This is a genomic window from Treponema zioleckii (genome assembly GCF_014737315.1).
GTDB classification, from domain to species: domain Bacteria; phylum Spirochaetota; class Spirochaetia; order Treponematales; family Treponemataceae; genus Treponema_D; species Treponema_D zioleckii.
Window position 1 is genome coordinate 1 of sequence record NZ_JPUF01000024.1, and the last position, 51481, is coordinate 51481.

60 protein-coding genes are annotated in these 51481 nt (G+C 38.2%); 20 read left to right on the top strand and 40 right to left on the bottom strand.

All coding sequences use genetic code 11. The annotated features are described in order from the left end of the window. Positions 1-164: helix-turn-helix domain-containing protein (locus tag JI65_RS17775; RefSeq protein WP_191014894.1), on the bottom strand; the 164-nt coding region annotated here is incomplete at its 3' end. A gap of 29 nt (positions 165-193) precedes the next feature. Between JI65_RS17775 and JI65_RS07865 the strand changes: the two genes are divergently transcribed. Then, the gene (locus JI65_RS07865; protein WP_191014897.1) at positions 194-853 is read left to right on the top strand and encodes a YidC/Oxa1 family membrane protein insertase; all 660 of its coding nucleotides are present in this window, start codon (positions 194-196) and stop codon (positions 851-853) included. Positions 854-890: 37 nt separating this feature from the next. On the opposite strand, the gene JI65_RS07870 is transcribed toward JI65_RS07865, so the two are convergent. Together JI65_RS07870 and JI65_RS07875 are read right to left on the bottom strand one after the other, a co-directional pair. After that, positions 891-1640 carry a nucleotidyltransferase family protein gene (locus JI65_RS07870; RefSeq protein WP_191014899.1) on the bottom strand — a complete coding sequence of 250 codons (750 nt, stop codon included), beginning with the start codon at positions 1638-1640 and terminating at the stop codon, positions 891-893. After that, positions 1637-2827: a GHMP family kinase ATP-binding protein gene (locus JI65_RS07875; RefSeq protein ID WP_191014902.1), complete on the bottom strand. Its 1191-nt coding sequence runs from the start codon at positions 2825-2827 to the stop codon at positions 1637-1639. The genes JI65_RS07870 and JI65_RS07875 overlap by 4 nt, the downstream gene beginning before the upstream one ends. 121 nt (positions 2828-2948) lie before the next feature. On the opposite strand from JI65_RS07875, the gene JI65_RS07880 reads away from it, so the two are divergent. The 3 genes from JI65_RS07880 to JI65_RS07890 are packed head-to-tail and all read left to right on the top strand — an operon-like array spanning position 2949 to position 6192. Beyond that, the gene (locus tag JI65_RS07880; protein WP_191014905.1) at positions 2949-3971 is read left to right on the top strand and encodes a GDP-mannose 4,6-dehydratase; all 1023 of its coding nucleotides are present in this window, start codon (positions 2949-2951) and stop codon (positions 3969-3971) included. 2 nt (positions 3972-3973) lie between these two features. Continuing rightward, positions 3974-4975, top strand: a complete 1002-nt coding sequence (locus JI65_RS07885; protein ID WP_191014907.1) for a glycosyltransferase — start codon at positions 3974-3976, stop codon at positions 4973-4975. A gap of 26 nt (positions 4976-5001) precedes the next feature. Next, entirely contained in the window at positions 5002-6192 is a 1191-nt protein-coding gene (locus JI65_RS07890; RefSeq protein WP_191014910.1) for a nucleotide sugar dehydrogenase, read from the top strand. 27 nt (positions 6193-6219) lie between these two features. On the opposite strand, the gene JI65_RS07895 is transcribed toward JI65_RS07890, so the two are convergent. The 6 genes from JI65_RS07895 to JI65_RS07915 all read right to left on the bottom strand — a co-directional run bounded on the left by JI65_RS07895 (position 6220) and on the right by JI65_RS07915 (position 13072). Then, entirely contained in the window at positions 6220-6786 is a 567-nt protein-coding gene (locus JI65_RS07895; RefSeq protein WP_191014912.1) for an ANTAR domain-containing response regulator, read from the bottom strand. 4 nt (positions 6787-6790) lie between these two features. After that, complete coding sequence (locus JI65_RS07900) at positions 6791-8002, bottom strand: glutamine synthetase family protein (RefSeq protein WP_191014915.1); 1212 nt, start codon at positions 8000-8002, stop codon at positions 6791-6793. Positions 8003-8021: 19 nt separating this feature from the next. Further along, complete coding sequence (locus JI65_RS17650; protein ID WP_340138431.1) at positions 8022-8144, bottom strand: hypothetical protein; 123 nt, start codon at positions 8142-8144, stop codon at positions 8022-8024. Between the two features lie 54 nt (positions 8145-8198). Next, positions 8199-9785, bottom strand: a complete 1587-nt coding sequence (asnB, locus tag JI65_RS07905; RefSeq protein ID WP_340138432.1) for an asparagine synthase B — start codon at positions 9783-9785, stop codon at positions 8199-8201. A 476-nt stretch (positions 9786-10261) separates the two neighbouring features. After that, positions 10262-11992, bottom strand: a complete 1731-nt coding sequence (locus JI65_RS07910) for an ammonium transporter (protein WP_191014918.1) — start codon at positions 11990-11992, stop codon at positions 10262-10264. Positions 11993-12205: 213 nt separating this feature from the next. Next, complete coding sequence (locus JI65_RS07915; RefSeq protein WP_191014922.1) at positions 12206-13072, bottom strand: AraC family transcriptional regulator; 867 nt, start codon at positions 13070-13072, stop codon at positions 12206-12208. 200 nt (positions 13073-13272) lie between these two features. Between JI65_RS07915 and JI65_RS07920 the strand changes: the two genes are divergently transcribed. Together JI65_RS07920 and JI65_RS07925 are read left to right on the top strand one after the other, a co-directional pair. Further along, positions 13273-14592, top strand: a complete 1320-nt coding sequence (locus JI65_RS07920) for an MATE family efflux transporter (protein WP_277950593.1) — start codon at positions 13273-13275, stop codon at positions 14590-14592. 102 nt (positions 14593-14694) lie between these two features. Then, positions 14695-15207 (top strand): LysM peptidoglycan-binding domain-containing protein, encoded by a 513-nt coding sequence (locus JI65_RS07925; RefSeq protein ID WP_191014926.1) that lies wholly within the window; start codon positions 14695-14697, stop codon positions 15205-15207. On the opposite strand, the gene JI65_RS07930 is transcribed toward JI65_RS07925, so the two are convergent. Then, positions 15197-16063 (bottom strand): LysR family transcriptional regulator, encoded by an 867-nt coding sequence (locus JI65_RS07930; RefSeq protein ID WP_191014929.1) that lies wholly within the window; start codon positions 16061-16063, stop codon positions 15197-15199. The two genes, JI65_RS07925 and JI65_RS07930, sit on opposite strands and share 11 nt — an antisense overlap. Before the next feature lie 190 nt (positions 16064-16253). On the opposite strand from JI65_RS07930, the gene JI65_RS07935 reads away from it, so the two are divergent. Genes JI65_RS07935 through JI65_RS07955 form a run of 5 tightly spaced genes read left to right on the top strand, consistent with a single transcriptional unit; the run spans position 16254 to position 19836 of the window. Next, a complete protein-coding gene (locus JI65_RS07935) occupies positions 16254-17012 on the top strand; it encodes an ATP-binding cassette domain-containing protein (protein ID WP_340138433.1) in 759 nt (252 codons plus the stop codon). 44 nt (positions 17013-17056) lie between these two features. After that, on the top strand, positions 17057-17836 hold the full coding sequence (locus JI65_RS07940; RefSeq protein ID WP_191014931.1) for a transporter substrate-binding domain-containing protein: 780 nt from the start codon (positions 17057-17059) through the stop codon (positions 17834-17836). A 60-nt stretch (positions 17837-17896) separates the two neighbouring features. Then, positions 17897-18556, top strand: a complete 660-nt coding sequence (locus JI65_RS07945; RefSeq protein WP_191014934.1) for an amino acid ABC transporter permease — start codon at positions 17897-17899, stop codon at positions 18554-18556. Between the two features lie 2 nt (positions 18557-18558). Beyond that, positions 18559-19200, top strand: a complete 642-nt coding sequence (locus JI65_RS07950; protein ID WP_191014937.1) for an amino acid ABC transporter permease — start codon at positions 18559-18561, stop codon at positions 19198-19200. A 21-nt stretch (positions 19201-19221) separates the two neighbouring features. Then, positions 19222-19836, top strand: coding sequence for a cytidylate kinase-like family protein (locus tag JI65_RS07955; RefSeq protein ID WP_191014940.1), 615 nt, complete (start codon positions 19222-19224; stop codon positions 19834-19836). A gap of 81 nt (positions 19837-19917) precedes the next feature. Here the strand turns inward: JI65_RS07955 and JI65_RS07960 are convergent, their stop codons facing one another. Then, positions 19918-20790, bottom strand: coding sequence for a SecDF P1 head subdomain-containing protein (locus JI65_RS07960; RefSeq protein ID WP_191014942.1), 873 nt, complete (start codon positions 20788-20790; stop codon positions 19918-19920). A 79-nt stretch (positions 20791-20869) separates the two neighbouring features. Beyond that, complete coding sequence (locus JI65_RS07965) at positions 20870-21448, bottom strand: nitroreductase family protein (RefSeq protein ID WP_191014945.1); 579 nt, start codon at positions 21446-21448, stop codon at positions 20870-20872. Between the two features lie 219 nt (positions 21449-21667). On the opposite strand from JI65_RS07965, the gene JI65_RS07970 reads away from it, so the two are divergent. Both JI65_RS07970 and JI65_RS07975 read left to right on the top strand, forming a co-directional pair. Then, positions 21668-22060, top strand: coding sequence for an AAA family ATPase (locus tag JI65_RS07970; RefSeq protein ID WP_191014948.1), 393 nt, complete (start codon positions 21668-21670; stop codon positions 22058-22060). 1 nt (position 22061) lies between these two features. Continuing rightward, on the top strand, positions 22062-22703 hold the full coding sequence (locus JI65_RS07975) for a master DNA invertase Mpi family serine-type recombinase (RefSeq protein ID WP_191014950.1): 642 nt from the start codon (positions 22062-22064) through the stop codon (positions 22701-22703). Positions 22704-22740: 37 nt separating this feature from the next. Here JI65_RS07975 and JI65_RS07980 read toward each other — a convergent pair whose 3' ends face one another. Next, entirely contained in the window at positions 22741-24054 is a 1314-nt protein-coding gene (locus JI65_RS07980) for an LlaJI family restriction endonuclease (protein WP_191014953.1), read from the bottom strand. Positions 24055-24135: 81 nt separating this feature from the next. Continuing rightward, on the bottom strand, positions 24136-24339 hold the full coding sequence (locus JI65_RS07985; RefSeq protein WP_191014956.1) for a hypothetical protein: 204 nt from the start codon (positions 24337-24339) through the stop codon (positions 24136-24138). A 175-nt stretch (positions 24340-24514) separates the two neighbouring features. On the opposite strand from JI65_RS07985, the gene JI65_RS07990 reads away from it, so the two are divergent. Further along, a complete protein-coding gene (locus JI65_RS07990) occupies positions 24515-24730 on the top strand; it encodes a hypothetical protein (protein WP_191014959.1) in 216 nt (71 codons plus the stop codon). Positions 24731-24789: 59 nt separating this feature from the next. On the opposite strand, the gene JI65_RS07995 is transcribed toward JI65_RS07990, so the two are convergent. The 6 genes from JI65_RS07995 to JI65_RS08020 all read right to left on the bottom strand — a co-directional run bounded on the left by JI65_RS07995 (position 24790) and on the right by JI65_RS08020 (position 31995). Next, complete coding sequence (locus tag JI65_RS07995) at positions 24790-25506, bottom strand: hypothetical protein (protein WP_191014962.1); 717 nt, start codon at positions 25504-25506, stop codon at positions 24790-24792. Further along, positions 25507-26487, bottom strand: coding sequence for a PD-(D/E)XK motif protein (locus JI65_RS08000; protein WP_191014964.1), 981 nt, complete (start codon positions 26485-26487; stop codon positions 25507-25509). It lies immediately after the preceding gene. Between the two features lie 5 nt (positions 26488-26492). After that, complete coding sequence (locus JI65_RS08005) at positions 26493-28682, bottom strand: Z1 domain-containing protein (RefSeq protein WP_191014967.1); 2190 nt, start codon at positions 28680-28682, stop codon at positions 26493-26495. Then, positions 28683-30209, bottom strand: coding sequence for an ATP-binding protein (locus JI65_RS08010; RefSeq protein ID WP_197971922.1), 1527 nt, complete (start codon positions 30207-30209; stop codon positions 28683-28685). After that, positions 30209-31630 carry a DNA cytosine methyltransferase gene (locus tag JI65_RS08015; protein WP_242457197.1) on the bottom strand — a complete coding sequence of 474 codons (1422 nt, stop codon included), beginning with the start codon at positions 31628-31630 and terminating at the stop codon, positions 30209-30211. The genes JI65_RS08010 and JI65_RS08015 overlap by 1 nt, the downstream gene beginning before the upstream one ends. 62 nt (positions 31631-31692) lie before the next feature. Further along, on the bottom strand, positions 31693-31995 hold the full coding sequence (locus JI65_RS08020) for a UPF0175 family protein (RefSeq protein ID WP_197971923.1): 303 nt from the start codon (positions 31993-31995) through the stop codon (positions 31693-31695). A gap of 238 nt (positions 31996-32233) precedes the next feature. On the opposite strand from JI65_RS08020, the gene JI65_RS08025 reads away from it, so the two are divergent. Then, entirely contained in the window at positions 32234-35182 is a 2949-nt protein-coding gene (locus JI65_RS08025) for a DUF3427 domain-containing protein (protein ID WP_191014970.1), read from the top strand. Position 35183: 1 nt separating this feature from the next. After that, entirely contained in the window at positions 35184-35585 is a 402-nt protein-coding gene (locus JI65_RS08030) for a (deoxy)nucleoside triphosphate pyrophosphohydrolase (RefSeq protein WP_191014973.1), read from the top strand. Positions 35586-36122: 537 nt separating this feature from the next. Here JI65_RS08030 and JI65_RS08035 read toward each other — a convergent pair. Next, positions 36123-36563, bottom strand: a complete 441-nt coding sequence (locus JI65_RS08035; RefSeq protein ID WP_191014976.1) for an HU family DNA-binding protein — start codon at positions 36561-36563, stop codon at positions 36123-36125. Positions 36564-36868: 305 nt separating this feature from the next. Here JI65_RS08035 and JI65_RS08040 point away from each other — a divergent pair, with 305 nt between their 5' ends. Beyond that, positions 36869-38275 carry an AAA family ATPase gene (locus JI65_RS08040; protein WP_191014979.1) on the top strand — a complete coding sequence of 469 codons (1407 nt, stop codon included), beginning with the start codon at positions 36869-36871 and terminating at the stop codon, positions 38273-38275. Continuing rightward, entirely contained in the window at positions 38272-38700 is a 429-nt protein-coding gene (locus tag JI65_RS08045) for a (deoxy)nucleoside triphosphate pyrophosphohydrolase (protein WP_191014982.1), read from the top strand. Before JI65_RS08040 ends, JI65_RS08045 begins: the two co-directional genes overlap by 4 nt. A gap of 179 nt (positions 38701-38879) precedes the next feature. Here JI65_RS08045 and JI65_RS08050 read toward each other — a convergent pair whose 3' ends face one another. Then, positions 38880-39266, bottom strand: coding sequence for an RDD family protein (locus JI65_RS08050; RefSeq protein ID WP_191014984.1), 387 nt, complete (start codon positions 39264-39266; stop codon positions 38880-38882). Positions 39267-39461: 195 nt separating this feature from the next. Here JI65_RS08050 and JI65_RS08055 point away from each other — a divergent pair, with 195 nt between their 5' ends. After that, on the top strand, positions 39462-39686 hold the full coding sequence (locus tag JI65_RS08055) for a helix-turn-helix domain-containing protein (protein ID WP_191014987.1): 225 nt from the start codon (positions 39462-39464) through the stop codon (positions 39684-39686). Continuing rightward, complete coding sequence (locus tag JI65_RS08060; RefSeq protein ID WP_191014990.1) at positions 39673-40689, top strand: DNA methyltransferase; 1017 nt, start codon at positions 39673-39675, stop codon at positions 40687-40689. The genes JI65_RS08055 and JI65_RS08060 overlap by 14 nt, the downstream gene beginning before the upstream one ends. Here JI65_RS08060 and JI65_RS08065 read toward each other — a convergent pair. The 18 genes from JI65_RS08065 to JI65_RS08150 all read right to left on the bottom strand — a co-directional run bounded on the left by JI65_RS08065 (position 40642) and on the right by JI65_RS08150 (position 51154). Next, positions 40642-41523 carry a hypothetical protein gene (locus JI65_RS08065; protein ID WP_191014993.1) on the bottom strand — a complete coding sequence of 294 codons (882 nt, stop codon included), beginning with the start codon at positions 41521-41523 and terminating at the stop codon, positions 40642-40644. The two genes, JI65_RS08060 and JI65_RS08065, sit on opposite strands and share 48 nt — an antisense overlap. A gap of 135 nt (positions 41524-41658) precedes the next feature. Then, entirely contained in the window at positions 41659-41982 is a 324-nt protein-coding gene (locus JI65_RS08070; protein ID WP_191015048.1) for a type II toxin-antitoxin system RelE/ParE family toxin, read from the bottom strand. After that, positions 41982-42227 carry a type II toxin-antitoxin system prevent-host-death family antitoxin gene (locus JI65_RS08075; protein ID WP_191014995.1) on the bottom strand — a complete coding sequence of 82 codons (246 nt, stop codon included), beginning with the start codon at positions 42225-42227 and terminating at the stop codon, positions 41982-41984. The genes JI65_RS08070 and JI65_RS08075 overlap by 1 nt, the downstream gene beginning before the upstream one ends. Before the next feature lie 144 nt (positions 42228-42371). Then, positions 42372-42656: a hypothetical protein gene (locus JI65_RS08080; RefSeq protein WP_191014998.1), complete on the bottom strand. Its 285-nt coding sequence runs from the start codon at positions 42654-42656 to the stop codon at positions 42372-42374. 654 nt (positions 42657-43310) lie between these two features. Further along, positions 43311-43583: a hypothetical protein gene (locus JI65_RS08085; RefSeq protein ID WP_191015000.1), complete on the bottom strand. Its 273-nt coding sequence runs from the start codon at positions 43581-43583 to the stop codon at positions 43311-43313. 169 nt (positions 43584-43752) lie between these two features. Further along, a complete protein-coding gene (locus JI65_RS08090) occupies positions 43753-44055 on the bottom strand; it encodes a BrnA antitoxin family protein (protein ID WP_191015003.1) in 303 nt (100 codons plus the stop codon). Next, positions 44033-44320 (bottom strand): BrnT family toxin, encoded by a 288-nt coding sequence (locus tag JI65_RS08095; protein ID WP_191015005.1) that lies wholly within the window; start codon positions 44318-44320, stop codon positions 44033-44035. Before JI65_RS08095 ends, JI65_RS08090 begins: the two co-directional genes overlap by 23 nt. An 89-nt stretch (positions 44321-44409) precedes the next feature. Next, positions 44410-44718, bottom strand: coding sequence for a hypothetical protein (locus JI65_RS08100; RefSeq protein WP_191015008.1), 309 nt, complete (start codon positions 44716-44718; stop codon positions 44410-44412). A 111-nt stretch (positions 44719-44829) separates the two neighbouring features. Further along, entirely contained in the window at positions 44830-45738 is a 909-nt protein-coding gene (locus JI65_RS08105) for a hypothetical protein (RefSeq protein ID WP_191015011.1), read from the bottom strand. Between the two features lie 12 nt (positions 45739-45750). Then, positions 45751-47424 (bottom strand): hypothetical protein, encoded by a 1674-nt coding sequence (locus JI65_RS08110; protein WP_191015014.1) that lies wholly within the window; start codon positions 47422-47424, stop codon positions 45751-45753. A 103-nt stretch (positions 47425-47527) separates the two neighbouring features. Beyond that, positions 47528-47839, bottom strand: a complete 312-nt coding sequence (locus tag JI65_RS08115; protein ID WP_191015050.1) for a type II toxin-antitoxin system RelE/ParE family toxin — start codon at positions 47837-47839, stop codon at positions 47528-47530. Further along, positions 47830-48066, bottom strand: a complete 237-nt coding sequence (locus JI65_RS08120; protein ID WP_191015017.1) for a hypothetical protein — start codon at positions 48064-48066, stop codon at positions 47830-47832. The genes JI65_RS08115 and JI65_RS08120 overlap by 10 nt, the downstream gene beginning before the upstream one ends. Positions 48067-48190: 124 nt before the next feature. Continuing rightward, positions 48191-48748: a hypothetical protein gene (locus JI65_RS08125; RefSeq protein ID WP_191015019.1), complete on the bottom strand. Its 558-nt coding sequence runs from the start codon at positions 48746-48748 to the stop codon at positions 48191-48193. 263 nt (positions 48749-49011) lie between these two features. Then, complete coding sequence (locus JI65_RS08130) at positions 49012-49323, bottom strand: type II toxin-antitoxin system RelE/ParE family toxin (protein ID WP_191015022.1); 312 nt, start codon at positions 49321-49323, stop codon at positions 49012-49014. Further along, positions 49324-49584, bottom strand: a complete 261-nt coding sequence (locus JI65_RS08135; RefSeq protein WP_191015025.1) for a type II toxin-antitoxin system Phd/YefM family antitoxin — start codon at positions 49582-49584, stop codon at positions 49324-49326. Between the two features lie 117 nt (positions 49585-49701). Further along, a complete protein-coding gene (locus tag JI65_RS08140; RefSeq protein WP_191015028.1) occupies positions 49702-50334 on the bottom strand; it encodes a hypothetical protein in 633 nt (210 codons plus the stop codon). Positions 50335-50543: 209 nt separating this feature from the next. Continuing rightward, on the bottom strand, positions 50544-50882 hold the full coding sequence (locus tag JI65_RS08145; protein WP_191015031.1) for a type II toxin-antitoxin system RelE family toxin: 339 nt from the start codon (positions 50880-50882) through the stop codon (positions 50544-50546). Further along, complete coding sequence (locus JI65_RS08150) at positions 50882-51154, bottom strand: type II toxin-antitoxin system Phd/YefM family antitoxin (RefSeq protein ID WP_191015033.1); 273 nt, start codon at positions 51152-51154, stop codon at positions 50882-50884. Before JI65_RS08150 ends, JI65_RS08145 begins: the two co-directional genes overlap by 1 nt. Between the last annotated feature and the right edge of the window lie 327 nt (positions 51155-51481).

Sequence of the window (51481 nt, forward strand, 5' to 3'; positions counted from 1 at the left end):
ATTTGAGTTGCATTCTGAAGCTTCGGATTTAAACACCAGTCGCGTACCGTATCTCTAGAAAGATTAAATTCTCTGGCAAGTTTTTTGTAGCCACAGATACCTTGCCTGTATTTTCCTACAACCAGTAACTTGAAGTCAATGCTGTACTTTTGATTATTCCCCATTTTTTACACCTCCGTGGGTGTCCTAGTTTATGGGGTCAGTTCAAATCTCAACGGGGGGGGAACTGCCGTATAGTATAAATCTTCTCCCGATTTTGATGACGCTCATCAATTTTGTTTCGGGAGTAATCTACCTTAAAAAAGCGCCGCTCAAAGAAAAAATCCAGCTCTACGCACTCGCGCTTGTGTTCCTTTTCATTCTTTACGACTCTCCATCGGGCCTTGTCTGCTACTGGATTCTGAACAACACATTCTCGCTTTTTAAAAATCTAGTAAATGCAAAGGTTAAAAATCCCCGTCGACTGGTTCACCTTGTGATTTCTGGGATTTTGTTGCTTGCAAGCATTTTTATCCTCGCAAAACCGAATTACGCACTCGCAAAAAGACTTGCACTTGTCGGATTTTCGATGCTTGTGGCATTTCTGCCGGTCTGCATGGGATTCGCGAGACGATTACTGAACAAGAGGGATTCTACAGAAGTTTCAACCTCACACCACGACAGCGGATTTTCGATTTTCATACTCTCCGCACTTGGTCTCGCTCTTCTTGCGGGATTTTTGCTTCCTTCGGGAATCATCGCCACAAGCCCGGTCGAGTTCAGTTTTGTGGGAAACACCGACTCTCCGCTCGTCGCCAGAAAGCAGAAGGAAGATCTGGCAAACCTTGCGGAATATGTAATAAGGAAAAAGTAAAGAAAGCATTAATTCCTGAAAAGATATAATTTTCTTTTCAGGTGAACAGTTTTTGAGCTTCCTCGAAGCTTTTCAAGTCGCCTATGTCATGTCGCTTGCCAGGCATCAGCCAGGCGTGGACAGGTCGCTTTGAGCAGAACCAGGAGATAAAGTCACCCGGAGCATCGGTACCGCAGATTAAAGAACCATCACTCTGGGGGGTACAGGCTTTTTTTATGTAGGGAAGATCTTCTTTCGTATAGATATAAAAAGGCGGAATAGCCCAGTTTGATTCAGGTTCACTGGGTTTTTCTTGCATTTTAATGACTCTCTCAGTCTCATCAATTATAGCAACACCCGTTTTCTGTAGTTTTACCTTTTCACTTTCAAAATGCCGCATTATACAGGCAGAGTTTTTATCTTTTTGATATGAAACAAAATCTCGTAAAGAAAAATCAAGAATGTTATCCCCTGCAAGAACCAAAATATCTTCACCTATATTGCATTCTTCTATTGCAAAAAGTATGTCCTTTACGGCTCCCAGCCTGTTTTCGTTTTCTGTAGAACCGTCATCAATCACCGTGATTTTTTTCTGAAAGGAGCGTGAATTTTTCCAGTTGTTAAACTGGTCAATAAACTTATGATTTGAAATGATTATATGCTCGTTAATTTCATCAAAAGAATCTATATCATCAATCAGCCTGTCCAAAATTGAGACAGAACCGACTTTCAAAAGCGGTTTTGGAAAATTTTCCGTAAGAGGATAAAGACGTGTCGCATAGCCAGCCGCTAAAATTATTGATTTCATAATCCCACTCCATCTGCAGTTTTGCAAAATACAATCGAGAATTTATTGCTCAAATCTGGAAATTTTGAAAGATACTCACTTCGTACAGTTTCTTTTATCGAATCCCTGAATTCAGGATTTATAATTGCCATTGCACAGCCATTAAAACCAGCACCGCTAAATCGTCCGCCGTAAACACCTTCTGTTTTCTCCAGAATCTCATGCAGGGCTTTTAACTCGTTACTTCCAGTCTCATATTTTTCAATTGAAGAACGACCACTTTCAAAAATTATTTTTCCGAATTCAGTTAAATTTCCATTTTGAAAAGCTCGTATACCTTTTTTTACACGTTCATTTTCACCATAAAAATGTTCTGCCCTCTTTGCCCATGTGTGCGGAAGTTGTTTTTTATACTGCTGATAAATTCCAAGCGGAACATCGCGCAAATATGAATCTGCAAATTTGCCATACTCAAGATGAGCAAAATCTTTAAGAGCGTAGCTTGCTGCCTTACATTCATCAACTCTCGTATTGTAGGCACTTCCCGCTAGCTTTCGTTCCACTCCAGAAAAAATTACGGCAATTTCAAAATCTGGCATATTTTCTGGAATCGGAATAAGTTTTGTGGAATCCGTTTTTGTATCAAGATACAGAAGATGATTTTTCTTGCAATAAACTTCACAACTTTGGTCAAGTTTTCCAACATTAACGCCAATATAATTTCGCTCTTCGTCAATGGCAAGATTTATCAGTTCAGGACTCGTAAGTTTTATTCCATTCACATTCGCGAAAGCTTTTAAATAAGTTAGAATTACGCTCGCGGATGACGAAAGACCGCCGCCAAGAATATCTCCTTTTAAAATTCCCTTGATTCCTTTTGTAATGCTATACGTTTTTTTCAAGGTTTTTATCGCGCCAAAAAGATAGTCAACCCAGGTGTACTGCCGTTCAAATTCATCATTGATGTTGCCAAAAGCATCACCGTCAAAATTTTCTGAATAGACTTCAATTTCGCCATCATCAGTAGAAAAAAAATCAAAAGTCGTGCCAATATCAAGCGCAAAACCCGTCACCAAACCAAGCTGATGGTCAACATGCGCCCCTAAAGGACAAACTCTATACGGACAGAATGAATGCAAAATTTCAATTGATTCATTTAAAGAATTTTTTTTGTTTTCAATAATAGATTCTACAAACTCTTTAGACATATATCGATTATATCATTACAATAAAACTTATGAAACTAAATATGTATTTCATACAGAAAACAAGTGCTATAATAAATGCTAATTGCTTAATCTAATTCAATTAACGAATCGAGGATAATTTATGAATATATCGTTAGAAAAAAAAACAATTCTTATAACAGGAGCAGCAGGTTTTATAGGTAGCTTTCTTTCAAAAAGATTGATTGAAGAATATCCGTCGTCAAAAATTATTGGACTTGACTGCATTACAGACTACTATGACACAAATCTAAAAGATGAGCGCCTTAAAATGCTTTCGGAAGCTGGCGGGAATTTTACATTTATAAAGGGGGATATTGCGGAAAAAAAATTTGTCGATAAACTTTTTTCAGATTATAGCCCACAAATCGTTGTAAACCTTGCTGCTCAGGCTGGAGTTCGTTATTCAATAACAAATCCAGAAAGTTACATTCATTCAAACATAATCGGCTTTTACAATATTCTTGAAGCATGCAGGGCTCATTCTGTGGAACATTTAGTTTATGCCTCATCTTCTAGCGTTTATGGCTCAAACAAAAAAGTTCCATATTCGACTGAAGACAAAGTTGACAATCCTGTTTCACTTTATGCTGCAACAAAAAAATCCAACGAACTTTTTGCACATGCTTATTCAAAATTGTACAAAATTCCTAGCACAGGCCTAAGATTTTTTACAGTTTACGGTCCAATGGGACGTCCTGACATGGCATACTTTAAATTCACGAACAAACTTGTAAACGGTGAACCGATTCAGATTTACAACATGGGCGACATGTACCGAGATTTTACCTTCGTTGATGACATCGTAACAGGAATCGTAAATGTGATGCAAAAAACGCCTTCCGAAACCGAAGACGGTGCTCCATACAAGATTTACAACATTGGTAATAATCATCCAGAAAGTCTTATGAAATTTGTCGAAACTTTGGAAAAATGTCTAATAAATGAGGGAATCATAAAAGAACCTGGCAAAAAAGAACTTTTGCCTATGCAACCTGGTGATGTATATCAAACGTATGCTGATGTTGCGGAATTGCAGAAAGATTTTGGTTTTAAGCCAAGTACTTCGCTCGAAACGGGGCTTTCTCTCTTTGCCAAGTGGTACAAAAAATATTACAATAAATAGCTATGAAATACGTTTACGTTCTTACATCAACACCAAAAGATTTATACTACGAACAGTGTCTCATGTCGGTCTGGTCTTTAAGACAAAAAATGGAGACTGCTGAAATTATAGTTTTGGTTGATAACAAGACTTTCTCGACATTCACTTCAGAAAATAAGCGTACTGAGCTTTTAAAATATGCAACACATGTTATGAGTATTGATTTTGACGACAGTGTAACAAATACAGAGCGAAGTCGGCTTATAAAAACTGCTATTCCAGATTATGTAAGTGGTTCTTTTTTATATATTGACTGCGACACAATCATATGTGAAGACTTGTCAGAAATTGAAAATGAACCGTTCCAAACAGCAGGAATTCTTGACGGACATTGTATGTTGGATGAGCACATTCATAAGCAATATTTTCTGCAACGCGATAAAAAACTTGGTTTTAACGGCACAAAAGCTGCAAATTGCAATATAAATGGTGGAATAATACTAGCAAAAGACGGTGATGAGTCAAAAGCACTTTTTAAGGCCTGGAACGAAGTATGGAAATATTCCGCTTACGAAAAGCATGATTTGCATGACCAAAGTGCGCTTAACGAGGCCAATTACCGAACTGGGTTAAAAATGGGGCATTTGGACGGAAAGTGGAATTGTCAGCCAAGTCATGGCGGACTGGCATTCTTAAAAAATGCAAAAATTATACATTACTACTCAAGTGAATTCAGCGGAAAGAACTATATTCCATATTATAAGCTGGCAGACAAGACTTTGCAGTATCGCATAAAAGAAATAGGAATAATTCCAGAAGATATTCAAAAAATGATTTTAGATCCCAAATTTCAGTTCAACGGAGTTCATTTGATAAACGACCAAAGAATTGTCAGCATAATGCAATCTCCTTTAACGTTCACATTGGCGGATATAAAACAAAAGTTTCCTTTGCTTTTTACTTTTATGGAAAAACAAATGGGCTTTTTACGCGGACTCGGAAAAAAACTGAAAGGAAAAAAATAGCGATATAGTTTGTAAGAGGGAAAAAAATGAAAATAGCTGTAGCAGGTACAGGATATGTAGGTCTTTCGAATGCAATTCTTTTGGCACAACACAATGAAGTTCATGCCGTTGATGTAATCCAGGCAAAAGTTGATTTAATTAACTCAAAAAAATCTCCAATAATTGACAAGGAAATTGAAGAATATCTTGCAACAAAAAAATTGAATCTAATCGCAACTACAGACGGAGCATCGGCTTACAAAGATGCTGATTTTATCATCATATCTACTCCAACAAATTACGATCCAGAAAAAAATTATTTTGACACTTCAAGTATTGATTCAGTAATGAAAATCGTAAAAGAGTGTGGCAGTAAAGCTACCGTTGTAATAAAATCAACGGTTCCAGTTGGATATACGGAAAACTTACGAAAAGAAACTGGCTACAAAAACATGATTTTTAGTCCAGAATTTTTACGCGAAGGTCATGCGCTTTACGACAACCTCTACCCGAGCCGAATTGTAGTGAGTTATCCAAAAGATGATGAAAGCTTAAAAGAAAAAGCTATACTGTTTTCAAAACTCTTAAAGGATGCAGCGTTAAGACCTGCTTCAGAGATTTCTGTACTTCATCCGCATTGCACGGAAGCCGAAGCAATCAAACTTTTTGCAAACACTTTTCTTGCATTACGCGTAGCATACTTCAATGAATTAGATACGTATGCAGCAATTCGCGGTCTAAACACAAAACAAATTATTCAAGGAATTTGTCTGGACCCAAGAATCGGAGATTTTTACAACAACCCATCATTTGGCTATGGTGGATACTGTCTTCCTAAAGATACAAAGCAGCTTTTGGCAAACTACAATGATGTTCCACAGAATCTTATTCGTGCAATAGTCGATTCAAATTCAACTCGCAAAGATTTTATTGCAGACCAAATTATTGCACAAAAACCTCAAGTTGTAGGTGTCTACCGGCTTACAATGAAAGCAAATAGCGATAATTTTAGACAAAGTTCTATTCAAGGTGTTATGAAGAGAATAAAAGCAAAAGGAATTACAGTTGTTATTTACGAACCGACTTATAAAGACGACGAATTCTTTCATTCGCGCCTTGTTCGCGACTTGACAGAATTTAAAAAAATAAGCGACGTAATCCTTGCAAACCGTCTTTCTGACGACTTGCAAGACTGTAGGGATAAAGTTTACACGAGGGATTTATTCGCAAGGGATTAACCCTCCCTCCCCCACGCCTCCGCGTGCCTATGAAAGTCTTTTTATCACTTCCTCGGCAACGGAGGTTCGTTTTTGACCAGAATCCATGGATTTTTTTTCTAGATAACGGTGGGCTTCCTGCTCTGACAAGCCTTGCTTTTCAATGAGAAGAAATTTTGCGCGGTTAACGAGGCGGATTTCTTCCATTTTGCTTTTGAGTTTTATGGTTTGGCTTGTAAGAGCACGAATTTTGTTTTTTACGGCAATGGCGACTTTCATCATATTGTAAAAATAGAATGGCTCAAACGGTTTTGAAATCGTAAGGATTCCGTAACTTTCCACGCGATATGAAATTTCGTCAAACTTTTCGCTTGAAACTACAAGCAAAAGGACTGCATCGGTTTCGCAGATATTTATCGAAAAATCCGTGCCAGAACCGTCTGCCGAATCAATGATAATAAAATCGAACGACCGCATTTCTGCCATTCTGCCAGCTTCATAAAAATTGTCAGCTACAGTCAGATTAAAAATCGGTGCGATTAAAAACGCCTTGATTTGAGAAACTATTTTGCTGTCATCAGAAACTAAAAGTACGCTGTGGCTTTCCTGGTTCATTTTTTTACACTTCTATTTCACCTAAAACTGATTTTACGAAATCGCTTTTTCTTGCGATTGCCTTTGCTTCTTCGAGTGATTGCGGAAGCGTTCTTAAATTGAGCTTTGAAGCAATCTTGTTGTCAAAAAGATTCTCTTCCGTTGAGGCCGGTGCAGTGATTTTGTTTTTGATTCCTTCGATTGCCGCGTTTATCAGGAGCGCAATTGCAATGTACGGATTGCACATCGGGTCTGGGGAGCGCACTTCTAGCCGGGTTCCGCTTTTTGAGGCCGGGAGTCGAATCATTGCGGAGCGGTTTTCTTTTCCCCACGAAATGTATTTTGGGGCTTTTGAAGAGCCTAACCGAATGTAAGAATTTTCCACAGGATTCAAAAAACACGTAATTTCTTCTATATAATTGTAGATTCCGCCAAGAATGTACGGAAGAAGATTTTCGTCTCCCCCGCTCTCTTTTGCGCCGTTTGCAAGTCGATAAGAAAGATTTATGTGCATTCCGTTTCCAGCTTCGCCAGCAAGTGGCTTTGGCGAGAAGTCTGCGTACAGTCCGTTCGAGGCGGCTTTTGTGTTTACAATCCACTTGAATGTGGCAACGTTGTCTGCGGCTGTTAATGCGTCTGAATACATAAAGTCAATTTCGTTCTGGCCAGGGCCTTCTTCGTGGTGGCTTGCTTCCGGGGTAATTCCCATTTGTTCGAGCGTAAAGCAGATGTCTCGGCGGATATTCTCTCCGTGGTCTTCAGGCGCAATGTCCATGTAAGAAGCGGTGTCAAACGGCTCTTTTGTCGGCTTTCCTTTTTCGTCCAGACAAAAAAGATAGAACTCAATTTCCGTGCCGATTATAAGCTCGATTCCGCATTCGTCTTTTAGGCGCTTGCAAGATTTTTTTAGGAGCGTCCTGCAATCTTTTGAATATGGTTTTCCATCGGAATCCTGAATGTCGCAGAACATTCGAACGACTTTTCCGGTCATCGGTCTCCACGGGATAATTGCAAGAGTGCTAGGGTCAGGGAAAAGAAAGAGGTCTGATTTTTCAGGTCCCTCAAATCCGCGGACAGCTGATGCGTCAAAGGCGATTCCTTCCCTGAATGCCCGCTCAAGTTCGCTCGGCATAATCGAAATGTTTTTTTGTTTGCCCGCAACATCAAAATATGCCAGACGAATAAATTTTACGTCCTCTTCCTGAATAAAATCCAAAACTTCACTTTGAGTATACATTGCTAACCTCGTCTATAATTTAGTATGCCTTATCGTGCACGCCAGAAATTGCTCGTCCGCTCGGCTCGTCCATGTTCTTCCATGCGGCATCCCACTCAAGGGCTTTTGCTGTGCTGCAAGCGACTCCTGCTTCGTGTGGCACGCATTTTGCGGCACTGTCGCTTGGAAAAAGTCGGCTGTAGATTTCGCGGTAATACTATTCTTCTTTTGTTTTTGGCGGATTTACCGGGAAGCGGTTTGCTCGGCGGGCAAATTCGCTGTCGCTCACTTTTTCCTCCGTCATCTTTTTGAGAGTGTCAATCCAGTTGTAGCCAACGCCGTCGCTGAACTGTTCTTTTTGTCGCCAGCAGATTGATTCTGGGAGTATGTCTTCAAAAGCTTTGCGCAAAATCCATTTTTCAATTCGCTGTTTTGAATCAAGCTTGATGCACATTTTGTCTGTCGGATTCAGGCCCATCGCAATATCAATGAATTCTTTGTCGAGAAACGGGACTCGTCCTTCAACGCCCCATGCCATAAGACTTTTGTTCGCACGAAGACAATCGTACAAATGAAGTTTGCTCATTTTTCGCACAAGTTCTTCGTGAAATTCTTTAGAATTCGGTGCCTTGTGGAAATACAAATATCCGCCAAAAAGCTCGTCGCTTCCCTCGCCCGAAAGTACCATTTTAATACCCATTGATTTTATGACGCGTGCCAAAAGATACATTGGCGTGCTCGCACGGACGGTGGTAATATCGTAAGTTTCAATGTGATAAATAACGTCTGGGAGCGCGTCCAAAGCTTCTTGAATCGTAAAGTGAACTTCGTGGTGCACTGTCCCGATAAAATCTGCGGCTTTTTGTGCGGCGATTAAGTCCGGGCTGCCTTCCAAGCCAACTGCAAAACTGTGCAATCGTGGCCACCATGCGCTTTCTTTTCCGTCAGTTTCGATTCGCTTTTTGCTGAATTTTTGCGTAATTGCCGCAATTATCGAAGAATCAAGTCCGCCTGAAAGCAAAACGCCATACGGTACGTCGCTCATAAGCTGAGCTTTTACGGCTGCTTCAAGCCCGTTACGAACTTTTTCGATTACGCTTGGATTTATGATTTCGCCTTTTTCGTCTGTGGCCTTTGGAGAATTTTTTACGTTGTCGTAAGATTCCCAGTCACGTTTGTACCAACGGATTGTTTTTGGCGCAACATCCGCCCCGCTCCACAAATAACTTCCGTTCGGGAATTCTTCGATTGTAACGCAGTCGCCTTCCAGGGCTTTGAGTTCGCTTGCAACAAAATAACGTCCGGCTTTGTCCCAGCCTTGGTAAAGCGGAATTACGCCGATTTCGTCGCGGGCAATAAGATAGCAGTCCCGCTCGGAGTCGTAAAGCGCGAAGGCAAAAATGCCGGAAAGTTTTTCAATCATTTCTGCAAAGTCGCCGCCTTTTGCAACACATTCTTTGTAAAGCGGAATGATTACTTCGCAGTCGCTTCCGGTGCGGAAATTGTATTTTTCTTTGAATTCTTCACGAAGGATTTTGTGGTTATAGATTTCGCCGTTTGCGGCAAGAATGATTTTTCCGTCATCGCTTACGAGCGGCTGTTTTCCAGAAAGCGGGTCAACAATAGAAAGGCGTTCATGGCTCAGAATCGCGTTTTTGCCAGTATAAACACCGCTCCAGTCCGGCCCACGATGCCGAATGCGTTTGCTCATCTCCAAAACCTGGGTGCGAAGCTCATCTTTTAATCCGTCCGCAATTGGTTTTCCGCCAGAACTCAAATCAAAACAACCTACAAATCCACACATAAATGCCTCCAAAAGTTCCAGACTGTTAAAAGTTCATGGATTTTGCATTATAAACTAGCAAATTTTTAGTCTATGCTATACGTAATCCATGCAGTAAAACTGGCTGGAATTAAAAAAAAAGAGGTCGTAGACAAAACCCCTGAAAATCTCAAGGATTCTATCTACGACCTCTTTGCCGTTGATGTTTTTATACCCCAACGGCACTTTTTTGTCAATAAGTTTGCTTTAATTGCTACAGAAAGTCCGTCCTGCAAGTAGACTTTCACTTTTGACACAGACGAACAGAGATTAACACGGCTCTCCTTGCCGCCGTATTTTGCGAACACCAGAAAAGTGCCCCAAACAGAGCGACAGTTTTTCGCTAGAAAAACTGTCGGGAAACGCACAAGTCAACTCAAAATCTTAGAACCAACTCGTGGCGTTTACGGAAACGCACAAGCCAACTTAAAATTAAAAGCAACGTGTGGCGTTTCCTTTTAATCCTGCAATGCGTCGTAGCCTTCTTCACCGGTTCGAACTTTGATTACGTTGTCAACGTCATACACAAAAATCTTTCCGTCGCCAATGTGACCGGTGTAAAGAACTTCTTTGGCCGCATGGATTACCAAGTCAACCGGAACTTCAGAAACGACTGTATCAATCTTGATTTTTGGAAGAAGAGTCATTTCAACTTGAGTTCCTCGGTAGAACTCGCCCTGACCATGCTGAACTCCGCAACCTAAAACATTCGTTACAGTCATGCCGGTTACGCCAATGTCGTTCAAAGCGGCTTTAAGTTCGTCAAATTTTGTCTGACGAGTAATAATAACAACTTTGTGGAATTTTGCATCTGGTTTTGAAGAAGGAACTGTCTTAACAGGAATCGCTTCTTCTTCAGGAACTTTAAATCCTGCCTTTTCTGCAGCACGAATTTCTGCGCTTGAATAATGCTGACTCAAAGCAAATCCTGCGTAACCAGATTCAAGACCATGCTCAAGCTTATCAAGACCAATGATTTCTTCTTCTGCGCTAACTCTAAGTCCGTTAAGTTTTTTGATTACTGCAAAGACAATCGTAATCGTAACGACAGTCCACAAAATAATTACTGCCATTCCGCCAAACTGCTTAAAAAGCTGCTCAAATCCACCTCCGTAGAAGACACCTTCTTTGATTCCTGCAAGTTTGAATCCCGGAGCAGATTCTGTAGCAAAAAGACCGACTGCGATTGTTCCCCAAATTCCATTCATCATGTGAACTGCAACAGCACCGACCGGGTCGTCAATGTGAAGTTTGTAGTCCAAGAGCCAAACGCCGAACACAACGAGCAAACCTGCCACTACGCCAATAATTGCGGCACCAGCACAATCCGTTACGTCACAAGGAGCTGTAATTGCCACCAAGCCGGCAAGCGAAGCGTTCAAACACATTGAAACATCAGGTTTTCCGTATTTAATCCAAGTAAAAACCATCGTAGTTACTGTGGCTACCGCTGGTGCAACAGTCGTAGTCAAGAAAACAGAACCGAGGGTTGGAACGTCTGTAGCAGCCGCACCGTTGAATCCGTACCAGCCGAGCCACAAGATGAATACACCAAGCGCACCGATTGTAAGGTTGTGTCCTGGAAAAGCGTGAACTTTTACGATTTTGCCGTTCCCGTCTCGCTTGAATTTTCCGATTCGTGGTCCGACCATCGCGGCTCCAATCAAAGCACAAATACCGCCAACCATGTGAATACAAGCAGAACCTGCGTAGTCGTGGAATCCCCAAGCCGTTAAAAATCCGCCGCCCCAAGTCCAGTGAGCTTCAATCGGATAGATAATTCCAGATATGATTGCTGAATAAATACAATATGAACTGAATTTCGTTCGTTCTGCCATTGCGCCAGAAACGATTGTTGCCGTTGTGGCACAGAAGACTAAGTTAAAAACGAAATTCGAAAAATCGAAGGTCGCATAGCTCGTGAATACTGAAAAACCAGGTTTTCCGAGCACGCTCCAGATGCCCTTGCTCACTTCGCCAGTCACCGGGTCTGTAAAAGTAAGCATCAACGAGCTACCAATCAAAAACCACATGACCGTACCGATGCAGAAGTCCATCAGGTTCTTCATGATGATGTTGCCTGCGTTTTTTGCACGTGTAAAGCCTGTTTCCACCATTGCAAATCCCGCCTGCATCCAGAAAACTAATGCAGCGCCTATTAAAAACCAAACCGACCACAAATCTTGCATCTTTTGCCTCCGAAAAAAAAAGGCGACAAAATCGAACACCGTGCACTGTGCCGACTTCATCGCCGAATATAAAAAAAGGTCGCAAAGCGTTTGCTCTGCGACCTCGTTGCCGTTTGATGAATAGATTTATACTACAAAGAAAAACTTGTGTCAACAGTCCGTGTTGCAAATTTGATTATGTCGAATGTCGAGTTTTGAAACTCAACATTGAACCTATAACTTTCCAGCCGATGGGTTCCGTCTGAAATCCCGCGGCGACATTCCGGTGCGTTTTTTGAATGTGTCTCCAAAATAGTTCGCGTCAGGAAATCCGCATTCAATGGCAATCTCCGTTATCGTTAAGTCACCGCTCGTAAGCATGTTTATCGCATGCTGCATTCTGATGTTCGTCAGGTATTCTTTAAATCCAAATCCGGTCACTTCCCTAAACTTTTTTGAAAAGTAAGTCTCGCTCATCCCTGCTATGGAACTTGCTTCCTTTAGCGTAATTTCCTCGGAATAGTGCTCGAATATGTGCTTGGCAGCATCCTGAATATTTGCCTCGGTCTCGTTCATCAACTTTTCTTCAGACAAACCGCTTCCGTTTCGCGCCAAGCAAACGAACAGCTCCGAAAGAAGTGTTTTTTTTGCCGCTTCCGAAAATTTGTCGTTGATTTTATCTTCAAAAAGCAAGTTTTCAAAAATCACCTCTAGCCGCTCTCTAGACTGACCGTTAAAAATCACCTTGCCCATGCACAAAGATTCTTCAAGTGTCTTCATTCCGACAATTTGGCCCATTCCATCAATAAATTTTGGAGTAAAACTCACCGTCGTTCTTTCAACCGGGATTTTTTCGTCGTACTGCGTTCGGTGCAACGTGGATGGGGGCAAAATAACCATTTCGCCCGGCGAGACCGTAAAAAGGCTGTGTCCAACAAACATTCTGCAATTTCCCATCGTAACATAAAAAATCTCATAATACGGATGATAATGAGCGCTGGTCATGGATTTGTTGCGCACTTCTTTTTGAATCATAAATTCCATAGCCCTGTCACGGTAGTGTCCGTCCCGCTTTCCGTCGTATATCGTCTGCTCTGCCATTTTCCCTCACAAGTCGATTGCTTGCACTCAGTTTTGAACAATCATAAAAAATCAGTAGTTTATTCAGTATAAACACAAAAAAATACGTATTTCTACATATTTTTTCTAGTTTATACTTTTTTTGTAGGTCAAGAAAATGAAAGCACAATTGTCAAAAAAAGACGAAAAATTACAGAGAATTCGCCCTTAACGGGCGCATGATGAAGGTGATTCTCTACGTTTGCGCCCCGCTAGCGCTCTACCAAAGTCTAACCCAAGTCTTCAAGGTTTTCGACACCATGATGGCTTCGCACATAAGTTCAACCGCAGTCTCTTCAGTGGCTTACATCAGCCAGATTCAGATAATGCTCTCGGCGCTCGGAAGCGGGCTTGCCGTTGGAGCGAGCATAAAAGTAAGCGAAGCTTACGGTGCCGGCGATTTTGAATTGGTCCGAAGAAGAGTTTCAACAATGGCCGCCTTGTGCGCAATTCTCGGTCTTGGAGTTTTGCTCGCCCTTCTTCCTTTTTCGAGAAGCTTTCTTGAATTTATGAACACGCCAGAAGAATTCTTGGAAATCGGAATTCCTTACTTTAGGATTGAGCTTGTCGCTTTGGTCGTCACATTTTTCAACAACATCTACATAGCAATTGAACGTGCTCGAGGAAATTCCAAGAGAATCCTCTGGATGAACATGGGAATCGTAATCACAAAGCTCAGCCTTACCGCGGTCTTTATCTACATTTTCCACTGGGGCGTAACTTCAATCGCAATCGCAACTCTCGTTTCGCAATTGACGGTTCTTGCCACGGCTGCCGTGAACATGTCAAAAAAAGACAATCTTTTCAGTTTTTCGGCAAAAGCAGTTTCATTCAAAAAACAAACCGTCATGCCAATGGTGAATCTTTCAGTGCCTGTCATAATCGAAAAAGCAGCCTTTGCAATGGGAAAAGTAATCGTAAATTCCATGTGCACGGTTTACGGTTCACAAACCGTGGGTGCTCTTGGCATATCGAACAACATTGGCGGAATTACGACTATGCCGCAGTCGGGATTTCAGGAAGGCGGAAGTGCCGTCATAAGCCAGAACCGCGGGGCCGGAAAATACGAAAGAACGCTTTTGGCCTTTAAGTGCGAACTTGTCTGCAATATTTTGATTGGTGCCGTTTTGATGGCCGTAACTTTACTGGGACTTGAATATATTTCCAGATTCTTTGCAGGCGACGATGATTCTTTTAACGAAATGATAAAAACCATTTACCGTTACGAAGCTTGGGGGGCGATTCCGCTCGGCGTAAATGCGTCAGTCCTTTCGTTAATGTACGGTTTTGGAAAAACAAAAGTGACTCTTTTTATGAATTTCTGCAGAATCTTCCTTTTTAGGGTTCCAGTGCTTGTTTTACTTCGTGCGTTCACAAATTACGGAAGCGAAAGCGCAGGAATCGTCATGGGCGTGAGCAATATTTTGAGCGGAGTCTTAGCTATTATTTTGGGGATAATCACATTCGTGCAAATAAAATTCGAGTTTTTGGAGATTCAATAATTTTTTCATGCACTTTTTATTTGTTACCGTAAAATTAGTATATGAATGCTCTATTAAATGTTCTTAAAATTTATATACTTGTTTTTGGAGGAAAAAAATTACATGAAAAAAAATTTGGTTGTTCTTTTTGCAATAATTGCTTCTGTATTAGCTGTTTCTTGTGCAAACACAAAACTTGCCGAAAACGTGGAGGCAACTTCAAAAGAACAGGAACAAGTAAACAAACAATTTGAAAAAGTATATTCTTCGTACCAGAAAAACTTAATTCTTGACAATGCAGAGACTTATAAAGTTGTTTACGGTGACAAACTCACTTCCATTGCAAAAAAATTCTATGGCGAAGACAACGGTTACTATTTTCCGCTGATTATGCTTGCTTCAAACAAAGTCGTTCTTGATCCAGATTTGCTTTTGCCAGGAATGGAATTAACCGTTCCGAGCTTTGAAGCAAACGTAAAAAATCCTGAAGTTGCGACTTCCTTAAAATCGTACTTTAAGGAAATTGCAGATATTTACAAAGAAAAGAAGACTGCAACTGCACCAAAAACACACGAAAATCTGCTTTTGATTTCGGAACAGCTTGGAGCAACTACAGCAGAAACCGTTACTGAATAAAATCAGACTTTAGGATATTTATAAAATTCTTTGCGACCACCGGAAGCTCATAATCTTTTTTCCAGATTACTGCGATTCCGGTGTTTTTTTCTTCCGCAAGTTTTTTTACCAGAACTTCCGACGGATTTACGCTTTTTACGGCACTCTCAGGAAGAATCGCAACGCCAAAATCCTGTTTTACAAGCTCAAGTCCGTTGTTCATCGGAGAGAAGGCACAAATTATTTTTGCAAACAATTTATTTTCTAAAAACCAGCCCTCAATTTCTTCAACGCGCTGGGCGGGAACCAAAAGCTCAACGTTCGACAATTCCGCGAGGCTGATTTTTTCGCCGGTTTTCTGAGAGAAAATATGATTTTTGCTAAAAAAAGCTGCCCAGTTTTCATCCAACAAATGAATCGAACTGAATTTTTCAGAATCAACTGGCTCCCGCACAATGGCAATGTCCACCAGCCCTTTTTCAAGTCGCTCCGTAACATCGTTTGAATTTGCAGACCAAATATTGTATTTTACGGCAGAGTGATTTTTTTTGAATTTATTTATCCATTCAGGAAGATAATTTGCGCTCACGCTTTCTATTACGCCAATAAAAAGCGTCCCAGAAATTTCTGTACTCATTTCCCGAATCTGGCGCTCAGTTTTTTCCACAAGTTTTAAAATCTGCTCCACCTGCTGTTTTAAAAATCTGCCTTCATCAGTTATGTGAAGCCGTTTTTTTTCTCTTACAAAAAGTTTTACGCCAAGTTCTTCCTCAAGATTTTGAATTTGCCGCGTCAAATGAGGCTGTGCAACGTTCAGTTCTTTTGAAGATTGTGTTATATTTTCCTTCTCGGCAACCTTCAAAAAGTTTTTCATCATACGAAAATCCATCATAGTTCAAACTTTGCCCTCAGTTTTGTATTAAGTTCATACTTATAAAGTATAAAGTTTTTGATTTTTTTTGTAAAACTGTATTGTAGCTTTTTTGTTTTGAGAATAAATTAACCACATCAGCAAAGGAGCTGGCCTAAAAAATGGTCAGCTCCTTTTTTTATGCTCGGAGGTTTGAATGGTCAAAGAAAAAACGATGATTGAAATGCAAAACTTAACGATGAAGTACGGCGATTTGACCGTTCTGAACGATATTTCCCTAAAAATCGCGGAGGGAAGCAAAACTGTAATCATCGGGCCGAGCGGTGCCGGAAAATCCACACTTCTCCGCTGCATCAATCTTTTTGAAAAACCGTATTCGGGTTCTGTCACTGTAAATGGTCAAGTTCTTACGAATCAGAAGGCAAAAGTTCTTTACAAAGCCCGGCAGGACATTGGCATGGTTTTTCAGAGTTTTAATCTTTACAGCCACAAGACTGTTTTGGAAAACCTGATTTTTGCCCCGCTTCTTTTAAAACACGAACCAAAGGCGGAACTTGTTGAAAGAGCGATGCAAAATCTTGAAAAAGTCGGTCTTGCCGCAAAAAAAGATTCATTTCCGAGTCAGCTGAGCGGTGGTCAGCAGCAGCGTGTTGCCATTGCCCGCGCGCTTACGATGAAACCAAAAGTGATTCTTTTTGACGAGCCAACGAGCGCGCTTGACCCCGAAATGATTAGCGAGGTTCTGGGAATCATGGAAGAAGTTGCAAAAGAGAACATCACCATGGTTTTCGTCACCCACGAAATGGGTTTTGCGCGTCACATTGCCGACAGGCTACTTTTTCTTGAAGGCGGCCACATAATCGAGGATGACACGCCAGAAAACGTAATTGGAAATCCGAAGAACGAACGGACTCGTATGTTCTTCAGTAAAATATTGGGCGTTTCTAAAAACTAAAAACTTTGGAACGCCAAAAAACAAAATAAATTGGAGGCAAATTTATGAAAAAAACTTTGGTAAAATTTCTTTGTGCAAGTCTCATGGTTTTGTCGGCAAGTTCCGCATTCGCGGCAAAAAGTGATTTGAACAAAATCAAAAAAGCCGGCGTTTTAAAAGTCGGTTGCAAAGAAGACGTTCCGGGTTACGGATATTTAAATCCTGCGACAAACCAGCACGAAGGTCTTGAAATTGAAATTGCAAAAGCGGTTTCAAAGAAAATCTTCGGAAAAGAGTCCGTTAAATTCACCGGCGTAACAGCAAAAACCAGAGGCCCTCTAGTTGACACAGGTGAAATTGATATGGTTGCCGCAACATTCACCGTTACTGATGAGCGACGAAAGCTCTGGGATTTTTCTACGATTTACATGCAGGATCCAATTGCCATTATGGTAAAAAAGGCTTCCGGATTCAATTCTTTTAAGGATTTGAACGGAAAGACAGTCGGAGTTTCTCAGGCTTCTACAACTAAGAAAACTTTGACGGCCGAGGCAAAAAAAGCTGGAATTACGCTCAAGTTCAACGATTATGCAACTTACGCAGAAATAAAATCTGCTCTCGATTCAGGCCGAATCGACGCGTTCTCGGTTGACTCTTCGATTCTTGCAGGCTACATGGAAGATTCCGTAATGCTTATGAGCGAGCGATATTCTCCGCAGAACTACGGAATTGCTGTCAAAAAAGGAAACAAAGAGCTTCTCGCAGTCATAAACGCAACAATTGACGAAATGGAAAAATCTGGAGAGATGGCAAAAATCAAGGCAAAATTCAACCTTGATAAATAAGTTCAAAATAATATGTAATTGGATTTGTGGGGGGCGAAAGCCCCTTTTTTGGAGAAAGGTATGTTCGATATTGATAGATGGCTGCTTCTTTTTTCTGACTGGCGTGTTTTTGCGGGAGGATTTTTAATCACAATCGCAATTTCTCTGGTGAGCCTTGTCCTTACGCTTCTCATTTCGCTTTTTGTGGGAATAGTCCGTTGCACACAGAATACGACTGCAAAAAATATTGCGTTGGCTTACATAAACTTCTTTCAGAATACTCCGCTCATAGTGCAGCTTCTGTTCATGTACAACGTACTTCCACGAATCGGAATCATGCTTAGCCCGTTTTTATGCGGTTGCATAGGACTTTCGCTTTACACCGGAGCATTTGGAGCCAGCGTTTTTGAATCCGCAATAAAAGCAATTCCAAAAGGTCAAAACGAAGCGGCTTTAAGCCAGGGAATGAGCTACATTCAATCTCTTTTTTATATAATTTTGCCCCAGGCCGTAAAAATCGCGATTCCGCCAATGACAAACCAGTGCGTGAACATGATTAAGAATTCCGCGACGCTGACAGTCGTTACCGCAGGCGAGCTTATGTACTGCGCGGACGGGTGGGCTGCCGATTACGGATGCTACACACAAAGCTTTATCATTTCGGCTCTGCTTTATTTGATTCTCTGCCTGCCCCTTTCAAAATGGTCAGAAGCTCTTGAGAAAAAACTTGTAAGGGGTTAAAAATGTCAAGCACAGAATTTCTTTCAGCTACAACAGCTTTGTTCCTCCTTCGGGGACTTGCCACAACGCTTTTGATTGCAGTCTGCACGATTGTACTGAGTTTTTTAATAGGCGCCATTCTTGGAGTCTCAAAATTTTCAGGGAAAGGACTGGCTGCAAAAATTTCTTCTATATATATAGACATTGCCAGAAATCTTCCCTTGATTCTGATGATTATCGCATTTCGCTTTACACTCCCCTTGCCGACCATCGCAAGTTCAATAACCGCCCTAACATTTTTGAACTGCGCGCTGGTAGCAGAAATAATCCGCAGCGGCATGGCATCAATTCCAAAGGGGCAATGGGAAGCCGCATATTCGCAAGGTTTTAGTTACACAGGAACGTTGATTCACGTGGTGATTCCGCAGGCTGTAAAAAGAATCAGAAAGCCGCTCGTCGGACAGTTCGTAACGATTTTAAAAGACACATCGCTGTGTGCGGTAGTCGCCGTGCACGAACTTATGTATTCAGGGCAAATTATTATGGGAAAATACGTAAAATCTTCATATATTATCGCTCTTTATGCCTTAATAGCCGTCGTCTATTTTTGTATCAATTCCTTGCTGCTTTACGTTTCAAAAAAAGTTGTAAAGGAAATAGTCTGAGCACAATAAAAGGGGAAAAATATGAGCAAATTTGTAATCACCATAGGAAGAGAATTCGGATGCAATGCCAGCGAAGTTGGCAGAAAGCTAGCGTCAAAACTGAACGTAAAATTTTACGAAAAAGAACTTGTGGAACGCGCCGCAAAAATCGCAGGAATCGACGAATCCTCGGCATACGACATTGACAGAAAAAAATCAGAAAAAGATTTGATAAAATATTACATAAATGAATTTGATTACGGAACGACAAATGCCTACTACAAAAGCGAAGCCGTCGCGGCACAAGCGTATGTTATCCGTGATATTGCGAACACAGAAACTTGCGTTATGTTCGGTCGCTGCTCCGATCATTTTCTTGCCGATTACGAGAACGTTCTGAACATTTTTCTTTACGCGCCATTTTCTTTTAGGCGACAGCATGTTTCGAGCGCATACAACCTGCCTTTTAAGAATGCGGAAAAACTCATAAAGAAAGTCGATTTTCTGCGTCAAAAATGGTACAAATTCGTTACAGGACAAAGCCGCGAAGAATTAACCGCCCGCCACATGATGATTAACATGGAGAAATTTTCAGTTGACGAGGCCGTGGAAATGATTCTTTTTGCCGCAAAACTAAAATTCGAAAGTCTAAAATAAACTCAATTTTTTTAGAGCCTGTGTTGCCCGCAAGTTCATTGATTAATGCCACCCCGAATTCATTTCGGGGGCTCTCTTTCGCTACCGCAAAGTTAAAATCTCTGAGGTATTAGGATTCACAACGACTTCCCCAACATAAAAAATCGAGTCATTTTGCAATTCAAAATAAACATTTACAGTCGGAATATGATAATAGACGTGATTTAACATGCGGGAATAAACGTCTCCCTCGGATTCAACACGAACCGTGCAGTTTTTATAATCCCTGAGCAAAACTTCTCTGTATTTTTTAACATATTTCAAAGAATCTGGCGCCACGTATTTTTCAAAATCATCAGTGTCGTTCAAAAGACTGTAGAAGAAATTCATGCAAACCTGATTAAAATCCTTTAAATCGGTTTCGTCGTAACTCGTAATCTTGGTTTCGGGACCAATCTTTTGTAAGTTCGCCGGATACTCGATTTTGTCTTTGCAATCAAATGCTTCCGCCACATGATAAACCGTGTTTCTGCTAAGATTTCCGATTTGAAGCCTGCCACCGACAATCGGAGTGCAAAGCTGCGCAGTAAAAATAACAAAACCGTTTACGTCCATTGCAATGCTGTTTCCAACATTATTTTGGGTAAAGGTTGCAAAACGATCTGCGGCATCAGCCGAAAAATTGATATAAACACATGGTAAACCCGTTATCTCCTCAACAGAAAAATCAATCGAGTCAACATCACAACCAGAAATTGCAAGTCCGTTTCTCTCGGCAAAAACAGTTTTGTTTCCTGTAAAAAAGTCGCTAAAAAAAGTGAACGGCTCACAGTCCGCTGGCCATCTTTCTTTGCTCATGCCCGTTTCATAAGGCACTGAACTTACGACTCTGAACGTGATTACAGAAGAATCAATTTGGGCAAACACACTCGCCGCCAACAAAAATACAATAAGGCAAATAAAATTTTTTTTCATTTTTCTCATTCAAAAATACTCATTAAAAACTCTCCCAGACTTTTGACACGGCTTATTGAGGTAAGCTCAAATCTTGAGACTAGTTCAATAAAACCTGCTCCAAAGCGCGTTTTGGAACATAATGAACATCATTTTCATCACGATAGTAGGCGGTGCTTCCTTCTTTTTTGGCTTCCACAAGAACAATTTTTTCATCCGGGCGGCCAACGGCAAGAATCAATTGAACTTCAACATTCTGAGGCAATGAAAGCGCTTCCTTTACTTTGTCCTTGTTAAAATTCCCTATGCAACAGCCGCCAAGCCCCTGCTCGCTCGCAGCCAGAAGAATTGTTTGCGCAACGATTCCCACATCTTTCTGAAAAGTTCCCGTGTTCGGCGAAATAGACAGATCCTGGCAAATAACAATAAAGGCTGTCGGCTCTTTTCCCGGATGCGGAAGATGCATGTCTTTTAAGGCCGCCGCCCACTTTGAGAGAGACAGCACCGTTTTTACATCTTCGTCAGAAAAAGCCAGATAATATTTTAAAGGCTGAATATTCATGCTTGAAGCCGTAAGCCTAGCACAATCCACAAAATCCCTGAGCTGACTTTCAGTAACTTTGTAACTTGAATCGAATCCTCTAAAACTACGAGTTTTTTGTACCAACTCTCTTATCATAATTTTTCTCCTCAAAATTAAAAATTCAAAACCGCAAGCGGACTAGTATATTGAATGTCAAATAAGTGCCATGCTGATTATTCGCCATGCCAGTCAAAAAGATTATAACATAAAAACAACAAGACCACGATTTTTTCGATTTTTCTAAACAATACAACAAACAAAACGCCCACTTCTTTTTATGAGCCAGTCGTACTATAATGAGAATAGAGGCAGAACATGGGAATCTACTTAAATCCGAACAACGACAATTTTACAGAAATCACGAGCAACGAAATCTACGTTGACAAGACAATGATGATAAGCGCGCTCAACAGAATAATGAAAGTGAACAACAAGTATGTCTGCGTCTCGCGCCCGCGCCGATTCGGAAAGACGATTGCCGGCAACATGCTCTCGGCGTACTTTTCAAAAGGGGTTGATTCAAGAGAGCTTTTCGCGCCGTACAAAATCAGCCGCGACCCAAGTTTTGAGAGCAACCTGAACAAGATGAACGTCATCCAGATTGACATGAACAGTGAATTCAAGAACGAGTTGGACAAAGAGAACCTTCTGAACAACTTGCAAGATAGAATTGTTTCTGAGTTCATCGAACAGTTCGTGAAGGATTAAAATGACATACGGATACATTCGAGTCAGCACAAACAAACAGACAGTGGAAAACCAGCGCTTTGAAATCCTTGAGTTTTGCAAAAAGCAGAACATTACAGTTGACTCGTGGATTGAAGAAACTATAAGCGGAACTGTTGAACCAAAAAAGCGGGAACTCGGAAAACTTCTCGAGTGCGTTAAAAAAGACGACCTTATAATCTGCTCGGAACTTTCTCGCCTCGGACGAAGCCTTTTTATGATTATGTCAGTTTTGAACATTCTGATGGAAAAAGGCGCGCGCGTCTGGACAATAAAAGACAATTACAGACTCGGCGACGACATTCAGAGCAAAGTCCTTGCGTTCGCCTTCGGACTGAGCGCAGAAATCGAGCGGAACCTTATAAGCCAGCGCACAAAAGAAGCTCTCGCCCTAAGAAAAAACGAAGGCAAAAAACTCGGTCGTCCAGTCGGTTCAACCAGCAAAAAAAGCAAACTTGACGGCGCAGAACTTGAAGTGAGCGTAATGCTACTAGCAGGGATAAGCGTGAACCAAATGGCAAAACTGTACGGCACCCACAGAAAAACCGTAAAGCTTTTCATCAGCAAAAACCAGCTCGACACAGGCGCAAACCTAGCGGGACTCAGGGAACTGATGCGGGGGTAACGTGGGGGAAGGCATAGAGCCCCGCAAGGCCCTGCTTTTAGGTATTTCCAATAACATTTGCAAGTTGACTTATCATATCCTTGTCGTGGGGAATGTGACGGTACATAAGGGTGCGGACATCCAAAAGAATACCGTAGATTTTGTGATAAGGTTTTTCGGCTACGTCTGAGTTTTGCGGAAACACATAATCAGCCGAAACATAACCGATGTTTTGAGGAGCAAGATTTTCTGCCGGCATGATGAATGCATTATATATAGAAGAATCTGAAATATTTTCACCTACGCTGTCTGGAAGTTTGCTTCGGTTTTTAGGATTATCGATATATTCTGCATACGCAAGCTGTTTTACCACACTGCCACTGTCCGGTAGATGATTTGGATTTTTTGTGGCTCCGTAACGGTAATATTTTGAATCCAAGACAAATATTTTCTGGTTCGATTTTCCGCGGTCTGTAATCATAATTGTGTCCGGGCGCAGGGAACTTCGTTTTTCTGAATCAGGCTCAAAAGCTTTTGAACTCCCATTAAGGCGCCAGTAGACTTTCGGATAAAACTTTTCCTTGTCTTTTTCTCCGTAAACAGAATCTACCAGCTGCTCCCAGATGTGATGAAAATTATTCGTGCCGTAGATAAAATCTTTTTTTTCGCTGGAATTATCAAGATAGTTAATCATATCAAGCATATTCTTAAAAAGCAAAAGTTCCTTTTCGTTAAAAGTTGAAGCGATTTTGGATTTTATGACAGAACAAAAAAGTGATTTGTTGAAAGACAGCGAAGATTTTTGCGGGTTGTACGAACTAAAAAGAAATCCCAATTTTTGAAAGCTTTCGTAAACACAATATTTGTGAATCAAAGTCAAAAGAGCGTTTTCATTGTGAAGATTTTTCTGAGTGATAAATTCTAAGTAAACAGGACTTTCGTCTGCAATCTGAGGGCGCAGTTGTTTTATTGTACGGCTCCAGTTGATTTTTCCGCTTGTGCCACGTTTGTAAATCTGCTCTTTCTTTTGGTAGTAACCGTGATTCAAAAAATCGCTGATGATAAAAAGATAGGCATGAACTGGGAATTCCACATTTTGCTGTTTTGAGCGGAAATCGTTTCTGACAAGTTCAGCCTCCGGGATTCCAAAAGAAGAAAGCACGCTGATTAAATTCAGAATGTCCAGCCTAATTTGCTTTTCGTCACTTTTATCCGGCTCTTTATATCCCACAGGAAAATGAATTGAAAGCTTTCCGTCAATAAATCGTAATCCAACAAATTTATCAACCTGCCCTGATTCTTCATCCCGGGAAGAATTTTCAAAGTAAACGCAGTGAGAAAAAAGTGATGTTTGATTTTTGTATGAAGCCATCCTACTTGCCATAGATTATATGAGAATTAAGCCAATTTTTTATATCATCTTTATCCAGTTTTCCAGAAGCAATATTAAAAATCACTTTGCAAGTTCCTTGTACGCTTCAATATTTTGATTAATTAGAGAGTCTGAAACAGAAAAAAGTTTTTCATCAGAAACAGTAGAAAACTGCTTTTCGTCGTCCAAGACAGTAATAATTACTTTTTTTCCATTGTAATTTTCAAGAGTATAATCATCTGTTAAAACTGTATTTCCCTGAATTATTCCTGTAGTTGCGTACATTTTCCTTGCCTCCTAAAAAAAGTATACTACAATACTGCAAATTTGTCGTCATGTATTATTTAACCAAGAGGTATTATTCAGCATGAGCGACTGTTGATTTGTCCACGGATTGAAGTTTTTCCCCTAACCTGCACTCATCAGTGAATACAGAAAATCCTTCTGCAAGGAAAGTTTTGTGCAGTTCTTCAAAGTTCTTTATATCACCAGCAAAAAAAGCAAACTTGACGGCGCAGAACGTGAAGTGAGCGTAATGCTACTTGCAGGGATAAGCGTGAACAAAATGGCAAGACTGTACGGCACCCACCGAAAAACCGTAAAACTTTTCATCAGCAAAAACCGGCTCGACACAGGCGCAAACTTAGCGGAACTCATGGAACTGATGCGGGGGTAATGAGGGGGAAAGACATAGAGCCCCGCAAGGCCCTTGGAAAAGTAGTCTTTATTGATAAATCACTCGAATTTTAAACTTTTTACCAAAATAGACCAATCTTTATAACTCATATTCGGATATTCATCTTGATAAAAATTTTGTGCAAGTTGAATCGCTTCCAATGTGTGCAAAGTCTCACCAGACATCAGAGGCTTTAATCTATTCAATAATTTCCTATCCGTAATTTTATAAAGTTTATCAGTGGAGGAACTTTGACTCGAAGAATCTGCTTTAAACTCATCTGTATCGTTTCCTTCAAAAATAAAGAAAGTATCAATATTCTCAAAAAAACTTATTATGTCTGTTCTTTTAAATAGGACAAGTTTATCCCCATTTGTCAGTTCTTTTTTTAGAAATGAATTTTTCTCAACCTGATTCTGCCATGACTGCCGTGAATAAAACGATACATTATCCTGTACATTTAATCTTTTTTTAACAATATAGAAATCCCAGCAAACATACACATCATTTTCATCGTCGTAGCCTAAAAAGATAAAGGGGATATCCGATTGTTTTATAAAATCAAATTCTTCGCGATGAGGAAGCTGCGCTCGGTTCACGTCAGGTCTGTTTTTAAAATATGCGGAAGAAATATTTTTGATATAAACGAAAAAGTTTTTTGAATTAAACAGAATTTTAAAAGGTTGGACTCCAGAAATAAATGAAAACTTTCCATTTTTATCCATTTCATGCGTAAATAATGAAAGTAATTTCTCACCAGCAATTTTTCCGTTCATTTACAAACTCCTGAACAAAGTATGGTTAGACAGGTGCAATGTATATTTTTCAATAAATGGTACATTAGATAAATTAGAGGAAAAGCGAACATCAGAAATTTCAGCGGGTATATTTTCAGCATCGATTTTTGGAATCAATTCCACGTTATAAAATTTTAGTTCGTCCACCGCCAGTTTGTAGTCATAGAAAAAGTTAAAAGCGGTTTCCAGTTCATTCCCTAAAGTCTGGAAAATCATCGAGTCAAAAAGTGCCTGAACTTGTATATCGTTTATCCGAGATAAAATATGTTCCCTTAAATCATTTATACTTTTGCCTATTCCTGTTTGATGTGCAAAAACTGATGCAATGACAAGTTTTGAATTTTTATTTGGATTTAGTTGTTCCAGAGCGAAACTATGGATTCTTTCTGTTTTTGATGTGCTTTTGACTTCTATTTTGTCGGTTCCGTCATCAAAGTCAAATTTGCTGCTTGGCGAACTGTGCCATGCTTTTATCAGATATTCAGGATTTGCAGACTGTTCAATAACCAATAGTTCAGCCCACAACCCTTGAATTGTTTTTACAGCTGGTTTTGACATGCAACTGAACAATTTTATGATTTTGTCGATTTCTGTTTTTAATTGTGATGATGTTGGATTTTGAGGAATGTTTTGCAACATTAAGTACATAACTTCCAAAAAATAGTTCTGAAAATCATAATTATCTGAATTCAATATTATTATTGAGCATGTTTTTAAGAATTCTTTATTTGCATCATCGATTATTTTACAGTTTTTATTGAACAAAACAGAAATATATTCCAACTCTGAATCTGCGATTGCACTTTCAAATTCAGAATCAATAAGAAACATTGGGGTTTTCTCTTCGGATATTCCCAAGAAAAATTTATCAGAAGCAATAATCTTAGTGACAGGTGTAAAACCATTCTTTGTTGAGTCTTTGTTTTGTAATTCCGAATACAATTCGCATATTCTTTTCATAAGAATTACCCTACATAGTTCACTGCAAAATCATCGGGATAATAAATCGCCATTGTATATGCTGTTTTTCCGTTCCATTTTCTGCTATCACAGTCCAATTCGATATTATGGATTTGGATAGAGATTGAATCGCCAAACTTTATTTCCTTGTCTCCTGGATACACATCTTTTCCGTTTGGTGAGCGACCAGAAAAAAGTTCTGTATTAATTTTTTCTGTTTCTGTATCAAACGCTCGTTTTCGAGGCTCTCCTTCGTATGCCATTTGAATGATGTAAACAAAATCAAGCGATTTTTCTTTTGCAAGATATTTCAAATATCTCACAGTTGCTTGTTTTCGGGCAGCATCAGGCATGTTCTGGAACTTGAATTCTGAGAGAAATCGAATAGCTTCATTCATTTCAAGCTTCAAATATCTATGATTCCTATCCGGCGTTCCATAATCCATACAGTCCGAAAAATCTTTTTCATGTTTCTCAAAAAGATTATTTACAATGCGCTTGTTGTCTTTAATAGTATTCATCTGGAAGGCATTCATCTTTCGCCAGCCCTTCAGTTTGTTTGTCACAACATCTTTTGTAAGAATATTTTTTCTTGTTTGATTGAAAGATGGACTTGTCAAAAGCAAATGCTCTACATTTTCAAGACTCTTGTTTTCTTTGAGCCAATTGCGCATTTCTTCCTCACATTCGACATATTCCTTGTATTCAATTTGCACATCTAAAGGCAAAAACACCCTGCACGACCAAAGATATTTCTGCTTATACCCAAAGAAACGGCAACGTTGCTGGATTGTATCTGCGTTTGATTTTCCAATCGTGTATCGAGGCATATAAGTCGTTGCAAGATTTTCAACGGTAAAACCACGATTAAGCATGTCAGCTCCAACAAGAATATGTGAAGAATAATTTTTCCATGCTATTTCTCTATTCTCACCTTGTTTTTTGTTTCTGCTTATAATAAGTTCAATATTCGTGTCTTTGATAATGTCTGGGATAAATGATTCAATCTCGGAAAAACTTGGATATTCTTCCCCATTCTTTTTATATTCCCTTATCGCTTCGGGATAAACTTTTTCAAAATCCGAAATAAGGCGGGCAAACGCTATATCGTCTTTATCAAGATTAAAAGTATCAATCCAACTATCTACTATAGAAGATACCCATGTATAAAACTTTTCACTTGCATCCTGTTCTTTATCTGCATGAATCATCATGGAAAGAAAATTTTCAGTCTTTTTATTATAAACGACAATAGCGACCGCCAAAATATGAAGTTTAAGGGCAGTTTTGAGAGTTTCTGGTGGCTCTGTCAAATCGTTTCGTTTTGAGTTGTAAGTTTCATTCTGTGGGATTTCGATTACAAGACCAGGATTTTCTTTAAAAAATGTTTTTCCGCCTGTATATGCTTTTCCAGGTGTCAAAACAGTATGATGCTTAGGAGAAAGCAAATCCATAATGCTGATAAGAAGAGGTCCCTGAGGAGTCGCCGTATATTGAATATATGAATGATTCGGCAAAACGCTTCTTAATTCCATGATTCTTCGGTAAGTTGTTGTGTATTCGTCTTCTTCCCAGTCCTCTGATTTGCTGTTTTTATATGCATATCCGTTAAGGCTTGCCTGGTCTGCTTCATCGTCAATTATCATAACGCCAGAATTTCTCAGCACATCTTTCATTTTTGAAGAATTGAAAATATCTGTTAGCTCTTTTATGTGCAAATGCTGTTTCAAAACCGTTATCAAGATGGTGGGATTCGTGCTCATCTGCAATTCATTTGCGATTCGGTTCAAATCGTTTTTTGAAGGATTTGAGTGTATTTTGTACCACTTGCTGTTTTTCCCTTCGTTTATCAAATCTTTATCCAAGCGTTTTGTTGTCTGGTCAAGAAGGTTGTTCTTGTTTCCTGCAAAATAAATGATGATTCTATATCCGTTGTCGCTTGCAAGGGCTGAGAGTGCCGTAAACGACATTGTTTTTCCGCTCTGAACATAACCGACAACAAGATTTGTAACAGATTGTGGTTTATCCGCTTTTGGATTAACACAATCAGAAAGAATTGAGACAGTCTCCCTTCTTGAAGTTTCCAATTCTTCAGGAGAAAGTTTATTAAAACGGCTGTAAAGTTCTTCTGCTCGCTGACCAAAAACTGGCTTAAAAGTGTCTGTATTATTTTCTCTTTGAATTTGGATTTCCATTTAATCATCCTCCCGAACATATTGATTGAAAAGATTTCTTAAATTGCCTGCATTTGATGTTCCCATTTCAGGCGCTTTGATTTCAGCTTTTGCGAAAGACATGAGCAACTTTATAATTGGTTCATAATCCTTGTTTTTCTTGAATTGAGGATAATAGTCAAAGAACGCATGATTAAGATTTATATTGCATACATATTTACCATTTTCCTGTTTCACAGAATACAAGTCCGTGCTTGTTGTTTCTGTAATTAACTGATAATCCAAACAAAAGTCTTTATTATTAACGCGAATAGAATCAGAGTAAGTTTGTGCCGGGACAGAATTATTTATCAATTCTTCATTTTTTTTGATTGCATCAATATCTTTGATTCTTTTCTCTTCTTGTTCTACCTTGTTTGGCTCAAACAAATCAGGTGTTGATTTTTCCTCAAATCTTTCTTTCAGTTTTTTCGCAATTTCTTCTTTTTTTGCTCTGCTTCTCTGTCGATATCCGTCTGCCTGAGAGAAAATGTTTGGTTCTGAGTTTTTTATTTCATCCCGTATGTCTTCAAGAAGAGTTTGCAAATCATCTTCCGCTTTGAAGCTATTTTTATTGAACGAAACCTCAAAGCCTTCAAGTTCCAATTCTCCAAAGAGTCGTTTGTATTTGAATGTGCCAACTGAACCAAAAATACAAGAAGGGAAAAAATGTTCGTCTCCGCCACCGACAATGACTCGACCGCGCCGCATCAGTACAAGCCCGTTTGCGCCTTGTTGAATTTCATCGAGAATTGCGATGAATCCGTTTGCCTTGTATTTTCCTGCGTCAAAATGAATTTCTTTTTTCCAAAGAATGTTATTGTCGTCTGGATTTTTATAGAATGGAGCGTTCAGAATTTTGTATTTAGGTGCGACAAGTTTTTCTGTAGATTTTCCGTCATTAACATAGATTTCAATTTCACCAGTTCGTAGGAAGGCTCTGTATATGCTGCTCAAATGCCTTTTGATTTTTTCAAAAGAACTTGGCTTCGGTGCATTTTTTGAGAGGTTCGTCAAAACTATTCTCGTGTAATGTTCATTCTCCGTTTTTTCATTCTCTGTTACATCAAGAACTTCTTTTTCTTCTGCAATAACTTTGTTCAAATCGAATGAAAGTATTCGCTCTTTGTTTTCTCCCAGCGCTTTAGTTGTTACAGTCCAGTTGTCAGAAAGCCAGACGGAAGCCGTTTTCATCCCCATTCCATATTCATTAAGTCCCGCCCTGTTTTCAGGGATGTTTGCAGGCTCAAATGCACGAAGATAATTTTTTTCGCTTATTCCTGCGGCATTGTCAATTATGGAAAGAGTGTTTTTTTCCCAATCCATTATGATGTAAATTTGGAGTTTGTAATTCGGCTCGCAAGATTTTAGGCGTTCTTTATTGTCAAAATAGCTTTGAACGGCATTGTCGACATATTCGCCGAGAGTGTTTGAAAGAGTGTTGGGCAAATCCCTGAAAGTTGTATAAACATTGGGTTTTAATGCGATAGAAACTTGTGAAATAGCCATTATTTTATCTCCAAAAGTCTTTCTGCAATCAATCTTACAACCTCAACATTCACAGCGTTCCCAAAGGCCTTGAACGCTTCTGCAATAGTGTTCGGATACTCCTTCAAATCTTCCATACACTGAAGTCTTGCAGCTTCTTTTTTTGTCATGTATCGTCCAACTTCTCCTTCCGGAGTCTTTACCCATGGAAAAATCGGAATTTGAGTGGTTGTAAGAACAAGAGCCGGCGAATACGTTGGAAGTTTCACGCGAATTCCAGACGGTCTGAACTGAACAATTTTGTCTTTGAGCGTTTTTGTGATATTTTTTCCGTTTCCGCAATTCCACTCGAACTTTTGATGGCTGTTTTCAAATCCTTCTTTTTTGATTTCTGGAAGCCATTCGTCGAGCAATTCTTTATGCGCAAAGTAAAATTCACGATTCCATCTTATGAAATTCTTTTTCCAGTCAGGAAATTGTTCTTTCGGATTTGATATTACAACTTGAGAATAGATTGGAAGCTGCTTGAGCATATCGTCATTGGAACCGCTTTTTATCTCTTCTCCGAATTTTCCTTTTTTGCCGCGAAGTTCATTTTCAGATTGCTGACAAGGTGGCTTTTCTTCATAATCATAAGTCGCACCCCATTCCATTGCCCAAATCGGAAAAGTTGGCAGTGCAATATTATTTTGGGTTAGTATCTCAATAAAATGCTCCCATGCTTCAAGATGTGTTCTTGTCTGCTTTTTGAGATGCATATATTTTGGTTCATTTTCATCGATAATTTTTTTTATGCTGCATTCTTCTTTTTTATCAGGTGAAGGGAATGTAAAATCCTTTAGTCCGCCTTTTTCTTTCAGTCGTCCGACGATATAAATTCTTTTTCTGTGCTGAGGAATGCCAAACTGATGCGGTGAGATAATCGCGCAATTAACTTCATAAAGCGTTTCGAGATTTTTTTTGATTACAGCCCAAGTGTTTCCGTTGTCATGTGTTTCGAGATTCTGCACATTTTCAAGCAGAATATATTCAGGTTTCTTCGCTTTTAAAATTTCCAATATCTTCCAAAATAAATTGCCTCTGTCTTTTTCGTCTTTAAAACCCTGCTGTTTTCCAGCTTTCGAAAAAGGTTGGCAAGGAAAACCCGCACAAAGAACATCATGTTTCGGAATATCCTTTTCTATGTCTACAGCGTTTATATCTCCTGCACAATCTATTCCAAAATTCTTTTTGTACAAATCACGCAAATCTGCTTTTAATTCGCTTGCAAAAACACATTTCCCACCAAGTTTTTCCATAGCGAGGTGGAATCCACCGATTCCCGCAAACAAATCTATGAAAGTGAAATCGTATTTTTGAGCACTGCTTGTACCCTTTAAACCGACGTTTTTGGTGACAATGTTTGTGTTCATATCTGTGTTTTTATTTTCATTTTCTGACATTTTAATATACAGTCCTATAAGTAGATTGAAAACTATTGATATTTGTTGAATTTACGATAACTCTAAGCATTTTTATCGTAAAACTGAAAAATAGAGATATTATTTTGACCTAAAAGTTTAATAAAATCTTCTTCTGTCATTTCTGCAATTTGGGAACAATAGCTTATTGAAACATGATGGCGAGTGTAGTAATCAGGTGCAATCAATTTTCGCGCATAATCATTGACTTGAATGTTTGTCATGTGAGTATCATATAAAACTGCTTCTGGTATTTGAATTGCAACCTGACACATAATCACATCTCCATGTAGAGCCACTATATCACAAATTTCATTTTTCTTCCATAAGTGTTGTCCAATTTTCAACTTTGTTCTCATGCACTGAACTTCTATAAGATTTTGTCAATTTTTTAATACAGACTTTGGCTGACTTTCAATACAGAATTTAGCGATTTTTTAATACAGAATTTGGCAGTTTTTTATTGCATGTATGATTAATTTTAATGCCGTGAAAAATAATTTTTGATAATGCAACCTGCTAAACAGTAGCACAAAAAACGTCGGTTTAAAGTGACACTTTTCATACAAAAACGGAAGTAAAAAAATGGAATACGAATCTAAGGAATTCATCTACAACGGGCGGACGCGCAATTTCTTTAATACTTTAGTCGAAAATCTTCAGCAATGCTCGGAATTTAAAATCAGCGTGGCTTTTATTACTTACGGCGGGTTACAGGTTCTTTTAGAAACTTTGCAGGAACTTGCTGATAAGAATATTCCGGGCGAAATTCTTACCACAACATATCAGAATATGACAACTCCATCTGTATTGGAGAGGCTTTCAAAATTTCCGAATATAAAACTGAAAATCTATGTTCCACCAACTTCAACCGACGGTTTTCATGCAAAAGGCTATCTTTTTCATAAATCATTTAATGACTCGGACCAATGGACTGTAATTATCGGCTCATCAAACATTACTGGACGGGCGCTCAAGACGAATGTCGAATGGAATGTTCTGCAAAATGAGCCGACTTTGGAGCTGCAAAGACCTGGCGAATTTGCAAAATCCGTGCTTGATGAATTCAATCAGCTCTGGAAAAGTCCGTGGGCAAAGGAATACTCGGACGACTTTTTGATTTCATACCGCGACTATCTTGCAAGAATCAAAAAAGATGTGCGGGCAAAAAAAATCTCAGAACTTTTTACCTATGAGCGAACACAAGCGATTCAGCCTAACGAAATGCAGCAAGAAGCAATCGTAAAGCTCGACAGATTAAGAAAAGCCGGAGCAAAAAAAGCTTTGGCAATTGCCGCCACAGGAAGCGGTAAAACTTACATGTCGGTTTTTGATGCCTTGCAGGTAAAGCCTAAACGTCTTCTATTCATAGTTCATCGGGAAGACATACTAAAAAAGGCAAAGGAGTCGTTTGACACAATTTGCGGAGCCGTAGAAAAAAAATACGTTTCAGGTTTTTACACTGGAAACAAAAAAGAAAGTGACTGCACATATCTTTTTGCAACCAGAGACACATTGAGCCGGCATTACACTGACTTTTCACCGGAACATTTTGACTACATCGTGATTGATGAAGCTCATCATGCCTCAAGCGAAAGCTATCAGAAAATTCTTTCTTACTTTAAGCCAGAATTTTTGCTCGGCCTTACCGCAACACCTGAGCGGAGCGACAGCGGCGACATCTACGCACTTTTTGACAACAACATTGCTGTTGAGATTCGTCTTCGACAGGCGCTAGAATACAATCTTATTTGCCCTTTCCACTATTTTGGCCTAAAAGATGCTGATGGAATCGATTATTCAAAAATCAAAGCAGAACCTGGAACAAGCGAATATACAGAAGAAATCGCAAAAATGCTCATGGTCGGTTACCGCGTTGATTATATTATCGAGAAGATGAATTTTTATGGGCACGATGCCTCTAAGCCTAAAGTTTTAGGATTCTGTCAGACAATAAAACATGCAAAATACATGGCAGAAGAATTCAGCAAACGCGGAATTCCTTCGATTGCACTTTCCAGCGAAGACACCACGAGCATAGACGAGCGCATTGCCGTTACGAAGCGTCTTGAAAACGATGATGATGAACTGAAAGTGATTTTTACAGTAGATTTGTTCAACGAAGGTATCGACATTCCGAGCGTGAACACAATTCTCATGCTGCGCCCCACAAATTCTTCAATTATATTTATTCAGCAGCTTGGGCGAGGCTTACGAAAACTCGCGGAAAAGGAATTTGTAACGGTTCTGGACTTTATTGGCAATTACAACAAGTCTTTCCTTATGGCAATTGCCCTTAACGGAAAACAGAATTTTGATAAGGATTCCCTTAAAGTTGAGGTTCAGACCAACTTTGCAGATTTGCCAAACGGAACGTACATTCACATGGACAAAATTACAAAAGAGCAGATTCTTCGTCAGCTCGAAAACGAGAAATTTATGTCCATGAAATACATGAAGGAATCTTATCTTGCATTCAAGCATGTCTGTAGCGGAAAAATTCCAATGCTGATTGATTATTTGAAGCATGACGGAAGCGTGGACCCGCTACGTTTTTCTTCTTTTAGTGCAAACTATAAAACTTATCTAGAATTTGTGGCATCGATGGAAAAAGAGGCTCACCCGGAGCTTAGCCTTCTTTTACAAAATGAAAGTTTTAAAGCATTAATGCGACTCTTTACTTTCTATACGCCTGCAAAGCGGATTGAAGAGTGGCTGATTGCAGATTCACTTTTAAACTCAGAAAAAAATAAAGTGAGTCTTGAAGAACTGGCTATGCGGGCAGAAAAATATCTAGACAATGTAAGAAACGACTCAATTCGTCACTCTGCAGAAACTTTAAGCGGAAAGTATTTTGATTCTTCTGAATTAAAGCGTTATGAATCAGCTTTGCTTTTGTTTGACGGCTCTTCTGTTTCATTCAAGCCTGAAATTTTCTCGCTTTTAAAATCAGATAAAAATGCATGGCTCTGGTTTGAAGATTTGATTCAGTACAACCTTCTCCGCTACCAGGATGAATTTGGTTCCAGCGATTACGGATTTCCATTCCTGAAGCTTTACTATGAATACTCAATGCGGGACACAGCCCTTTTGTGTAATTACACAAAAATTCATTCATCTTTCCGCGGGCAGGGACTTTTGACTTCCGCAAAACCTGATTATTTTATCTTTGTAAACCTGCATAAAAATGCAGACATCAAGGAGTCAATAAATTACAAGGACAAATTTATTTCACCGGGAGTATTTCAGTGGCAGTCACCTAACAGCACGACACAGGATTCAGAAGTTGGGCAAAACATAATTTTTAGCTACAAGCGGGGAATAAACCTGCATCTTTTTGTGCGAAAGTTTGAGGAAGTCGAAGGCGTAACCCAGCCTTTTGTTTATCTTGGAAAAGTCGTGCCATTCTCTGATAGTGCGGAAGGCAACAAGCCAATAACAATTCACTTTGCATTGGAGAATCCGATTCCAGACGAGATGTATTTGGATTTTACCACAAGAACTGATATGCTAGGAAAACAGGAGAATAAATAAAATGAAAACCATAACCGTAGTAGCCGCAGTAATAATCCGAACCGCCAATGACGACACAAAAGAAGTCTTTGCCACCCAGCGTGGCTATGGTGAATATAAAGACTGGTGGGAATTTCCCGGTGGTAAAATCGAGAAAGGAGAAAGTGCGGAGGATGCGCTCAAACGGGAAATAAAAGAAGAACTTGCCACAGAAATCAGCGTGGGCAAATACATTGATACAATCGAGTTCGACTACCCTACTTTTCATCTTTCTATGCGCTGCTATGAGTGCTCGGTGGTAAGCGGAAAACTTGAGCTTTTAGAACACGAAAATGCGAGTTGGCTCACAAAAGAGACTCTTCAGTCTGTAAGCTGGTTACCGGCAGACGTTACGATTCTGGATAAAGTGGAAAAACTTCTATAGTATTACATTCGGTATCATCTTGCCATGCCCATATAATATCCCTAACAACTACTATTTTTGTAAATGCATCGTTTATACGGCTGAGAGAGTTTATTTCATTTATTCTCAATATCTACTGTAATGCCACTAAATTCAAAGTACAAGTGTTCTTTGAGAATTTTTGCGTATTTACGCACTTATTTGAGAATTACACATTTTGCAGTAAAAATATTATCAGTCTTTTCATCCGCACAAAGCATTCCCCTCCATCCGTATCCCCGTCCCGCATCCATACACACAGACTTTTCCGTTCATCCCGACAAACGCATCCATTTTATCCGTATAAAATCAAAAAAATATCCCGATAAACACGCATAAAAAGCCGTAAATTCGGGATAAAATCTTGCTAAAAGCCGGATAAAAAAAAGGAGGCCTGCACGCTAAAAAAGATGCAGGTCTCCCAAATCAATGTATTCATAACGGATGTCCTTTCCGCTTCTTTGCGGGCTTTTATTGTGAGCGGATTGCCGTTATTCAAGTCCGCTACCCTCTTTTCATTTAATTACTGTTTGAGGTGTTTTCTTCATCGTCAGCAATATATTTCGCGTCGAGCTTTACATACTCAGGCTTTTCGAGTTTTGCCTTGAGCATTGCGTCTGGCGTGTACATCACTTTGATTCCCTCAATGTCGTTCGCCGTTACAAGACTGGCTTTTTCGTAGCCCTTGCAGCTTGCCTTGTTCTTAAGGCCAAGCTTAAAGATTCCGAAGCTGTCGAGGCGAACTTTGTAGCCAAGAAGCATGTACTTGGGAACTGTAAGAAGAAGTCCCCGGATTACTCCGATTACTTCCGTTGGTGTTAGAGTCGTGCTCTGGGAAATTTCTTCGGCGAGCTGGTTCACACCGATTTCTGCGATATAAGCAGGGGCTGGATAAAACTTGCCTTCTGCTTCCAACTTCTGCGGGTTAAGCCGCTTTCTGCTAATAAATGGTACTGCCATAAGCATACCTCCTTTTATCTTTCCGGCTGTTTTGCACTCCCTTGAGCAGGCAGCGCAATCTAGTTCGACGAACATTCGACTTGCACTGTTTTTAGCTGCAAAATCCAGCCTTACCACATCAAAACTAAGCTTTTCATTCGATATTTTCACCCGTTTTGACAGTTTGAATATACAACAAACTGATTTTAAAGTCAAATTTTTATTCGATTTTTTCTCCTGTTTATACAAGTTTTAATTGAAAAGTGCCGATAATTACTATATAATTTCGCCAAAGGCGAGAGATTCTTAATCAATCAGGAACACAGATGTTAGTAAATTTCAGCGTCACAAACTTTTTGTCTTTTAACCAGAAGACAACCTTCAAGATGGAAAGCGGACGCGTCACAAAAAAAACAGACCATCTGCTTTCGGACGGCGAAACAGGCAAGAGCCTTCTGAAGTTTTCCGCCATGTTCGGAAAAAACGGTGCGGGAAAAACGAACTTTATAAGGGCTATGGCAGTCTTGCGGGGCTTTGTGCTTTTAGGAAAACTTCCACAGCGCGCCGCTGACCTTTGGTGCAAAATCAGCGAGGAAAACGAAAGTAAGCCGTCTGACTTTGAAATAACTTTTATTGCCGACAAAAACCTTTACGAATATAAAATTTCGACTGTCCTTTCGACCGGAATCATAACAAAAGAGGAACTGGTTCACATTGTCGGAAACCGGCACACGAAAATCTTCTATAAAGAAAATGCCGAAAGCCCTTATATTTTTCACCATTCAATAAAGGGGCAGCACAAGGACATTGAAGTTTTGAGCCGCACTTTTGCCATGAGCGGAAAGCCCTTTCTTTTCAGCATCAACCACAACACGGCGGGATTTTATGCAACAAATCCGCAGGCCCTTGTCCTTCAAAAAACCTTCCTCTGGTTCAAGGACACTCTTGAGGTTATTTTCCCTGACCAGCCTCTGCAGGAGACTTCGCTTCTTCAGTACGAAATCTGCAAGGATGAGTTCGCCCAGCTGTTGAAGGATTTTGACACGGGAATCGAGGAAATAAGGCTTGAGCCTGTGAGCAAGGAAAAGGTTTTTGAGACCCTTGATTTGCGCACCCAGCAGAAGCTCAACCTGGAGATGGCTTTTGTAAGTCCGCTTGCTCAGATTGCCAAATTACCGACTTCTTTAGGGCTTTCGCAGAATACACAAATACAGAAAAAAAATTTTTATTCGACCGTAATCAGAGGCAGAAGGAACATTTTCATAATCACATTGGAAAAAGACGGGGCCTTTCATTTTTATGCGATAAAATTCGTCCACAACCTTGGCGGAAAGAAAATTGAGTTCAGCATGGAAAGCGAGAGCGACGGAACCCACCGCCTCTTCCAGCTTTTGGAAATTCTCATAAGCAAAAAAGAAAAAGTCTATATAATGGATGAAATAAACCGCAGCCTGCATCCAAAGCTGACCGTTCAGTTTGTAAAAAAATATTTTGCAAACGCAAAGGAACGAAGAATCCAGCTTGTAACGACCACACACGAAAGCCGCATCATGAGCCATGACCTTGTGCGCCGGGACGAAATCTGGATTGCTGACAAAAACGACGACGACAGCACAAAGCTTTTCAGCCTTGAAGACGAGCAGGTTCGAATAGACAAGGTTCTTGACCAGAACTACATGGACAACGTATGGGGCGGAGTTCCTGTGTTTGAGGATGAGGAAGAAAAATCATGAAAAACATAACCGTGAGCGGAGCCGTAATACTCCGCACGAACCCAAAGACCCAGCAAAAAGAAGTTTTTGTAACCCAGCGCGGTTACGGAGAATACAAAGGCTGGTGGGAAATTCCCGGCGGAAAGATTGAAGTGGGCGAAACGCCGGAAGAATGCATCGTACGCGAAATCCGCGAGGAGCTTACTTGCGGGGTTAAGCCTGAGAAGCTTCTTGGCGTGGTTGAATACGACTACCCTGCATTTCACCTCAAAATGCACTGTATTTTGTGCACAATCGTTTCTGGCGAGCCAAAGCTTCTTGAGCACGAGAATGCCCGCTGGCTCACAAAAGAAACTCTGCGTTCCGTAAACTGGCTCCCGGCGGACGAGTTGATTCTGGACAAAATAGAATCTTTGCTGGAGCAAGAATCTCAGACTGCACACTAAGCGGTCAATTTGTCAAACTCAGAATACCCTCTGTGTCAAGATAGATGTCGCCTGATGGAGGGGCATCTATATGAAGTATACAACAACATTTAAGAAAGCGGTCTTAAGCTTCTTTGCGTAAACCCTAAAGTTCTATTTCAAAAAATCATCGAGCTTGACTCGATGATTTTTTATTCCAATTATTTTAGAACTACATCTGTCTTTGCTAATCTATCACCGATTCTTTTATTTGTAACAAAATAAACAATTATTTCTATCCAACTCAAAAACCATGTAACATTTCTTAAAATTCTTTTACCTAAAGATGCAGATTCTTTTGTTTCTGAATCAATGATTTTTAATTTCATTATTTTCTTTCCGATACCTCCATCTTTAAATATATCTTTGAATACCAATAAAATGTAAGCGATAAATGTTGAGATGAAAGTTCGTGTCATAATTACATTACCGGCCGGTGCATTTCCTTGAAGTATTGGAAACATTACCAAAATAAAAAATGGTATATCATAAATTAAAGCTATGATAATAAAATCAATTACAAAAGCACCGATTCTTTTCGATTCCATATTTTTTTACTCCTTGCAAAAGCAGGCCAGTGGCCTGTCAACCTAACAATTGCTTAAACCGCACAAGCCTTGAGCCTGTGTCGGCTTTGAACTTCTTGTTATGTGTTTTAATAGTATAGAAAATTATTTAAAAAATCAATATAAAAGTATTGAAAACTCAATACTTTTATATTACAATTTTTCTTGGTGGAAATTATGTCTTTTTCATATAAACCTTTATGGAAATTACTTATTGATAAAGAAATGACAAAAAAACAATTAATGCAGGCAACTGGTATCTCTAAATCAACTATGGACAAAATGGGACGAAAAGAGGTTGTTTCTATGGATATTATTGACAGAATATGTTCTTATTTTTCCTGTGATGTCCAAGATGTCATAGTTCATTCGTCAACGGGAGGTTCTGATGAATCAAATTAATTTAGAAAATATTCATCTATTTTGTGGTGACAGTTCGGATTTTTACAGTTCTTGGAAGACTCCCACTGTAATTATAAGTGACGGGCCCTATGGTATTAATGGTTTCCCAGGAGATTTAGTAACAAACAAAGGTCTTGATTCTTGGTATGAGCCGCATATAAAAAAATGGACAGAATATTCTACTCCTCTTACAACTCTTTGGTTTTGGAATACCGAATTGGGCTGGGCAACAGTACATCCAATTCTTGAAAAATATGGATGGAAGTATGTTTCTTGTTGCATATGGGACAAAGGAATGAGTCATGTAGCAGGAAATACTAATACTAAAACCATTCGCCACTTGCCTGTTGTTACTGAAGTTTGTGTTCAATATGTATTAACTCCACGTTTTAAAGTTGATGACAAACAACTCTCCATGAAAGAATGGCTTCGTTATGAATGGAATAGAACAGGATTGCCTTTTTCAAGAACAAATGAAGCCTGTGGAGTTGTTGATGCAGCAACTAGAAAATATTTTACAAAATGCCATCTATGGTATATGCCACCAGCTGAGGCATTTGAGAAAATTTCAAATTATGCTAATACTTATGGAAAAGACGAAGGAAAGCCGTATTTTTCAATAGATGGAAAAAGGGTAATAACAAAAGAAGAATGGAGTAAAATGCGCTCAAAATTTTATTGCCCAATCGGAGTTACAAATGTTTGGCAAACCCCGCAACTGCGAAACGGTGAAAGATTGAAGAAAAACCAAAAGGCTGTACATTTAAATCAAAAGCCACTTGAATTAATAAAAAGGATAATAGAAATAACTTCTGATGAAAATGATGTGATTTGGGATCCGTTTGCAGGCTTATGTACTTCCGCAGTTGCATCTATAGAATTAAACAGAGAATGTTACTGTGCTGAAATAAATTCTGATGTTTATAAAATTGCAAGCGAAAGAATAGAAAGCATTTTAGATGATAGTTCTCAAAGCCTCTTCCAACAGAGATTCGTTTCCTGATGAGAATATATCCGACCAAGACTTTATGCTTCTGCCTTTGAATTTAGTTTCCAATACTTTTTGTTTGAAACTTTCGATTTCAGAATGTTCTATACGGTCAATTTTTGCATAATTTGTATCAAGTCTATAAACAAATTGACCGTATAAAGTCCGTAATAATTTCTGATATTCCGGAAGAGGACTGTATATTTTTTTATCTTCACCCCATGATTCAACAACGGCTTTTGCATCCTCTAAATTGCATTTATCTGTCTGCAATTTATATCCATTAGTATTTGTTTGTTGCAAATTTGCAGTACGATTACTTGTATCTTCTGGTTCAAAAACAAGATAATCTGGTGGACGATGATAATGTGTATCTCTGGCCTGAGCAACACTCTTTCCACTAACAACAAGTGCATCTATTATTTGAGGTTTTCCCCAAATAACATTTTCTGGAAGCCAAGCGATTAATGCCATGTCTATATTGTCATTTTCAAAAATCGTAATACTATCTTTAAAACGTGCTGTAATTTCAGTCGCCAATGGAAACCATGCTTTTATTTCTATTCCAGGATTAGGGACAATTGACTCGCTTTTAAATAAGGCGTCTGGGAAGCCTGGATCCTGACGAACCCATTTACCTTCATTTTTCCAATCAGTCTCATTTAATAAATCTACGGTAGAAAATTCAATCATATTACCTAAAAGCGGTGAAAGTTTAGAAATAACTTTTGTAAGTTGTTTTGCATACTCTAAGGATGGCGGACGAGTAATATCTAAAACATCAATTAGATGTTTATCAAGAGCTGTAAGTTCTGTTTTTGCTTTTGCAAGAATATCTTTTGCTTTCATAGTGTCTCAAAATTTATTATATATAATAACGGGAAAATTTTAAATTACTTTAAAAAGCGCCCCAGTGCGGACGTCCACATAACAATTGCTTAAACGGTGGCGCGGCCTGACCGCGACATCCGCTTTGAAGCTTTGTTATGTGTTCCCATTATCGCCAAACAAGATTCTTACAAAATCCCGTCTGGAATACATTATTCTTATTACTTTCACACAATCGTTTTCTATTCTGTAAAAAATAGAATAATTGTTCGCAAGCACAAATTTATAATCTGTTGGAAACGAAACATATCTTTCTACTGGAATACCAATTTCTGGATAATTTCCTAAATTCTCATATGTTTCTACAATTTTCTCTACAGTATTATGAGCTGCAATTGGATTCTGCAATTCATTCTCTATATAATTCTTTATTTCGAGTAAATCTTCTGCCGCTTGAGGAGAAACTTTTACTTCAAACATCATAGCCCCACCATAGTGCGAACATCTTTTGTGCTAAGCCAGCCTTTCTCTTTGGCGGAATCTTCTCCTTTTTTTAGTTCAGCAAATAAAGTTTTTGTAGCTGTAAGTTTTTCATAATCTTTTATTGAAATCACCGCATAGCAACCTCGTCCATTTTTTGTGAGAAAAACAGGAGATTCATCTGCTACATCCTGCAGAACTTCATTATAATTTCGCAAATCTGAAACTGGTTTTATTGCAATCATAAACACCCCCTAAATGTTTCGTAATATTTTACGAATAATATCATACAATATTTTGTAAAATATTCAAGACATAAAAAAACGTGGCTTGACCGCATTTTTGTTCAATTTGTTTTTCCTTACTTAATATTATGCAGCTTACAATAGTCATAGAAATATGGTAATGCAGCTCTTAATAAAACCACTTCGTAAATAAGAGCTTCTTCCATTTGCAGTTAAATACTTCATCAATTCTTTGTAAAATTCACTGTTTGTTGATGAAACATCATATTCTTTACTTTTTATTATTTCCAAATCCTTTGATGAAAATGAAAAAGTTGAAATCCTTAAAAAATCACATAAATACTGTATTGCATTTTTATATGACTTTCCTTTACCAGAAAGGCCTACATCGGGTGTCTCGCAATAGTACTCAAATCCTGAAAAATTCATAAAATCCTCCAAACATTTTTGAGAAAATTTGTTTGAGGATTTTACTTATTAACAATAAGCGCCCCAGTGCGGGCGTCGTCATAACAACTGGTTGTACCGCAGCGGGCTTGACCCGCTGTCGGCTACGAACCTTTGTTATGTGTTTTTCTTTATATATTCGACAATAAAAGTTTTGTACTCATCGGCAGAATACTCTGTTTTATTGTTTATAGCAAGTTTATTCCAAAACTCATTTCTTGCATTTTGTATTATACATTTTTGATTTGTAACATCGGGTTTTCGATTCTGCATAATTTTTTTTATATTTTCTGCATATTCGCTTACAAATGAATTTTTTATTTTTTTGCAATTTTCTTAAGAGTATGTATTTCTTAAAACCTGATTTACTTAACAAGGGCGTGGAAAATGATTCTAAGTATTCTAATAAACAAATATTAGTAATAAAATCGTTTTCGTTAAAAATATTTGAAAAGAGCTTGTTTTTAATTTTTGAATCATACGCATATAGCCACAAAAATTCTGAGATATAATCATACATTAAAAGTGGATCATTTCTTAAAACTTAGAAAAAATATTCTTCCAATACTTTTTTACTAGTTTTTACGATGAATGTTTAAAGTGTCGCAAAGTATTAATAAAGAATTTCTTCTAATATCAACCGAAGAATCGTATAGAGCTTTTACCAAAAAATAAATAGGTTTTATCGGCTTCATATTTTTTGATAATTGATTCTCTATAACTATGAGAATGTCTTACAGAATCTATTATGAAAGAAGTGAAAGACTGATATTCATCTTTAAAATATTTTTCGAAAAATATATTTAGATTTTGAATTTTTAATAAATCCTGACAAGGTTCTTCAAGATATTTGTCATCCAAATATAGATAATAATTGTGTATTTTTCCTATTAATTCTTCATCATTCATTTTTACTCAGCGCCCCAGTGCGGGCGTCCACATAACAACGAGTTAAACTGCAAAAACGGTTTTGCCAAAGGCAAAATTGGCGCAAAAGTTGCGGTGGCGTAAAGCCACGAAGAGCAACTTTTGTGACAAAGTTTTTGTCGGTTTTGAACTTCTTGTTATGTGTTTTTACTTACCCAAACACAGCCTGTCTAAGAATATTATTTATCCGAGTCTGATACCCTTTTCCCATATTTTTTAGGGCAGCAAGTACATCATTGTCAATTCTTAAACTTACAGCTGTTTTTTTTACAGTAACTTTGTAAATATCATTTCCTTTTGGGTGAACTTCATACCAGGGCTTGAATTTTTTCATCTGTTCGTCTGTAAGTTCCGGACATTCTTCAGTGATTACAGGTTTTGCGGAATTTATAATTCTCTTATCTTCTTCAGTGAGAGGTTTTTGAATTAAATCATCTAATGTCATAGTCTTCATAATATAATTTCTCCTCTTTGGGTGTCGCTCTTCGGGCAGAAATAATACGGATATTATTTTCACCCCGTTCTGTATAGACCACGAATAAAATCCGTTCTACACAACCAATTACATTATATCTTTCTTCTGATTCATCAGAATGTTCTTCATCCAAAGTCTCAATTCTTTTTGAATCAAAGAAAACTCGTGCTGCATATTCAAAAGAAATTCCGTCATGTTTCTTTTGATTTATAAGATCTTTATTTTCATCCCACTCAAATGTCATTTATACAACCTGTGTATATTATAAAATGTATATACAGAATTTGTCAACTAAAAAGGCGGGCTTGACCCGCCGTACTAAAAAAAAATTTTTTATTTTTCGGAAATTCCATATTCCTTATTTAAATTCAATATATAATGTCCCAATATTATTTTATTTTTTAAATTTATTACAACCACATAATGTACATTTTTCAATCTTGTAGTAAATATTACATGTCGAAGACTTCTATCTTTTGCATCATATACATAATCAATATGCATATTTCCCAGCTCATTATTCAAATTATTATTTACATATTCATCAAAGTTTTTTCCATCAAAATTTTCCGCTGTTTCTGTAACATCTAAGAAACCTTCCGATGAAAGTGTAGATTTAAATTCGTCTTCAGAGAGTAACATAAATTTATTTCTTAAACCTCTGCGCCCCAGTGCGGGCGTCCACATAACAACTGGTTGTACCGCAGCGGGCTTGACCCGCTGTCGGCTACGAAGCTTTGTTATGTGATATTACTATATAATGATTCTAAGTAGAATATTTACTACACTTACAATTAAAGCTATTGACGAAATAATAATTGCAATTACTGATAATTTTTTCGAAGATGTAGCTTTTATCTTTTCAATTTCTTCGCTTTGTTCTTTATCAAGAATATCTTTTTGTTTTGTGTATTCAAATAGTACTTTTATGGCCTCTGTATTTTTTGAAATAGCTTCTTCTTGCTTTTGGTCTACGAGATCTTTATTGTTTAGTATTGCACCAAGCTCTTCCAACCGCTTAGATTGTTCTGCATCAATTATATCTTTTTCATCTAATCGCTTTCTGTTTGCAGCGATATCTGCTGATTGTTTTGAATCCAAATTGTCTTTTTCATTTAAACGATTTTCATTCTCAGAAACTTTGTCGGCCAGATTTTCAATTTTTGAATCTTGTGAGGCTTGTTTCATTTCAACTTCTAATTGATTCTTTGCAAAAGCTTCGGCTTGTTGGACAATATACATTGCTTGCTCTTCAGAATCAGAGCTTAATTTTATAAATTCACCATCCCGATTTTCAAAACCTTTTACTATCAATGCAGACATGTGTTTTGACATAGCTTGCGCAAAACTCAGTGAAAGACAAGTAAACCGAATACTTTCCTGCAATAATTCATTCATTTCACCAATTGCTTCATTTGTAGCAATAACAGCATCTGCAGTTGCATCTGCCTTTTTTTTAGTTCTACCAAACCAACCGCTTTTCATGTTTGCAGCATCTTCTGCAGCTTCTTTTGCATCTGTTATTTTTTGAGTAGAAAGCTCTATTTTTTCTAATATAAATTTGGATTTCTCCTCTGCAAAAGCTTCCAACTGCGAAGAGGACATCTTTTCAAGTTTTGAAGAACTTATTTGTAATTCCTTTGATATTTTCTTATCTCCCATTTGTAACCTCCTTTATTTATTATATATTGCCCGAAGTTTTGACATTGCATTTTCTCTTGAGTTTGTAGCTTGCTTTACAGTTCCAAAAGATTTATCTAATTCTTCTTCCGTGTTTTTAAATATTTGAGAAATTTCAAAAACTTTCATTTCGAAGAATTTATATGCATCGTCCAATGTACACCATGTTTTTGCAAGTTCACATCGAACAACAACAACACTTTGAGCAATTAATTGAATTTGAAGTTTGTCATGTTTAGCAGATGCTCTGCATTTATCCATGAAGTATAAAACTATAGTTGTTAATAAACCACCGGCAAGAGCAGAAAGTGTCACTGCGATTACATCACTTACAGTACGTTGTTCTTTTCCAAATGAAGGAATCGGAAACATCATAAGAGGTTGCAAGCCAGGTATTGCTTGTAAGCCTTTTTCAATTACTGCACTTAATCCTAAAGAAGCCGCTCCAATTATTCCTGCTGTAAGAATTTTTAATGCCTGATAGTGAACTTCTTCTTTTGGCATATCAATTGGCGGATTTGCAAGAAGTTTTACAGCCTGACATAATGAAACAAATCCGGCTCTTATCATACTTACAATTTTTTTCAATGTCGTAAAAAATAAATTGATAACAAATACAACAATGTTTGAAAGAAATGCAGTAATAGCTGCTTCTAAAGATCCCTTGAAAATATCTTTCCATTTACTTTTTAAACTAGAAAGAATTTCTTGAAGCCTATTTTTGAATCGAGCAAATATTTCCTTAAAAGATTCTTTGCCCTTTTGTTCAAATGTTAAGCGTACTTCTATCATTATACCTTGTGCTAAATCTCTTAGAACAACACCTAATGCGGAATATGCAGCCATCATTGCTGCATCTTTACCACCTGTTGAAAGTAATTCTTTTGTATATTTTTTAGCAGTAGCTGTATTTATAGTTTTATTGATATATTTTCTGGCTTCTTTATCTTTGCCCATTGCCATTTCTTCATCGATAGCATACTTTTCTGCTTTTGTTTGACCTGTTTTTTTATCTGCTTCTTTCAACCAATCTTCCATTTTTTTGTTACCTTTTGATTGGTTTGCACTTCCTTCTGTCCAAGCAAGATTCTTATCATTTGTTGCCATCTTTGCTCTTTCTTCTGGTGTCATAAATAAATTTGTAGAAGCTTTGTTTTCAATTTCGCTTGCTGAAACAATATGGTCTAATTGAGCTCTTCCATCTTTAGGTAGTGGACGACCTGTATACTCATCAATAATTACATCTTGGGTTTTAAATGCTTGTTTTCTTTTTCCTGGAAGAGGTTTATCATAACCAGTTCCTTTTCTGACTTCTTGCCAATCTTTTTGTTTCATTTCTTGCCAAGAATTATATTTTTGTTCATCCGCTGTTATGGCGGTAATTCCTTTCTCAAAATTATGAGTTGTTGTTACATTTCCACCATCTTGAGAATTTATAAATAAACTGGCTAAACCAAATTGTGATGTAATAGTATCAATAACATTATTTTTGCATAGCTCTAATAATGTGGCAGAATCTTTTTGCGAGTATTGATTTTTTAGATTATTAAGTTCAGCAACAGCTTCTTCTAAATCTTTGTTTATTTCTATCTTTTTTAATTCTTCTTGAGTTATTTCTTCTAACTCTTTTTCCATTTCTGCATAGTTTGTACTCAGTAAATCTTCCATTCTTTTTCCTTTCGGAAGCGCCCCAGTGCGGGCGTCCACATAACAACTGCTTAAACGGTGTCGCGGCTTGACCGGTTTGTCGGCTTTGAAGCTTTGTTAGGTTTTATTTATAATTAGCCAAAACTTTATCTAAATCCCGTCTACCATAGGAAACATGAATTACCGTTGCCACATTATTTTCCGCAACATAAAAAATAGAATAATTTCCAACGGAAAAATAATGTACTCCTTTAGAGTTCCAAGGTTCATTCGGATATAAGTGATAGCTTTCTGCCATATAACTCAATTTACTCATTGCCGAATACAATCGATTTAAGACAGATTCTGCATTTATTTCAGATTTTAAGACATTGAGAATATAATCATAAATTTCAGCAAGATCTTCTTTTGCTTGGTCAGATAAAACTATGCAAATCTTCTCTTGATTTCAGAAAAAGCTTCATCCAATGGAGTTACACGCCCATTTTTCATGTCGTCAAAACCTTTTTGCATCTTTGCAGAGAATTCTTCTTCCGATTCTGCAGTCTCTTTAAATTGAGACTGATTGTATTGATACAATAAAAAAGTCAAATATTTTGAGGCATCTTCAAGACATGACTCAGGAAGAGTTTTTACCTGTTCGCAAACTGAATCGTATGACATTTCGACCTCCATTTGCTTTATTATATCATATCTTTATAAAAAAATCATCTTCTATAAAAAAAGGCGGGCTTGACCCGCCATATCAATTTTCAGACAAGTTTACGTCAAATTTACGAAATCATTCTTAGAAATAGAATACTGCGCAAACTTTTGGGATTATTGAAAGATGTGATTCTGGATCAATAGCATCCGCATCAGACCAAAGTTTTACAGGATTGTAGATTGCATCAACTCCAAAATTCATACCAATAAAATCTGTAAAGTTTATTGCAAATTTTACAGCAAGAGCAGGACCTGCTTCACAATATAAAGATGCTTTTCCTTCTGAATACGAGTATGAATAAGAATCAGAATTTGAATTATCTCCATGATCAAAAAATATAAGTCCAAGTCCTGCGCCAACTTGGAAATACATTTTTTCTGTTGAGCCAAATCTGTAACCAACACCTAAGATTTCGCTGATTGCAGATTTTGGCTCACTTCCAAATGTAAAAGTTGTGTTTGAAAAAATTACTACATTTGCAGGAAACTCATAGTCAAAATTTACCGCTCCACCAAATGTTATGCCATCATATCCGTCTGAATAGTCTAACGCAATTCCAGCATCAAGATTTGGTCCTTCTGCAAAAGTTGCAAAAGCTGTACAAATTGCCAATGCAATTGTCATCAAAATTTTTTTCATAAAATCCTCCTACGATTTTATCTTTGATTTTTGGGCGAAGTTGAGTTTAACAAGACTTCGCCCAAAGGGCTTTTTCAATCCCTTTGGGTAGTGTACACTACCCAAATTTTTAAAGAGAAAAATGTTGGAGATTTTACTTTCACCGAAAGTGGCGAAGTGCGCCATCAGCATAACAATTGCTTAAACGGTGGCGCGGCCTGACCGCGACATCCGCTTTGAAGCTTTGTTATGCTTTTTTTTTGTATAAAAAATATTCAAATCGTTCATTGTAAAAGATTTTCTTCATTACGATTTGACAGTTGTATTCTTCTGACTTCCATAACATCATATATTACAACATACCATACAGTATAATTACCAACATTAATTCTTCTATAAGGGTATTTGCGATTTTTCATAGACTGCCAGACAGGAAAACTCTCACACATCGGAACTCTTTCTAGAATGGCCGTTTCAATTTTATTTAATGTGTTTTGTGCGGCAATCGGATTTTGCAAGACATCCTGAATATAATTTATTATTTCAAATAAATCTTCTTTTGCGATTGGAAGGTATCGTAATTTGTATTCTTTCATCTATTTTCGGATACCTCTTCGTAAATCAGAAAAAACTTCTTCATGGGAAAGCCGTTCAGATGTTTCCTCGGCCATTATGTCAGCCTCATCCAATTTAGCCTCAATATTGTTTGTAATTGCATCGTACATCTGCAGGGACATTAAAACCATTGAGCCGTATCCATTCTTTGTAAGAAAAACCGGAGATTTAGTTGAAATAACAACATCCTCAATTTCTGAGTATTTGTTTCTTAAATCTGAAACAGGTCTAATTTGCATCATACAGCACCCCTTATCATTAAACTATCATTATAGTATCATAATAATATCATTTTAACAATCCATCAGGTTGCAGAATACAAGAACAAGATTTTTAATACCTCTTCAAAAATTCCGGACCTAATAATAGAACTTCCGATATTCCGGATGGAAAAACTTTATTTGAAGCCATGCAAAAAAATCATTTGAACGTTTATAGGAAAGCGCCACATCAAAATTTTTTAGGACATCTTCTTTAAAACTTTCTATCAGATTCTTCCCATTATCTGTCTGCCACCATCGGTTGACAGACAGATAAGTTTCCTGTATTGCCGTTACAAAACCGTCCTCGCCCCTGAAAACATCCGTAACGCCGCACAGTTCTATAACAGCACTGTCAGTCCATTCCTTTATTTCAATAAATACGATTTTATCTATTGATTTTAAATAACAGCTGCAGTTCAGTTGGGGCAAGGATTCCCAGAAAATCACATTTCCGTCACTATCATAATGTGGAAAATTGATCGTCTTTACGGAACATAAAGCTTTCAGCTCACCAGAATCAATTTGCTTGTCGTAGGCAATAATCTCGCTGTTTGACAGATAATACTCCCTGAAGCTGACGGAAAGTTCTCTGCTCGAAATATTTTCTGCATAAAAAGTTTCCGGAGCATAAACCCAATCATTATGCGCATAAAATTTTTCATCCGCACCATAAGCAAAGGCAAAAAAAGAAGCGAAGATAAATATAAACGGAACAATTTTTACTTTCATTTTATTTTTACTCCGTTAAACATACAAAAAAAATCCGACTGCTCCTCTGTTAAACTCGTAAGAATTGTAAACGCTGATTGCATCTTTCCAGTTAAATAACCAAAAGCTTATGATTATTTACAAACCCACGCTAGTGGCGTGTGAGCATAACAACTGGTTGTACCGCAAACCGGCTTGACCCGCTGTCGGCTACGAACCTTTGTTATGCTTTATCCATTTTTACGGTCATCTACATCTTTATATACTTCCATATTTTCTCTTTTACCGATACCCCAAACTTCTATAATTTCTACTTTCTCTGGAGTTAAAAGCCTATAAACGATACGAACCCTTTTTCCACAGGCATAAAGTTTATAAAAGCCAGTTAAATCCATATTTGCTTTATTTCCTAACGGAAAGCCAATAAATGGATTTTTATCTAGTTTTTCAAATTTCTTATCAACTTCTATTTTTATACTTCCATCCAAGTTATTGTATTCTTCAGCTGCTTCTGGAATTAATTGAATTTTGTCAAAATCATCTTTTTTATCTTCCCATTTTTTTGCCATTATTTATCCCTCAAAGAAGACCAGCTGACATTTTTTGAAGCATCATAATGGCTCATTCTTTCCTGAACCATAGAATAAATTTCTTTCTGTTCTTCAAGTTCTTCTAATTCAGCCAGTTTTTCATAACGGTCGAATGACATCATAACAGCTTCCATTGCGTTATTTTTCATTATAAAAACAGGCTGCTTGTCTTCTGAGATTTTTCGGACTGTTTGAGTGAGAGTCTTCTGTAACTGTGTAATTGGCATAATTTGGGCTGTATCTACCATCATATTATCACCTCTGATTTATACAATAATATGTATTATTATATATAGTCAACTATTATTTATCCTATTAATGGTAGTTTAAATATGTACAGAAGGATTAGAAAAATAACAAAACACATTAATATGATGGAATCAAGAATTAAATAATATCAAAATCCTTTTTTTCTTTTTTACCTGCACGAACATCTTGGTAGAAACATATCAATGGAGTAATTAAAATTGCTCCAATTATAAAAAATGCATCTTCTTTATTTCTTATACGTACATTCATATTTACTGACCTAAAATACTATAATTTTTTCGTTTTAAACTACGCCAGTGGCGTGTGAG

Excerpts from the sequence above, each read along its gene's own strand:
- JI65_RS08010 (WP_197971922.1), bottom strand. The coding sequence starts at position 30,209 with ATGGCTATTTCACAAGTTTCTATCGCATTAAAACCCAATGTTTATACA.
- JI65_RS08060 (WP_191014990.1), top strand. The coding sequence starts at position 39,673 with ATGAATCAAATTAATTTAGAAAATATTCATCTATTTTGTGGTGACAGT.
- JI65_RS07865 (WP_191014897.1), top strand. The coding sequence starts at position 194 with ATGGGGTCAGTTCAAATCTCAACGGGGGGGGAACTGCCGTATAGTATA.
- JI65_RS07870 (WP_191014899.1), bottom strand. The coding sequence starts at position 1,640 with ATGAAATCAATAATTTTAGCGGCTGGCTATGCGACACGTCTTTATCCT.
- JI65_RS08070 (WP_191015048.1), bottom strand. The coding sequence starts at position 41,982 with ATGTTTGAAGTAAAAGTTTCTCCTCAAGCGGCAGAAGATTTACTCGAA.
- JI65_RS08025 (WP_191014970.1), top strand. The coding sequence starts at position 32,234 with ATGGAATACGAATCTAAGGAATTCATCTACAACGGGCGGACGCGCAAT.
- JI65_RS07930 (WP_191014929.1), bottom strand. The coding sequence starts at position 16,063 with ATGATGAAAAACTTTTTGAAGGTTGCCGAGAAGGAAAATATAACACAA.
- JI65_RS08030 (WP_191014973.1), top strand. The coding sequence starts at position 35,184 with ATGAAAACCATAACCGTAGTAGCCGCAGTAATAATCCGAACCGCCAAT.
- JI65_RS07935 (WP_340138433.1), top strand. The coding sequence starts at position 16,254 with ATGGTCAAAGAAAAAACGATGATTGAAATGCAAAACTTAACGATGAAG.
- JI65_RS07925 (WP_191014926.1), top strand. The coding sequence starts at position 14,695 with ATGAAAAAAAATTTGGTTGTTCTTTTTGCAATAATTGCTTCTGTATTA.
- JI65_RS07970 (WP_191014948.1), top strand. The coding sequence starts at position 21,668 with ATGGGAATCTACTTAAATCCGAACAACGACAATTTTACAGAAATCACG.
- JI65_RS08130 (WP_191015022.1), bottom strand. The coding sequence starts at position 49,323 with ATGAAAGAATACAAATTACGATACCTTCCAATCGCAAAAGAAGATTTA.
- JI65_RS07980 (WP_191014953.1), bottom strand. The coding sequence starts at position 24,054 with ATGGCTTCATACAAAAATCAAACATCACTTTTTTCTCACTGCGTTTAC.
- JI65_RS08110 (WP_191015014.1), bottom strand. The coding sequence starts at position 47,424 with ATGGAAGATTTACTGAGTACAAACTATGCAGAAATGGAAAAAGAGTTA.
- JI65_RS07915 (WP_191014922.1), bottom strand. The coding sequence starts at position 13,072 with ATGGCAGAGCAGACGATATACGACGGAAAGCGGGACGGACACTACCGT.
- JI65_RS08095 (WP_191015005.1), bottom strand. The coding sequence starts at position 44,320 with ATGACATTTGAGTGGGATGAAAATAAAGATCTTATAAATCAAAAGAAA.
- JI65_RS07975 (WP_191014950.1), top strand. The coding sequence starts at position 22,062 with ATGACATACGGATACATTCGAGTCAGCACAAACAAACAGACAGTGGAA.
- JI65_RS08035 (WP_191014976.1), bottom strand. The coding sequence starts at position 36,563 with ATGGCAGTACCATTTATTAGCAGAAAGCGGCTTAACCCGCAGAAGTTG.
- JI65_RS07895 (WP_191014912.1), bottom strand. The coding sequence starts at position 6,786 with ATGAACCAGGAAAGCCACAGCGTACTTTTAGTTTCTGATGACAGCAAA.
- JI65_RS07945 (WP_191014934.1), top strand. The coding sequence starts at position 17,897 with ATGTTCGATATTGATAGATGGCTGCTTCTTTTTTCTGACTGGCGTGTT.
- JI65_RS08120 (WP_191015017.1), bottom strand. The coding sequence starts at position 48,066 with ATGTCATACGATTCAGTTTGCGAACAGGTAAAAACTCTTCCTGAGTCA.
- JI65_RS07960 (WP_191014942.1), bottom strand. The coding sequence starts at position 20,790 with ATGAAAAAAAATTTTATTTGCCTTATTGTATTTTTGTTGGCGGCGAGT.
- JI65_RS08080 (WP_191014998.1), bottom strand. The coding sequence starts at position 42,656 with ATGAATTTTTCAGGATTTGAGTACTATTGCGAGACACCCGATGTAGGC.
- JI65_RS07885 (WP_191014907.1), top strand. The coding sequence starts at position 3,974 with ATGAAATACGTTTACGTTCTTACATCAACACCAAAAGATTTATACTAC.
- JI65_RS08005 (WP_191014967.1), bottom strand. The coding sequence starts at position 28,682 with ATGGAAATCCAAATTCAAAGAGAAAATAATACAGACACTTTTAAGCCA.
- JI65_RS07920 (WP_277950593.1), top strand. The coding sequence starts at position 13,273 with ATGAAGGTGATTCTCTACGTTTGCGCCCCGCTAGCGCTCTACCAAAGT.
- JI65_RS08140 (WP_191015028.1), bottom strand. The coding sequence starts at position 50,334 with ATGAAAGTAAAAATTGTTCCGTTTATATTTATCTTCGCTTCTTTTTTT.
- JI65_RS08040 (WP_191014979.1), top strand. The coding sequence starts at position 36,869 with ATGTTAGTAAATTTCAGCGTCACAAACTTTTTGTCTTTTAACCAGAAG.
- JI65_RS07955 (WP_191014940.1), top strand. The coding sequence starts at position 19,222 with ATGAGCAAATTTGTAATCACCATAGGAAGAGAATTCGGATGCAATGCC.
- JI65_RS07940 (WP_191014931.1), top strand. The coding sequence starts at position 17,057 with ATGAAAAAAACTTTGGTAAAATTTCTTTGTGCAAGTCTCATGGTTTTG.
- JI65_RS07900 (WP_191014915.1), bottom strand. The coding sequence starts at position 8,002 with ATGTATACTCAAAGTGAAGTTTTGGATTTTATTCAGGAAGAGGACGTA.
- JI65_RS08045 (WP_191014982.1), top strand. The coding sequence starts at position 38,272 with ATGAAAAACATAACCGTGAGCGGAGCCGTAATACTCCGCACGAACCCA.
- JI65_RS07995 (WP_191014962.1), bottom strand. The coding sequence starts at position 25,506 with ATGAACGGAAAAATTGCTGGTGAGAAATTACTTTCATTATTTACGCAT.
- JI65_RS08135 (WP_191015025.1), bottom strand. The coding sequence starts at position 49,584 with ATGATGCAAATTAGACCTGTTTCAGATTTAAGAAACAAATACTCAGAA.
- JI65_RS07965 (WP_191014945.1), bottom strand. The coding sequence starts at position 21,448 with ATGATAAGAGAGTTGGTACAAAAAACTCGTAGTTTTAGAGGATTCGAT.
- JI65_RS08000 (WP_191014964.1), bottom strand. The coding sequence starts at position 26,487 with ATGAAAAGAATATGCGAATTGTATTCGGAATTACAAAACAAAGACTCA.
- JI65_RS08065 (WP_191014993.1), bottom strand. The coding sequence starts at position 41,523 with ATGAAAGCAAAAGATATTCTTGCAAAAGCAAAAACAGAACTTACAGCT.
- JI65_RS08145 (WP_191015031.1), bottom strand. The coding sequence starts at position 50,882 with ATGGCAAAAAAATGGGAAGATAAAAAAGATGATTTTGACAAAATTCAA.
- JI65_RS08050 (WP_191014984.1), bottom strand. The coding sequence starts at position 39,266 with ATGGAATCGAAAAGAATCGGTGCTTTTGTAATTGATTTTATTATCATA.
- JI65_RS07880 (WP_191014905.1), top strand. The coding sequence starts at position 2,949 with ATGAATATATCGTTAGAAAAAAAAACAATTCTTATAACAGGAGCAGCA.
- JI65_RS08075 (WP_191014995.1), bottom strand. The coding sequence starts at position 42,227 with ATGATTGCAATAAAACCAGTTTCAGATTTGCGAAATTATAATGAAGTT.
- JI65_RS07950 (WP_191014937.1), top strand. The coding sequence starts at position 18,559 with ATGTCAAGCACAGAATTTCTTTCAGCTACAACAGCTTTGTTCCTCCTT.
- JI65_RS08015 (WP_242457197.1), bottom strand. The coding sequence starts at position 31,630 with ATGTCAGAAAATGAAAATAAAAACACAGATATGAACACAAACATTGTC.
- JI65_RS08150 (WP_191015033.1), bottom strand. The coding sequence starts at position 51,154 with ATGATGGTAGATACAGCCCAAATTATGCCAATTACACAGTTACAGAAG.
- JI65_RS08100 (WP_191015008.1), bottom strand. The coding sequence starts at position 44,718 with ATGTTACTCTCTGAAGACGAATTTAAATCTACACTTTCATCGGAAGGT.
- JI65_RS08055 (WP_191014987.1), top strand. The coding sequence starts at position 39,462 with ATGTCTTTTTCATATAAACCTTTATGGAAATTACTTATTGATAAAGAA.
- JI65_RS07875 (WP_191014902.1), bottom strand. The coding sequence starts at position 2,827 with ATGTCTAAAGAGTTTGTAGAATCTATTATTGAAAACAAAAAAAATTCT.
- JI65_RS07910 (WP_191014918.1), bottom strand. The coding sequence starts at position 11,992 with ATGCAAGATTTGTGGTCGGTTTGGTTTTTAATAGGCGCTGCATTAGTT.
- JI65_RS08125 (WP_191015019.1), bottom strand. The coding sequence starts at position 48,748 with ATGAAAAAAATTTTGATGACAATTGCATTGGCAATTTGTACAGCTTTT.
- JI65_RS07890 (WP_191014910.1), top strand. The coding sequence starts at position 5,002 with ATGAAAATAGCTGTAGCAGGTACAGGATATGTAGGTCTTTCGAATGCA.
- JI65_RS08090 (WP_191015003.1), bottom strand. The coding sequence starts at position 44,055 with ATGAAGACTATGACATTAGATGATTTAATTCAAAAACCTCTCACTGAA.
- JI65_RS08105 (WP_191015011.1), bottom strand. The coding sequence starts at position 45,738 with ATGGGAGATAAGAAAATATCAAAGGAATTACAAATAAGTTCTTCAAAA.
- asnB (WP_340138432.1), bottom strand. The coding sequence starts at position 9,785 with ATGTGTGGATTTGTAGGTTGTTTTGATTTGAGTTCTGGCGGAAAACCA.
- JI65_RS07985 (WP_191014956.1), bottom strand. The coding sequence starts at position 24,339 with ATGTACGCAACTACAGGAATAATTCAGGGAAATACAGTTTTAACAGAT.
- JI65_RS08085 (WP_191015000.1), bottom strand. The coding sequence starts at position 43,583 with ATGAATGATGAAGAATTAATAGGAAAAATACACAATTATTATCTATAT.